This window comes from Glutamicibacter sp. St.4D3, from assembly GCF_059728615.1.
Map to the genome: position 1 here is coordinate 2737897 of NZ_AP039380.1, position 56930 is coordinate 2794826.

Annotated in this window: 50 protein-coding genes and 1 tRNA gene (1 of these 51 running past the window's edge); 24 read left to right on the forward strand and 27 right to left on the reverse strand. The window is 65.9% G+C overall.

The genetic code is table 11. From position 1 onward, the window contains the following. Positions 1-99 precede the first annotated feature (99 nt). A complete protein-coding gene (locus AC6I21_RS12600) occupies positions 100-561 on the forward strand; it encodes a DUF2871 domain-containing protein (protein WP_054821723.1) in 462 nt (153 codons plus the stop codon). A 156-nt stretch (positions 562-717) separates the two neighbouring features. Here the strand turns inward: AC6I21_RS12600 and AC6I21_RS12605 are convergent, their stop codons facing one another. Together AC6I21_RS12605 and mmsB are read right to left on the reverse strand one after the other, a co-directional pair. After that, entirely contained in the window at positions 718-1893 is a 1176-nt protein-coding gene (locus AC6I21_RS12605; protein WP_497762520.1) for an alcohol dehydrogenase catalytic domain-containing protein, read from the reverse strand. Beyond that, complete coding sequence (mmsB, locus tag AC6I21_RS12610) at positions 1893-2879, reverse strand: 3-hydroxyisobutyrate dehydrogenase (protein ID WP_497762521.1); 987 nt, start codon at positions 2877-2879, stop codon at positions 1893-1895. The genes AC6I21_RS12605 and mmsB overlap by 1 nt, the downstream gene beginning before the upstream one ends. A 156-nt stretch (positions 2880-3035) precedes the next feature. On the opposite strand from mmsB, the gene AC6I21_RS12615 reads away from it, so the two are divergent. Continuing rightward, positions 3036-3989 (forward strand): LysR family transcriptional regulator, encoded by a 954-nt coding sequence (locus AC6I21_RS12615; protein ID WP_497762522.1) that lies wholly within the window; start codon positions 3036-3038, stop codon positions 3987-3989. A 374-nt stretch (positions 3990-4363) separates the two neighbouring features. On the opposite strand, the gene AC6I21_RS12620 is transcribed toward AC6I21_RS12615, so the two are convergent. Next, complete coding sequence (locus AC6I21_RS12620) at positions 4364-5797, reverse strand: MFS transporter (protein ID WP_281283952.1); 1434 nt, start codon at positions 5795-5797, stop codon at positions 4364-4366. 243 nt (positions 5798-6040) lie between these two features. On the opposite strand from AC6I21_RS12620, the gene AC6I21_RS12625 reads away from it, so the two are divergent. Further along, positions 6041-6439, forward strand: coding sequence for a CHY zinc finger protein (locus AC6I21_RS12625; protein WP_497762523.1), 399 nt, complete (start codon positions 6041-6043; stop codon positions 6437-6439). 122 nt (positions 6440-6561) lie between these two features. On the opposite strand, the gene AC6I21_RS12630 is transcribed toward AC6I21_RS12625, so the two are convergent. Continuing rightward, entirely contained in the window at positions 6562-7080 is a 519-nt protein-coding gene (locus AC6I21_RS12630) for a universal stress protein (protein ID WP_054821724.1), read from the reverse strand. Between the two features lie 195 nt (positions 7081-7275). Between AC6I21_RS12630 and AC6I21_RS12635 the strand changes: the two genes are divergently transcribed. Beyond that, positions 7276-8448, forward strand: coding sequence for an AAA family ATPase (locus AC6I21_RS12635; protein ID WP_497762524.1), 1173 nt, complete (start codon positions 7276-7278; stop codon positions 8446-8448). Between the two features lie 69 nt (positions 8449-8517). Here the strand turns inward: AC6I21_RS12635 and AC6I21_RS12640 are convergent, their stop codons facing one another. Next, positions 8518-9927, reverse strand: a complete 1410-nt coding sequence (locus AC6I21_RS12640; RefSeq protein WP_497762525.1) for a mycothione reductase — start codon at positions 9925-9927, stop codon at positions 8518-8520. 155 nt (positions 9928-10082) lie between these two features. After that, a complete protein-coding gene (locus AC6I21_RS12645; protein WP_396277243.1) occupies positions 10083-11303 on the reverse strand; it encodes an NAD(P)/FAD-dependent oxidoreductase in 1221 nt (406 codons plus the stop codon). 331 nt (positions 11304-11634) lie between these two features. On the opposite strand from AC6I21_RS12645, the gene phoA reads away from it, so the two are divergent. Next, a complete protein-coding gene (gene phoA, locus AC6I21_RS12650) occupies positions 11635-13089 on the forward strand; it encodes an alkaline phosphatase (RefSeq protein WP_497762526.1) in 1455 nt (484 codons plus the stop codon). A gap of 149 nt (positions 13090-13238) precedes the next feature. Here the strand turns inward: phoA and purU are convergent, their stop codons facing one another. From purU to glyA, 7 genes are all read right to left on the reverse strand, one after another. After that, a complete protein-coding gene (gene purU, locus AC6I21_RS12655; protein ID WP_343834060.1) occupies positions 13239-14099 on the reverse strand; it encodes a formyltetrahydrofolate deformylase in 861 nt (286 codons plus the stop codon). A 157-nt stretch (positions 14100-14256) separates the two neighbouring features. Continuing rightward, positions 14257-15642 (reverse strand): L-serine ammonia-lyase, encoded by a 1386-nt coding sequence (locus AC6I21_RS12660; protein ID WP_497762527.1) that lies wholly within the window; start codon positions 15640-15642, stop codon positions 14257-14259. Continuing rightward, on the reverse strand, positions 15643-16260 hold the full coding sequence (locus AC6I21_RS12665; RefSeq protein ID WP_138927012.1) for a sarcosine oxidase subunit gamma: 618 nt from the start codon (positions 16258-16260) through the stop codon (positions 15643-15645). It lies immediately after the preceding gene. After that, positions 16253-19156 (reverse strand): sarcosine oxidase subunit alpha family protein, encoded by a 2904-nt coding sequence (locus AC6I21_RS12670; RefSeq protein ID WP_175419457.1) that lies wholly within the window; start codon positions 19154-19156, stop codon positions 16253-16255. Before AC6I21_RS12670 ends, AC6I21_RS12665 begins: the two co-directional genes overlap by 8 nt. After that, positions 19153-19452, reverse strand: coding sequence for a sarcosine oxidase subunit delta (locus tag AC6I21_RS12675; RefSeq protein WP_138176027.1), 300 nt, complete (start codon positions 19450-19452; stop codon positions 19153-19155). Before AC6I21_RS12675 ends, AC6I21_RS12670 begins: the two co-directional genes overlap by 4 nt. A gap of 11 nt (positions 19453-19463) precedes the next feature. After that, positions 19464-20681 (reverse strand): sarcosine oxidase subunit beta family protein, encoded by a 1218-nt coding sequence (locus AC6I21_RS12680; RefSeq protein WP_054821666.1) that lies wholly within the window; start codon positions 20679-20681, stop codon positions 19464-19466. Positions 20682-20683: 2 nt separating this feature from the next. After that, entirely contained in the window at positions 20684-22000 is a 1317-nt protein-coding gene (glyA, locus tag AC6I21_RS12685; RefSeq protein ID WP_497762528.1) for a serine hydroxymethyltransferase, read from the reverse strand. A 152-nt stretch (positions 22001-22152) separates the two neighbouring features. On the opposite strand from glyA, the gene AC6I21_RS12690 reads away from it, so the two are divergent. Further along, entirely contained in the window at positions 22153-22812 is a 660-nt protein-coding gene (locus AC6I21_RS12690; protein WP_138176023.1) for a GntR family transcriptional regulator, read from the forward strand. 47 nt (positions 22813-22859) lie between these two features. On the opposite strand, the gene AC6I21_RS12695 is transcribed toward AC6I21_RS12690, so the two are convergent. Then, the gene (locus AC6I21_RS12695; protein ID WP_497762529.1) at positions 22860-24353 is read right to left on the reverse strand and encodes a PucR family transcriptional regulator; all 1494 of its coding nucleotides are present in this window, start codon (positions 24351-24353) and stop codon (positions 22860-22862) included. 223 nt (positions 24354-24576) lie between these two features. Here AC6I21_RS12695 and AC6I21_RS12700 point away from each other — a divergent pair, with 223 nt between their 5' ends. The 9 genes from AC6I21_RS12700 (at position 24577) to nrdF (ending at position 35354) form a co-directional block, all read left to right on the forward strand. After that, positions 24577-25368, forward strand: a complete 792-nt coding sequence (locus AC6I21_RS12700) for a creatininase (RefSeq protein ID WP_497762530.1) — start codon at positions 24577-24579, stop codon at positions 25366-25368. A gap of 1 nt (position 25369) precedes the next feature. Then, the gene (locus AC6I21_RS12705) at positions 25370-27160 is read left to right on the forward strand and encodes a BCCT family transporter (RefSeq protein ID WP_497762531.1); all 1791 of its coding nucleotides are present in this window, start codon (positions 25370-25372) and stop codon (positions 27158-27160) included. A gap of 304 nt (positions 27161-27464) precedes the next feature. Beyond that, complete coding sequence (locus AC6I21_RS12710; protein ID WP_138176017.1) at positions 27465-28718, forward strand: M24 family metallopeptidase; 1254 nt, start codon at positions 27465-27467, stop codon at positions 28716-28718. A gap of 256 nt (positions 28719-28974) precedes the next feature. Next, positions 28975-30336, forward strand: coding sequence for an MFS transporter (locus AC6I21_RS12715; protein ID WP_497762532.1), 1362 nt, complete (start codon positions 28975-28977; stop codon positions 30334-30336). 333 nt (positions 30337-30669) lie between these two features. Then, positions 30670-31968 (forward strand): MFS transporter, encoded by a 1299-nt coding sequence (locus tag AC6I21_RS12720; RefSeq protein ID WP_138927297.1) that lies wholly within the window; start codon positions 30670-30672, stop codon positions 31966-31968. A gap of 76 nt (positions 31969-32044) precedes the next feature. Further along, positions 32045-32854, forward strand: a complete 810-nt coding sequence (locus tag AC6I21_RS12725; protein ID WP_446754576.1) for an IclR family transcriptional regulator — start codon at positions 32045-32047, stop codon at positions 32852-32854. Between the two features lie 28 nt (positions 32855-32882). Further along, complete coding sequence (locus tag AC6I21_RS12730; RefSeq protein WP_138927094.1) at positions 32883-33299, forward strand: cupin domain-containing protein; 417 nt, start codon at positions 32883-32885, stop codon at positions 33297-33299. Between the two features lie 463 nt (positions 33300-33762). Continuing rightward, positions 33763-34245, forward strand: a complete 483-nt coding sequence (nrdI, locus tag AC6I21_RS12735; RefSeq protein ID WP_346923019.1) for a class Ib ribonucleoside-diphosphate reductase assembly flavoprotein NrdI — start codon at positions 33763-33765, stop codon at positions 34243-34245. Between the two features lie 83 nt (positions 34246-34328). Beyond that, entirely contained in the window at positions 34329-35354 is a 1026-nt protein-coding gene (nrdF, locus tag AC6I21_RS12740) for a class 1b ribonucleoside-diphosphate reductase subunit beta (RefSeq protein WP_360026823.1), read from the forward strand. 38 nt (positions 35355-35392) lie between these two features. On the opposite strand, the gene AC6I21_RS12745 is transcribed toward nrdF, so the two are convergent. From AC6I21_RS12745 to AC6I21_RS12755, 3 genes are all read right to left on the reverse strand, one after another. Beyond that, positions 35393-36826, reverse strand: coding sequence for an L-lactate permease (locus AC6I21_RS12745; RefSeq protein WP_497762533.1), 1434 nt, complete (start codon positions 36824-36826; stop codon positions 35393-35395). Between the two features lie 246 nt (positions 36827-37072). Next, on the reverse strand, positions 37073-38125 hold the full coding sequence (locus tag AC6I21_RS12750) for an L-idonate 5-dehydrogenase (protein WP_497762534.1): 1053 nt from the start codon (positions 38123-38125) through the stop codon (positions 37073-37075). Then, positions 38115-38885 (reverse strand): SDR family oxidoreductase, encoded by a 771-nt coding sequence (locus AC6I21_RS12755; protein ID WP_497762535.1) that lies wholly within the window; start codon positions 38883-38885, stop codon positions 38115-38117. The genes AC6I21_RS12750 and AC6I21_RS12755 overlap by 11 nt, the downstream gene beginning before the upstream one ends. A 341-nt stretch (positions 38886-39226) precedes the next feature. Here AC6I21_RS12755 and AC6I21_RS12760 point away from each other — a divergent pair, with 341 nt between their 5' ends. From AC6I21_RS12760 to AC6I21_RS12770, 3 genes are all read left to right on the forward strand, one after another. Further along, positions 39227-40102, forward strand: a complete 876-nt coding sequence (locus tag AC6I21_RS12760) for an EamA family transporter (RefSeq protein ID WP_497762536.1) — start codon at positions 39227-39229, stop codon at positions 40100-40102. 147 nt (positions 40103-40249) lie between these two features. Next, entirely contained in the window at positions 40250-41455 is a 1206-nt protein-coding gene (locus tag AC6I21_RS12765; RefSeq protein WP_497762537.1) for a S8 family serine peptidase, read from the forward strand. A 95-nt stretch (positions 41456-41550) separates the two neighbouring features. Next, a complete protein-coding gene (locus AC6I21_RS12770) occupies positions 41551-41814 on the forward strand; it encodes a hypothetical protein (RefSeq protein WP_138175995.1) in 264 nt (87 codons plus the stop codon). Between the two features lie 44 nt (positions 41815-41858). Here the strand turns inward: AC6I21_RS12770 and AC6I21_RS12775 are convergent, their stop codons facing one another. Next, on the reverse strand, positions 41859-42806 hold the full coding sequence (locus AC6I21_RS12775) for a P1 family peptidase (protein WP_497762538.1): 948 nt from the start codon (positions 42804-42806) through the stop codon (positions 41859-41861). Positions 42807-43042: 236 nt separating this feature from the next. Between AC6I21_RS12775 and AC6I21_RS12780 the strand changes: the two genes are divergently transcribed. Both AC6I21_RS12780 and AC6I21_RS12785 read left to right on the forward strand, forming a co-directional pair. Continuing rightward, positions 43043-43672 carry a TetR/AcrR family transcriptional regulator gene (locus tag AC6I21_RS12780; RefSeq protein ID WP_497762539.1) on the forward strand — a complete coding sequence of 210 codons (630 nt, stop codon included), beginning with the start codon at positions 43043-43045 and terminating at the stop codon, positions 43670-43672. Between the two features lie 61 nt (positions 43673-43733). Then, positions 43734-44831 (forward strand): alcohol dehydrogenase catalytic domain-containing protein, encoded by a 1098-nt coding sequence (locus tag AC6I21_RS12785; RefSeq protein ID WP_497762540.1) that lies wholly within the window; start codon positions 43734-43736, stop codon positions 44829-44831. 143 nt (positions 44832-44974) lie between these two features. On the opposite strand, the gene AC6I21_RS12790 is transcribed toward AC6I21_RS12785, so the two are convergent. The 4 genes from AC6I21_RS12790 to AC6I21_RS12805 form a co-directional block, all read right to left on the reverse strand. Next, positions 44975-46753 (reverse strand): oleate hydratase, encoded by a 1779-nt coding sequence (locus AC6I21_RS12790; RefSeq protein ID WP_497762541.1) that lies wholly within the window; start codon positions 46751-46753, stop codon positions 44975-44977. Positions 46754-46817: 64 nt separating this feature from the next. Then, complete coding sequence (locus tag AC6I21_RS12795; protein WP_497762542.1) at positions 46818-47672, reverse strand: 3-hydroxyacyl-CoA dehydrogenase; 855 nt, start codon at positions 47670-47672, stop codon at positions 46818-46820. Positions 47673-47764: 92 nt separating this feature from the next. Further along, complete coding sequence (locus tag AC6I21_RS12800; protein ID WP_497762543.1) at positions 47765-48397, reverse strand: TetR/AcrR family transcriptional regulator; 633 nt, start codon at positions 48395-48397, stop codon at positions 47765-47767. A 568-nt stretch (positions 48398-48965) separates the two neighbouring features. Further along, a tRNA-Ala gene (locus AC6I21_RS12805) sits at positions 48966-49041 on the reverse strand. 185 nt (positions 49042-49226) lie between these two features. On the opposite strand from AC6I21_RS12805, the gene AC6I21_RS12810 reads away from it, so the two are divergent. Continuing rightward, complete coding sequence (locus AC6I21_RS12810) at positions 49227-49658, forward strand: VOC family protein (protein ID WP_497762544.1); 432 nt, start codon at positions 49227-49229, stop codon at positions 49656-49658. Positions 49659-49764: 106 nt separating this feature from the next. Here the strand turns inward: AC6I21_RS12810 and AC6I21_RS12815 are convergent, their stop codons facing one another. Next, positions 49765-51003 carry an MFS transporter gene (locus tag AC6I21_RS12815; RefSeq protein WP_421014522.1) on the reverse strand — a complete coding sequence of 413 codons (1239 nt, stop codon included), beginning with the start codon at positions 51001-51003 and terminating at the stop codon, positions 49765-49767. A gap of 517 nt (positions 51004-51520) precedes the next feature. Between AC6I21_RS12815 and AC6I21_RS12820 the strand changes: the two genes are divergently transcribed. Continuing rightward, positions 51521-51964, forward strand: a complete 444-nt coding sequence (locus tag AC6I21_RS12820) for a hypothetical protein (protein ID WP_054821076.1) — start codon at positions 51521-51523, stop codon at positions 51962-51964. A gap of 143 nt (positions 51965-52107) precedes the next feature. Here the strand turns inward: AC6I21_RS12820 and AC6I21_RS12825 are convergent, their stop codons facing one another. Then, positions 52108-52614 (reverse strand): hypothetical protein, encoded by a 507-nt coding sequence (locus AC6I21_RS12825; RefSeq protein WP_138927083.1) that lies wholly within the window; start codon positions 52612-52614, stop codon positions 52108-52110. Between the two features lie 323 nt (positions 52615-52937). On the opposite strand from AC6I21_RS12825, the gene AC6I21_RS12830 reads away from it, so the two are divergent. Together AC6I21_RS12830 and AC6I21_RS12835 are read left to right on the forward strand one after the other, a co-directional pair. Continuing rightward, a complete protein-coding gene (locus AC6I21_RS12830) occupies positions 52938-53477 on the forward strand; it encodes a hypothetical protein (protein WP_138175975.1) in 540 nt (179 codons plus the stop codon). Then, on the forward strand, positions 53477-53944 hold the full coding sequence (locus tag AC6I21_RS12835) for a DUF421 domain-containing protein (protein ID WP_138175973.1): 468 nt from the start codon (positions 53477-53479) through the stop codon (positions 53942-53944). Before AC6I21_RS12830 ends, AC6I21_RS12835 begins: the two co-directional genes overlap by 1 nt. 91 nt (positions 53945-54035) lie before the next feature. Here the strand turns inward: AC6I21_RS12835 and AC6I21_RS12840 are convergent, their stop codons facing one another. From AC6I21_RS12840 to AC6I21_RS12850, 3 genes are all read right to left on the reverse strand, one after another. Further along, complete coding sequence (locus tag AC6I21_RS12840) at positions 54036-54779, reverse strand: MBL fold metallo-hydrolase (protein ID WP_138927080.1); 744 nt, start codon at positions 54777-54779, stop codon at positions 54036-54038. A 3-nt stretch (positions 54780-54782) separates the two neighbouring features. Continuing rightward, positions 54783-56621: a thiamine pyrophosphate-requiring protein gene (locus AC6I21_RS12845; protein WP_497762545.1), complete on the reverse strand. Its 1839-nt coding sequence runs from the start codon at positions 56619-56621 to the stop codon at positions 54783-54785. Between the two features lie 77 nt (positions 56622-56698). After that, positions 56699-56930 carry the 3' portion of a hypothetical protein gene (locus AC6I21_RS12850; RefSeq protein ID WP_138175967.1) on the reverse strand. Its footprint extends 89 nt past the window's final position, so only the last 232 of its 321 coding nucleotides appear in the window; the start codon falls outside the window, past its right edge; it ends in the stop codon at positions 56699-56701.

The window sequence follows — 56930 nt, forward strand, 5'->3', positions numbered from 1 at the left end:
TCCAATCAACCGGGCAGCCGTGGAGCACCACGGAGCACTGCCCAGCAACCACCGGTGCCCTCACTCCCGGGGCATCACCAAACCACAAGGAGAAAACAGATGCGCAAGATCCTGAACTGGGCCTTTGGCTACATGCTGGTCGGGGTGGCCTCCGGCCTGTTCTACCGCGAGTTCACGAAGGCCAACGACTTCCCGGCCGGCGAATTCACACAGCTGGGCCTGGCCCACACCCACCTGCTCACCCTGGGCTTCATCGTCCTGCTGATCGTGCTGCTGCTGGAGAAGGCGTTCGCGCTCTCCACGCACCGCAAGCTGTTCGGCTGGTTCTTCGCCACCTACAACGCCGGGGTCATCCTCACCTCGGCGATGCTCATCGTGCACGGCATGCTCACCGTGCGCGGGGTGGAGTCCTCCGCGATGATTGCCGGGTTCGCCGGGTTGGGGCACATGTTCCTGACCGCCGGGATGATCCTGCTGTTCGTGCTGCTGCGCCGCCAGGTGCGTCCTGCCATGGCGGGCGGCACCACGGCCGCTGCGGGTCAAGCCGGGCTGCAGCGCTAGCGCTCGGCGGTGAGGGCTGCGGGGTACTCGGACCAGACCGGGAACCAGCCCAGCAGCACCAACCCGGGTGTGGCCTTCTGGCCGCACCCGGGTGCGTCCCTGCCCGCCTGAAGTCTGTTGCCGGCACCTGGGCGGGCTGGGACCCTGCGCGCGGGGTTAGAAGGTGACCAGGGTGCGCACCGCCCGACCGGCGGCGAGCTCCTCCAGCCCGTCGTTGATCTCATCCAGGGTGCAGGTGCCCGAAACCAGTTCCTCCACCGGCAGCCGCCCTTCGCGCCACAGCCGCTCATAGAACGGGATGTCCGTCGCCGGCACTGCCGACCCCAAGTAGGAACCAATAATGGTTCGGGCCCCGGCGGTCAACGCCAGCGGTTCGATCTGGCTCATCGCCCCGGGCGCCGGCAAGCCGACGGTTACCAGGGTGCCGCCCACCGCGGTGGCACTGAACGCGGTCTCAAAGGCACGCGGGTGGCCGGCCGCCTCGATCACCACCGCGGCGCTCAGCCCCTGCTGGGCCAGCTGCTGCGGGGTGAGTGCCACATCGGCTCCCAACCGTTGGGCGGTGCGCAGCTTCTGCGGGTTCATGTCCACCGCAATCACCTTGCCGTGCGGCGTGTGCGCGCCGGCACCGGTCCTGGTGCTGCCGGGGTCCTTTCCAACCGATGGGCCGGGATCGCGCACGGTTGCCAGGGCCACCAGCAGGGCCGCCATCCCCACCCCGCCCAGGCCCACTACCAGGATGCTGTCCCCCGCGGTGGCGCGTGCCGCGTTGCGGATCGCTCCGCCGCCGGTGAGTACCGCGCACCCCAGCACCGCCGCCACCTGCGCAGGCACGTCGTCGCCGACCGGCACCAGGCTGCGGGCGTCCATCACCGCATGCGTGGCAAAGCCGGAAACCCCCAAATGGTGGTTGAGGGCCCTCCCGCCGCGCATCAACCGCCGCTGCCCGCCCAGCAGCGTGCCGGCGGTGTTGGCGGCACTGCCGGGGGTGCAGGGCAGCTTGCCGTTGGTGGCGCATGCCGGGCAGGTCCCGCAACGCGGCAGAAAGCTGGAGACCACCCGCTGCCCCACCCGCAAACCCTGCACCCGATCGCCGAGCTGTTCGACGATGCCGGCGCTTTCATGACCGAGCACCATGGGCAGCGGTCGGGGCCGGTTTCCATCGACCACCGACAGGTCCGAATGGCACAGTCCGGCCGCCTCGATGCGCACCAGCACCTCTGCGGGGCCAGGATCGTTCAGCTGCACCTGCTGCACGCGCAGTGGTTGGGAGGCGCCGTAGGGGCGCGCTGCGCCCGATTCCTCCAGCACTGCCGCACGAATGCTTCGCATCAGGCGCCTTGGCGGGCGGGCCGGCTGGGCTGCGCGGATCCTTGGCCCGGCTGCTCGCCAGCGTCCGGACCGGAAATCGGGTTGTAGCCCCGAACGTTGCCGTCGGGTACCAGGTTTTTCACGATCAGCGAGCAGTCCTTGTCGGCCAGCCCCTGGCTGATCAATTCGTCGAAGTGTTCCTGAGCCAGGGTGGCGGCCGGCAGCCTCACCCCGGTCTGTTGCCCCGCCGCCAGGGCCAGGGCGACGTCCTTGCGGGCCAGATCGGTGCGGAAGGTGGCGTCGAAATTGTTGTTCGCCGCTGCGGTGTCGATGATTCCGGGGACCGGGTACCAGGTCTGCTGCGCCCAGGACCGTCCGGAGGAGACCGAGACGATCTGCCAGAACACTTCGGGATCCAGTCCCAGCTTCTCGGCCAGCTGGGAGCCCTCCGCGCTGGCCATCAGGTCGATGAACAGCATCATGTTGTTGCAGATCTTCGCCGCGATCCCCATGGTCGGCCCACCGGCGACGATGGTTCGCCCGGACATCGGTGCGATCAGCTCGGTGGCCCGCTGCATCAGGTGTTCCTGGCCCCCAAGCATGAACGCCAAGGTCGCGGCCGCAGCCCCGGAGATCCCTCCGGAAACCGGCGCATCCACGAATTCCAGGCCCCGTTCGGCCGATCCCTGATGGATGTAGCGGGAAGTTTCCACGTCGACGGTGGAAGAATCCAGCAACAGCATCTGCGCGGTGGCGTTCGCCCAGATCCCCTCCGGCGCTTCATAGACCGAACGCACATGCTCCCCCTTGGGCAGCATCGTGAACACCGCGTCGGCCCCGTCCATGGCCTCTGCAATATTGGGGGCAATGCGCACCCCGCCGGCGGCCGCGGCTGCGCAGGCCTGCTCGTTCAGGTCGTAGCCGCGCACCTCATTTCCAGCCTTCACCAGGTTTGCGGTCATCGGACCGCCCATGTTGCCCAACCCGATCCATGCGTACACGCTCATGTCCTCACCCTTTCCGTCGGCGCCCTCACCCCTGGCCTGCCTGTGGCTGAGGGTGCTGTCAGTGGCGCACCGTCTCACTGTCTGCCCCCAGCGTAGGTGCGCCACATCACCTTCTCAATGCACACTGTGAGGGGAAAATTGCAAGGCTGTCGTGCATTGACGCACACTATTCCCATGGAGCGCCCCATCGACTACCGTCATCTTGAATCCCTGATCGCTTTTTTGACCGTGGCCCGGCTCGGGCGCTACACGGCGGCTGCGAACGTGCTCGGAGTGAATCACTCTACGATCTCCCGGCGGATTGCCGCGCTGCAGAAGGCCATGGGCGGCCGGTTGCTGACCCGCACACCGAACGGGTGGGAACTGACCGACCTGGGACGGCGTGCCATGGTTTCAGCCGAAGCGATCGAACAGGCGGTGGCGGCCATTGGCGCGGACGGGGACTCCGAGCAGCTCAGCGGGCACGTGCGGATCGCCGCTCCCGACGCATTCAGCGCCCACCTGGCCGCCCCGGCGTTGGCCAGACTGCACCGGACCCACCCGCAGCTGGTCTTCGAGCTGGTCTCCGAAACCACCCGCACCCGCCAAACCCGCACCGGCATGGACCTGGAGATCGCCATCGGCCAGCCCTACGTGCGCCGCGCGGTATCCACGAAACTGCTGGATTACGAGCTGCGGCTCTACGCGACGGAAGAGTATCTGCACGCGCACGGGCATCCCACGCGCCTGGAGGACCTGTCGGAGCACTACCTGAACTACTACATCGACACCGCCCTGACCGTGGACAAGCTCGATGACGCGAGCGCGGCACTGCCGCCCATGCGCCGCGCGGTGTCCTCCACCAGCATCGCGGTGCAGTTCTCGGCGACGATGTGTCACGCGGGAATTGGGCTACTGCCCGAATTCCTCTCCCGGCAGTACCCCAACCTTGTGCCGGTGCTGCACGAGCAGTTCAGCCACCATGCCGAGTACTGGCTGGTCGGCCGGGAGGAGGCGCTGCGCAGCCGGGCGGTGCAGGCGACCGTCCAGGCCTTTACCCAGGCCGCAAAGGACCAGGACTGGTTCATCGCCCCGTTCACGCCATCTGCTCCAACCCCGCCGGAACGTTAAAATTCCATAGTCAGAGCGCACGCGCCCAACTGTTTCACCTGTTGCCTGAAGGCCGCTGCCCGTTATTTGTTTGACAGTCCCTTAATCCGCGATGACGGGACTGTCGGCCAACCAACCTTGGCATGGCGCCTTCCCCCGCCTGCTAATGATCCGGAGGGTATTGTCAGCAAGACTAATAGGCAGCGAAGTGATTGCTGATTAGGGGCGCGGCGCTAGATACCTGGGCGCCTGTCACAACCTGGATGCGAGGCATCACTGTGAACGGTTGGCCGATAATCGGACGGCCCGGCACGGCGAAGGCCCCGACGGATCTTCGTGTCGGGGCCTTCGCGCTGCAGCACCGCTGCCAACCAACCACGGTGCCGTGCGGCGGGTTAGTTCTGCCGGGCCCGGCCATCCTCGCCCAGGCGGGGATCGGACTGGGCTTCAAGACCCGGCGTTGGTTCCGCGTCCGCCACCGGCGCCCGCAGCCCGTTGTCGCGACGGTCCTGCTCATCGATGCTGCCCAGGTCCAACCCCTTGGTTTCCCGCAGGAAGAACACGGCGACGAGGGTCACCAGGGCCGCGAACACCACATACCCGGCGACCGGAATCCAGCTGCCGGTCACCCGCAGCAGGGCCGCGGCAATGATCGGCGCCATGGAGCCGGCGACGATCGAGGTCACCTGGTAACCCAAGGACACCCCGGAATAGCGCATCCGGGTGGGGAACATTTCGGCCATGATGGCCGGCTGCCCGGCGTACATCAGTCCGTGAACGAACAGCCCGGCGACGATCGTCATCAGGATCACGAAGTCGTTCTCCGTGTTGAACAGCGGGAAAGCGACCACACCCCACACTGCCATGAGGATCACGCCCGCCGCGTAGACCGGACGTCGCCCCATGGTGTCGGTGAAGCGCCCGATCACCGGGACGATGATCGCGTGGAACACGTGAGCCAGCAGCATCAGCTCCAGGATGACCGAGGTCTGCATGTGCAATTGCACGCTCATGTAGGTGATCGAGAAGGTCACCACCATGTAGTACAGGATGTTCTCCCCGAAGCGCAGTCCCATGGCCGTAAAGACCCCACGCGGGTAGCGCTTGAACACCTCGGCAACCCCGTACCCGGCGGCTGCGTTTTGTTCCAGTTCGGCCTTGGCCTCCTGGAAGATCGGGGCGTCGGTGACCCGGGTGCGGATGTAGTACCCGACCAGTACGATGACCACCGACAGCCAGAAGCCCACACGCCAGCCCCAGGCCAGGAAGGCCTCGGGACTCAGCGTCCACGAGAGCACCAGCAGCACCACGGTGGCCAGCAGGTTGCCTATCGGCACTGCCGCCTGCGGCCAGGAAGACCAGAAACCACGCTCCCGGTTGGGCGCATGCTCGGCCACCAGCAGCACCGCACCGCCCCATTCGCCGCCCACGGCGAAGCCCTGCAGGAAACGCAGGACGATCAACAGGATCGGGGCAGCGTAGCCGATGGAGTCGAATGTGGGCAGGCAGCCCATCAGGAACGTGGTGACCCCGACCAGAATGATCGCCACCTGCAGCAGATGCTTGCGCCCGTACTTGTCGCCGAAGTGGCCAAAGACGATGCCGCCGATCGGACGGGCCACAAAGCCGACCGCGTAGGTCAGGAACGCCTTGATGATGTTGTCCAGGTCGTTGCCCGTATCCGGGAAGAAGATCTTATTGAAGACCAGGGTCGCCGCGGTGGCGTACAGGAAGAATTCGTACCATTCGACCACGGTTCCGGCCATGGAGGCCGCGACGACCCGGCGCAGCCCCTTGCGCTCGGATCTGCTTGAGGTTTCAGATGCCACTGTTTTTCCTTCCAGCCCCGGGGATCCCAGGTTGGACCCCGCCCCTCAGCACCAGAGTATGGCCCAGATCACACTCCCAAGGGAAGGTGCGCGGCAGTGAATTCAGGAGCGGATTACGCACATCAAGCGTGCAGCAATGCACAGTAGCCGGCTTCCCGGATGCGGCAGAATGGTACGGGAAACTTGCGGCGCCCTCAGTCCGGGCGCGAACTTCCGCCAGTTGCCCGCAGACAGGAGAGACGCGTGAACGACGCACCCCGCCGGCCGCAGGTCCACGGCGTGAATCCGGACCCGCAGACCCGCTGCGCGCACTACCACCAGGACGTCGACGTCATCGCGATCAAGCACTACTGCTGCGCCAGGTACTACCCCTGCCACCTGTGCCACGCCGAGCTGGCCGATCACCCGGCCCAGGTGTGGCCGTTACGCCACTTCGACCAGCCGGCAGTGCTGTGCGGAGTGTGCGGCACCCAAATGAGCGTCGCCCAATACCTGGGCACCGACCACTGCCCGCACTGTGCCGCGCAGTTCAATCCCGGGTGCAAGCTGCACCGCGAACTGTACTTCGCCGGCGCGGAAACATGCCGCGGCAACGACACGGACGAGCCCCTGCCGGGCCTCGAGGCCCGGTCCGGCAACTAGCGCCCCTGTCCGTCCGGGGAGCGGCTGCCCCGCTTTGAGTACGTTCCCGTGCGGAATTCGATCCCCTGTGGGGTTCGAACCCGCGGTGGGGTGCTGGCGTTGGCCCCGGCGCGGGGCGGCGGCTATCCTTCCCAGGGAAGCCGGCCGGATTCGTTGGCGACCTGCGGCACCACCAGGACCGGGCGGCCCTGCCGGTGCGACAGGCTCACGGCGATCGACCCGTCAATGAACTGCTCCATGCGGTTGCGCCAGCCCTTGCGGCGCGTGCCGACCACGATCATGTTGGCATCCAGCTCCTCGGCCAGCTGCGCCAGCGCCTTGGCCGGGTCCCCTTCCACCTCGCGCGCCTCCCAGCTGACCTGCAGCGGATCGAACACCTCGGCCAGGTGATCGCGCAGCCCCTGCGGGAACGGCACCTCCTGCTCATCGGGGTGCGCCGAGCCGCTGATCGCCGGGCTGGCCTCGGCCAGGTTCTCGGGCAGGCGCTGGGTGATGAACCGTCCGGTGTGCACGTGCACGCACACCACACGGGCCTGCAGCTGCGCGGCCAGCGGGGCGACCGCGTTGAGCACCGTCGGGGACTGGTCCGGCTCGACGCCGACCAGCAGGGTGGCGGTGGAAGGGGACGGGTTCTGGGTCATCGGTACTCCCGTGCTCGTGCAGCACCTGCGCCACTCAAAGTGCAGGTGGCGGCGAGGATCTTCGCCGCTCAACCCCAGTATGGCATGGCCGCCGAACGCTTTGGCACCGCCGGACACCCCGCCCCGGCGGTGCCGTCCGGGTGCTGCGCGGATGCAGCGCGGATGCTGTCGGGCAGGGCCGGTAGGGTGGGGTGCATGCTGCAGACCCTGGCGATCAGCGGGTACCGTTCGGTGCGCGACCTGGTCATCGAACTGGCCCCGCTGACCGTGATCACCGGGGCCAACGCGGTGGGCAAATCCAACGTCTACCGCGCGCTGAAGCTGATCAGCGAGCTCGGCCACGACGGTGCGATCGCCTCCCTGGCCCGCGAGGGCGGGCTGGGTTCGGCCGCGTGGGCCGGACCGGAGGCCGGGAGCCGTCCGTGCGGCGGGCGGGATTCTGGGCTGGCGCAGGGCACGGTGCGCCGCGAACCGGTCTCCCTGAAGCTGGGGTTCGCCTCCGAAGAGTACGGGTACGCGGTGGACCTGGGGCTGCCGGTGCCGGACACGGACATGCGCGACCCGAGCATGTTCGGCCAGGACCCGGTGCTCAAGAGCGAGGCGGTCTGGTTCGGCCCGGTGCTGCGCCCGTCGACCACCAGCGTGCTGCGCCAGGGGGCGCTGGTGCAGATTCGCGGGCAGGCGCGCCTGGAGGACAGCGGGCTGCGGCTGCCCGAGTGGGAGTCGGTGCTCTCCACCATCGACGCCTCCAGCGCCCCGGAAGTGAGCCAGTTGCGGGTGATGCTGCAGGGCTGGCGGTTCTACGATGCGCTGCGCACCGATGCCGGCGCACCGGCCCGGGCCGAGCGGATCGGCACCCGCACCCCGGTGCTGGCCTCCGACGGGGCGGACCTGCCTGCGGCGGTGCGCACCATCCACGAGATGTCCAGTCCCGCGGCGTTCAACCAGGCGATCGCCGACGCATTTGACGGATCCCGCCTGGAGGTGCGATCGGAGCACGGGCGCTTCAGCCTGCACCTGCACCAGCCCGGCCTGTTGCGCCCCCTGCAGGCCAGTGAGCTTTCCGACGGGACGCTGCGCTACATCCTGCTGGCCACCGCCCTGCTCTCCCCGCGCCCGGCCCCGCTGCTGGTGCTGAACGAACCGGAAAACAGCCTGCACCCGCAGCTGCTGCCGGCGCTGGCGGCCCTGATCGCCCACGCCTCCCGGGACTCGCAGATCGTAGTGGTCTCCCACTCCCCGCAGCTGGTGGCGGCGCTGGAGCGTGAGGGGGCCCTGCGCCACGAACTGCTCAAGGAGGCCGGGGAGACGATCCTGCAGGACCAGGGAGTGTTCGACCGGCCGGCCTGGGCCTGGCCGCGGCGCTAGCTGCCGCACTGCGCACCGGCGCTGCCGAGTTGACCGCCCGCGTCGCTGCTCAACGCCGGGATGGGGCAGCTAGAGCGGGGCGTCCTGGCCCTGCGGGACGTCCAGTCCCAGCAACGCGTTCTCGGTGACCTCCATCAGCGCCGGGTGGATCCAGTACTGGCCGCGGGCCGCGGTGTAGGCGTCGATGCCCAGGTTCATGGCCATCACCACCGGCTGGATCAGGTTTGAGGCCTGGTAGCCCATCACGTGCGCGCCCAGGATCGAACCGTCACGCCGATCGGCGACGACCTTGAACAGCCCGGTCTGATCCTCCAGCGCCCAGCCGTAGGCGGTGTCCCCCACCATCTGGGTTTTGGTGCTCACGTTCTGCCGGCCGATGCGCTGCACCGCCTCCTGCTCGGTCAGCCCGATCTGCGCCAGCTCCGGGTGGGTGAACACCGCCGCGGGCACCGCCCGGTTGGAGTTCGCCCGCAGCGCGTGCGGGTGCTGCAGGTTGTGGGCGACCACCCGGGCCTCGTAGTTGGCCACGTGCTTGAGCTGCTCGGTGCTGCAGATGTCCCCCAGCGCGTAGAGCCCGGGCACCGGCTGGCCGCCGCGCAGCACCCGCTGGTACTCATCGACCACCAGCCGGCCGTCCTGGTGCAGGTCCAGCCCGGCCTGCTGCGCGCCGATCAAATCCGTGTTGGGCTTGCGCCCGGTGGCCACCAGCACGATGTCCGCGGTGTGGGTGCCCGCGCTGGTGTGCACTTCCAGGGTCCCGTCCGCGTTCTTGGTGATCCGCTGAGTTTCGGTGTTGCGCTCAACGTTCCAGTACTTCGGGGCCTCGGCGTTGAACGCATCGCGGATCTCCGTGTCCATGTGCCGCATCAGGTGTTGGCGGCGGATCAGCTGGGTGGTGCGGGAGCCCAGCCCGGAGAAGATCGCGGCGAACTCGCAGGCGATGAACCCGCCGCCGACGATCACGATCCGCTCCGGCAGGCGCTCCAGGCGCATCACCGTGTCCGAGGTGTGCACCCCGGGCAGGTCGCAGCCCTCGATGTCCGGGATCACCGCGCGGGATCCGGCGGCGATCACCAGCTGCTCGGCGCTGATGCTGGTGCCCTGGGCGGTGCGAAAGCCGTGGGTGCCATCCAGGGTCACCTCTTCGGCGATGACCCGCACGTTGGGCGACTGGTCCCGGTATTCGTAGCCGTTCTGCGCGATCGGGTCGATGCGGGAGAAGATCCGGTCGCGGATCGCCGGCCAGTCGGCGCTGCCCTCCGGCAGGGACACGTTCAGCCGCTGCGCCTCGACGGGGGTGCGGGCCAGTTCGGCCGGGCGCACGAACATCTTGGTGGGGATGCAGCCCACGTTCAGGCAGGTGCCGCCGAACGGCCCCTTTTCCGCGATGGCGACCTGCTTGTCGTCCCAGTAGTCGGTGAGCAGCGTGTTGCCCGAGCCGGCGCCGATGATTGCCAAATCCACCTGATGCTGTGTCATGAGCTCATCGTAGGCACCTTGCCGGTCCGGCGCACAGTGTCGCACGCCGCATTGCGGTGTCGGGCCGCTCTCACCGGTGGTCCGCGGCGCGGCTCCCATCACTCGGGGCTGGCTCCCATCACCCGGGCCCGGCTCCCATCACCCGGGGCCGACTCCTACTGCCCGGCGGCCAGCTGCCCCAGCTCGATGGAGGTGTCCTGCAGCCGTTCCGGGTCGATGCGCTGGCCCACCAGGGAACGCAGCGTGTCGTTCACATCCCAGATGTTCACGTTCATCGCCGCGGTGATCCGCCCCTCACGCAGCCAGAACATGATGAACTCGCCCTCGTCCATGTCCCCGCGCACCACATCGGCGTCCCCGTCCTGGCGGTCCCCGACGTACTCCATTCCCAGCTCGAACTGGTCGGTGAAGAAGTAGGGCAGCCAGTCATACTGCTCGTCGGCGCCGGTGAGCGTGGCCGCGGCCAGCTTGCCCTGGCGGATCGCGTTGTCCCAGTGCTCCACCCGCAGCTGGCGGCGCAGCGTCGTGTTGAACGCCTGGGCGATGTCCCCGACGGCCAGCACGTCCGGGTCCGAGGAGCGCAGGGACGCGTCGACCACCACCCCGTGATCGGTTTCGATCCCGCTGGCGGCGGCGACCTCCAGGTGCGGGCTGGCGCCGATCGCCAGGAGCACCAGGTCCGCGCCGGTCTGCCAGCTGCCGGCGTGCACCACCAGCTGATCGGCGCCGCGTTCGATCCGGTCCACGTGGGTGGCCAGCTCAAACTGCACCCCGGCCTCCTGGTGCATCCGGGTCAGGTGGTTGCCGAAGGGTTCGCCCAGCACATTGCCCAGCGGGATGCGCGACGGGGAGATGACGGTGACCTCCGCGCCCTGCTGGCGGGCGGAGGCCGCGGCCTCCATGCCGATCCACCCGGAGCCGACGATCACCAGACGGGTGCCCTCCTTCAGGTCCTCGCGCAGCGCCCGGGCGTCGTCAATGGTGCGCAGCACCCGCACCCCGGGCAGGTCCGCCCCCTCAATGCCGCCGCTGGGGTTGGCCCGCGACCCGGTGGCCAGCACCAGCTGGGCGTAGTCCAGGGTGCCGCCGCCGTCCAGGGTCACCCGTTTGGCGGTGCGGTCGATCGCCTCCACCCGGGTGCCCAGCAGCAGGTCGATGTCGTGCTTGGCGTACCACTGCGCGTCGTGCACGGTGAAGTCCGGCAGCTCGCTGCTGCCCTGCAGGAAGTCCTTGGACAGCGGCGGACGCTCATAGGGCAGGTGCTCCTCGCCGGCGATCAGGGTCACCGCCCCGCCGTAGCCGCGTTCGCGCAGCTCGCTGGCCGCGGTGGCGCCGGCCAAGCCGCCGCCGATGATGATCACTGGTGCCTCTGACATGATCCTGCCCCTTCTGGGCGCCGGGACCAACCCCGGGCCCCGGTGTTGCCTTGAGCCTGTCCTCTGCTTCGATCCTCACACCGTTGCCCGGGGCGTGGCAAGAGCTGGAGCGTAGTGAGGCAGGTTCCCGGGAGCTGGAGGCTGACCGAGACGCATCTCACAGGCAGCGGGATTTGCGCGATAATTGGCGGCACCCGCGCCGGGGGTTGCCAGGCGTTAACCTGCGGTTCAGGCCCCGGTTGCCGGTGCGACAGCTGGCTTGGGCAGCATCGGCCCTGGTGCCGCCGCATCGATCACGGCGGCCAGGAAAACTTCAGTTGAAGGGTAGATCATGTTTTCTCGTACCAAGAGGTTGGTTCCGGCGGCGGCCGCGCTGGTGTTGGGCGTCGGCGCCCTGTCCGGGTGCTCGGTGGGTGCCGGGGCGGTGGAGTCCAGCCAGGATCCGGCCCCGCTGCTGGATCGTGCCGCCACCGGTGGGCTCTCCGAGCACGGCGGGGCGCGGCGCATGGACGGTGACACCACCGATGCGGTGCGCGAGGCGGTGAAGGACGCCGGGGCGAAGAACGTCATCCTGCTCATCGGCGATGGCATGGGCGATTCGGAAATCACGGCCGCACGCAACGTCGCCGAGGGTGCCGGCGGCTTCTTCAAGGGGCTGGACGCGCTGCCGCTGACCGGGCAGTACACCCACTACGCGCTGGACAAGGAAGGCAAGCCGGACTACGTGACCGACTCGGCCGCCAGCGGGACCGCCTGGGCCACCGGCACCAAGTCCTACAACGGTGCGATCTCGGTGGACATCCACGGCAAGAGCCAGCAGAGCCTGCTGGAACTGGCGAAGGAAGGCAACCTCGCCACCGGCGTGGTCACCACCAGCGAAATCCAGGACGCCACCCCGGCCGTGCAGTATTCCCATGTGGCCGAGCGCAAGTGCTATGGCCCGGAGGCCACCAGTGAGAAGTGCGCGCAGAACGCCCTGGAAAACGGCGGCGCCGGCTCGATCACCGAGCAGATGCTGGCCACCCGACCGGACCTGGTGTTCGGCGGCGGGGCGGAGACCTTCGCGGAGAAGGCCAAGGCCGGGGACTACAAGGACAAGACCCTGCGCCAGCAGGCCAACGAGCGCGGCTACACGATCGTGGAGGACACCGCCGGGATGCAGCAGGCCCAGGCGGCGAACCAGGACGCCCCGCTGCTGGGGCTGTTCGCCGAGGGCAACATGGAGGTGCGCTGGACCGGGGACCTGGCTTCCAAGGACGGCATCTCCAAGCCGGCCCAGCAGTGCAAGGACAACCCGGCGCGGGACTTCGAAAAGGCCCCGGACCTGAAGAGCATGACCTCCAAGGCGATCGACCTGCTCAAGGACGATGAGGACGGGTTCTTCCTGCAGGTCGAGGGCGCCTCGATCGACAAGCAGGACCACGCGGCGAACCCGTGCGGGCAGATCGGCGAGACCGTGGACCTGGACGAGGCGGTGCAGGAGGCGCTGGCCTTTGCCAAGGAGGACGGTGAGACCCTGGTGGTGGTCACCGCCGACCACGCGCACACCAGCCAGATCGTGGCCCCGGATACCGAGTCCCCGGCACTGACCTCCAAGCTGGTCACCGCGGACGGCAGTGAGATGGCGATCCTCTACGGCACCGGTGAGGAGGCCGCCTCCCAGGGCCACACCGGCGCGCAGCTGCGCATCGCCGGCTACGGTCCGGGGGCCGCGAACGTGGTGGGCCTGAGCGATCAGACGGACCTGTTCTTCACGGTGCGTGACGCGCTGGGACTGGGCAAGTAGCAGCACCGCAACCCCAACAGCATCAGGGGCCGATCCAGTGGGTCGGCCCCTGATGCTGCGTGAAAAGTGGGCGCGGTTCAGCCTTTGGCACCGCGGCGGCAGCCGGTGCGACGGCCGCACCCGGTGCGTCGGCCGCACCCGGAGGCGGGTTAGCGCAGCACCACGGTGCGGTTGCCCCAGAGGAACACCCGCCCCTCGCAGTGCCAGCGCACCGCGTTGGACAGGGCCTTGCATTCGCTGTCGCGCCCGGCGGCGACCAGGTCCTCGGGCATGTAGGTGTGGTCCACCTCCACCACCTGCTGGGCGATGATCGGCCCCTCGTCGAGCTCCGAGTTCACGTAGTGGGCGGTGGCGCCCACCGTCTTCACCCCGCGCTCCCACGCCTGGTGGTAGGGCTTGGCGCCCTTGAAGGAGGGCAGGAAGGAGTGGTGGATGTTGATGGTCTTGCCGGTCAGCTCGGTGGCCAGTTCATCGGAGAGCACCTGCATGTAGCGGGCCAGGACCACCAGTTCGGTGCCGGTCTGCTCGATCAGCTGCAGCAGTTCGGCTTCCGCGGCCGGCTTGGTCTGCTTGGTGACCGGGATGTGGTGGAAGTCGATGCCGTGCCATTCCACCAGTGAGCGGTGGTCCGGGTGGTTGGAGACCACCGCGACCACATCGATGGGCAGCTCCCCGGTGTGGGCACGGAAGAGCAGGTCGTTCAGGCAGTGGTCGAACTTCGAGACCATGATCAGGGTGCGGGTCTTCTGCCCGCGTTCGCGCAGGTTCCAGTCCATCCCCCATTCCTCGGCGACCGGGGTGAAGTCCTCGCGCAGCCGCTGCAGCAGGTCCGCACCGTCCTGCCCGGCGAAGTCCACGCGCATGAACAGGCGCTCGGCGCTCATGTCATCGAACTGCTTCAGCTCCACGATGGTGCGCCCGTGCTTGACCAGGAAGCCGGTGACGGCGTGCACGATGCCGGCCGCCTCCGGGCATTGCAGGGTCAGAACGTGCCGGACCTGCTCGCTCATCCTCGTTTGTCCTTTCACTTCTTCTCCAGGCGCCCGCCCGGTGCCCGCGAGGGTTCGCGGCCGGGTCGCGCCTGGTGTGTTTGCTTCCAGCTTAGGGCTTTGGGGCCGGTGGGTTGGGGCCGGTCCAGTTTGCTGGACTGGGTTGGCGGGGCCGGGTTCAGCACTGGGCCAGGGTCAGCGCCAGCCCGCCGCGCGAGGTTTCCTTGTACTTGCTCTTCATGTCCGCCCCGGTAGCGCGCATGGTCTCGATCGCCGCGTCCAGGCTCACCGTGTGCTGCCCGTCCCCGTGCAGGGCCAGGCGGGCGGCGTTGATGGCCTTCACCGAGGCGATCGCGTTGCGTTCAATGCATGGAATCTGCACCAGCCCACCGACCGGATCGCAGGTCAACCCCAGGTTGTGCTCCAGCGCCACCTCCGCGGCGTTCTCCACCTGTTCAGGGGTGCCGCCAAGCACGGCGCACAGTCCTGCGGCTGCCATCGCGCACGCCGAGCCGACTTCGCCCTGACATCCAACTTCTGCCCCGGAGATCGAGGCATTGGTTTTGATGATGATCCCGATCGCGGCGGCGGTAAGCAGGAACTGGATGACCTTCTCATCGCTGGCGCCGGTGACGAAGCGGGTGTAGTAATGCAGCACCGCAGGAATGATTCCGGCCGCCCCGTTGGTCGGGGCGGTGACGATCCGCCCGCCTGAGGCGTTTTCCTCATTGACGGCCAACGCGTAGAGGTTCACCCATTCCATCGCCCACAGCGGATCCATCGACTCCGACGCTTTGGCCTCAGCTTCCTGCCGACGCAGGCGTTCGCGCAGGGCTGGGGCACGACGGGTGACGTTCAGGCCGCCGGGCAAGGTTTTCTCGGTACGCCGACAGCCGTTCTCGACGCACTGCTGCATGACCTTCCAAATCTCCAGCAGTGCGTCGCGGACCTCGGTTTCGCTGCGCCAGGAGAGCTCGTTCGCCCACATCACCTCGGCAATGGATTTGCCGGTGGCGGCACAGGTCTCCAGGAGCTCAGCGCCCGAGGTAAATCGATAGACGGCGTCGTTTTCGGTGTTCAACGGAGTCTGGAGCTCTTGGTCGTTCACTACGAACCCGCCGCCAATTGAGTACAGTGTTTGGCTGGCCAGCTCGGTGCCGTCGGAGTTAAAGGCGGCAAATCTCATGGCATTCGGATGTCCGGGCAGTGACTTGCGAGAATGCAACACCACATCGGCGTCGATCGAAAACCCGATCGGGGCCCGCCCGGCCAGCCGCAGGACCGCCGAGTCCCGGATCTGCTGAATCAAGTCCGGCACTTCATCGGTATTCACAGTGGCCGGGTCATGTCCCGCCAACCCGAGGATGACCGCAATATCCGAATGATGGCCGATGCCGGTGGCTCCCAGGGAACCGAACAGCTCGGCGCGCACCCGTGCCACCTGCCCAAGTACCCGCCCATCCAGGGCGGCCGCGAAGCTCGCGGCCGCCCGCATCGGCCCCACCGTGTGTGATGACGAGGGACCAATGCCAATGGAAAACATGTCCAGCGCGGACAGTGCCATCTAGTCCACCTCTGGCGAGCCGAACTCGGTCATGGCGTCGACCAGCCACCGTACCGTGTGCTCGGTGAAGGAGGCACGCGGAAGAATCCGCCAGGTCTGCTCGCTGACCCTCCACAGCAGCACCGGGACGTTCGCCACCGTGGTGGTGATCGCCTGATTCACGGCAAACGCGCTGGGGTGCAGATCCGCCGGGCAGCTCTTGCGCAGCACCAGCGGCGCAGACGGGCCTTCCAGCTCCAGCACGCTGCGGTTGGCCGACAAGTCCACGACCTGGCCGGCCTGGTCTCCCAGCGCCTGGGTGAGTTGCTCGCTCAGCTGAACGTTCTCGGGTGCAAACACCAGGAATTCATCCGGTCCGAGCCACAGCACGGCAGTGCCGGTGACATCTCCGGCGACCTCACCCACCTGTGCGGGCAGGCCGACCCCCGTGGCGTCAGCCAGCTGCTGGTGGCCGGCGGTGCCGGGTGCTGCGCGCAAACCCACCTGGGTGGCGAAAGCGACCTCGCGTAGCGCCACCGCACGCTCGCCGGTCACGGTCGCCGCCGCCATCTCCCCGGCAAGGTGCTCGGCCGGGGAGCGGCGCAGGACGGTGGTTTCGATCAGAGTGTTGTTAGCCATCTCGGCGGCTTCCTTCCGGGTCAAAGAGTACGGTTTCGGAGACCACGACGTCGACCAGGCGGTCGCCAATCGGTGTCTTCAGCGTTTCGCCGATACGATTACGCCCATTCTTGATCAGCGCCAGTCCGAAGGTCCGGCCCAGGGCGGCCGAGTTGTAGGAGCTGGTCACCCACCCGTCCATCGGGGTGATGCCGTTCTCGGTGCCCGCGTCGGCAGCGACCAGGGCGGCGCCTTCCGGCAGACGCAGGGTTTCGTCGACCGGCAGCACCGATACCAGTTGCTTGCGGTCATCCCGCAGGTTGTCATCCCGCGAGAAGGAGCGCTTGCCCACGAAGTCCTTGATCTTGGAAACAACCCACTCCATGCCCGCATCCTGCGGGGTCACCGTGCCGTCCGTATCCTGCCCCACGATGATGAAGCCCTTTTCCGCGCGCAACACGTGCATGGTCTCGGTGCCGTACGGGGTGATGTTGAATTCCTGACCGGCTGCGTAGACATCTTCCCAGATCTTCAGTCCATGCCAGCTGGGGACCGCGATTTCGAAGGCCAACTCGCCGGAGAACGAAATACGCGAGATCCGGGCCTCGATGCCGCTGTCCAGGGTGACGTCCTGGAAGGCCATGAACTTGAATGCGTCGTTGGAGACATCCAGGTTGGACGCCAATTTCCCGATGACATCACGGGAACGTGGACCGACCACTGCCACGGTCGCGAACTGCTCGGTCACCGAGGTGCACGTTACATCCAGTTCAGGCCACTCGGTCTGCAGCCACTCCTCCAGCCAGTCAAGCACGTCGGCGGCCCCGCCGGTGGTGGTGTGCATGAGGAAGCGGTCTTCAGCCAAGCGCAGGGTCACCCCGTCGTCGAAGATCATTCCATCGGCCTTGCACATGACGCCGTAGCGCCCCATGCCCACCTTCAACTTGCTGTAGCCGTTGGTGTACATGCGGTTGAGGAACTCGGCAGCGTCCTTGCCCCGGATTTCGATCTTGCCCAGGGTTGTGGCGTCGAGCATGCCGACGGAATCGCGCACCGCGGCGCACTCGCGCAGCACGGCCGCGTCCATGTCCTCCTCGCCCTGCGGGAAGTACCAGGCGCGCTTCCACTGTCCCACGTCCTCAAACTTTGCCCCGTGTTCCAGGTGCCAGGAGTGCATCGGGGTGATGCGCGCGGGGTCCAGCAATTGTCCGCGGGTACGACCAGCCAGAGCCGCGAACGCTACCGGAGTGTAGGGGGCGCGGAAGGTGGTGGTTCCGATTTCCGAGGGGTCCTCGATGCCCAGCACGGCGGCGATCACGCCGATGGCTGCCACCCCGGAGGTCTTGCCCTGGTCGTTCGCCGTGGAAATGGAGGTGTACCGCTTGATGTGCTCCACGGACCTCATTCCGGCCCCGGTGGCGCGCAGCACGTCAGCCACGGTCTGGTCACGCTGCAGGTCCACGAAGTGGCGCGTGTAGTTCGCCGCGTCGTCGCCATTTAGCGAAGGAACCAGCCACACCGGGCGAGTCTCCCCGAGGGCGGTTTCGGGCGCCTGCGGGACGGTGGCCACATGCTGGTAACCGGCAGCCGAGGCGGCTGCCGCCCCGGTGGCGGCACCGGTTGACAGGGCACCGGCGGTGTCCAGCCGTCCGGTCACTGCCCCGGCCAGGTGTTGGTTGGCCACGGCGTCGGCGGGCACGAAGGCGTGGATGGTGGTGTCCCACACCAGCTTGCCCTGCCGCTGGGAGTGCAGGTGCACGACGGGGTTGAACCCGCCGGCCACGGCCAGCACGTCAACTTCGAAGCGTTCGTGGTCACCGAGCTCGCTGTTCTCGTCCAGTGGAGCGACCAGGATGGCTGATAGTTCCCCGGACTCATCCGCTTCGGTGTCGACAACTACCGAACCGGTCAGCACGGTCACCCCGTCGGCGACGGCTTCGGCCGCCGCCGCGGAGGCGGTCGACCGGGCGTCGATGACGGCGACCACCCCGCCGCTGGCCGCCAGTTCGGAAACTAGCGGGTAGACCGAATCATTGGTCGTAGCCACCGCGATGCGCTGTCCCACGCGGACACCGTAGCGGTTCAGGTAGCTTCGAACCGCTCCGGCCAGCATGATGCCGGGCCGGTCGTTGTTTTCGAATACCATCGGCCGCTCGTGGGCCCCGGTGGCCAGCACAACTTGCTTGGCACGCACATGCCAGACGCGTTCGCGCGAAACTCCCTTGCCGGCCGGACCGTTGAGGTGCACCGTGCGCCGCTGTACGGCAACGATGTAGTTCGCATCGTAGGAGCCGAGCACAGTGGTGTTCTGCAGGTGGGTGGTCTCCTCGGCCTGCGCCAGCTCCGCGGTGACCTCCTCGATCCAGTTGGAGGCGTCCTTGCCGTCGATCTGCTCCCCGGATGTGTCGCGCAGGGTGCCGCCAGCCTCGGTGCGCTCATCCATCAGCAGCACACGGGCACCAGAACGGCTGGCCTCACGCGCCGCGGCCAGGCCGGCCGGCCCTGCCCCCACGACCAGCACATCGGTGTGTACGTGGACATGGTCGTAGTAGGCCGGATCCGTGGTTGGGTCCAGTACGCCCAGGCCCCGCAGCAAAGTGGCGTGCATCCGGTCGGTGACCGTAACGGTCGTGGCGGGAAGCATCGATTCGTCGATGTCCTCGTGGTGGCGGGCCGCCACGGTGATGAGCGCGTTGGGTTCCTCAACTCCGGCAGAGAAGATGCCCCGGGGGCGGTTCAAATACATCGAGTTGCCACAGGAGCGCATCCCATTGGCGAGCATGGCGCTAGCGACGGTGTCCCCCGACAGAGCGGAGAGCTGCTGGCCGTCAACGGTGAGCAGCAAAGCCTCCTCACGCTGAACACGCGCGGACGGTGCCATGGCGGCGTCCAGCCGGTAGGGCTTGTTCTGGCTCATCGGGTACCTCCCTGGGTGTTCTGCAGTTCCGGGCGTGCTTCCCCGGCGCGGTAAACGGCCTTGAATTCGTAGGTGACGGTGTCGCGAAGGGCGTTGAACCACTTGCGGCACCCTCCGGAGTGGACCCAGCGTTCGGCGAAGATCCCCTTCGGGTTCTGGCGGTAGAACAGGAAGTGGGCCCATTCCTTGTCGCTCAGCGCGTGGGGGTCGGCGGGGTAGGCGACGTGCGCCTGCCCGCCGTACTTGAATTCGGTTTCATTGCGTGGCCCGCAGTTCGGGCACTCAATCAGCATCATGGTGGCGGCTCCTAGTGGGCCACGGCGGCGGCGCCGTGTTCGTCGATGAGGTGTCCGGTTTCGAAGCGATCCAGGCTGAACGGGGCGTTCAGGGCGTGCGGTTCATCGTTGGCGATGGTGTGGGCCAGGGTGAACCCGGCCCCGGGGGTGCCCTTGAACCCGCCGGTCCCCCAGCCGCAGTTCACGTACAGGTTCTGGATCGGGGTCTTGGAGATGATCGGGGAGGCGTCCATGGTGGTGTCCACGATTCCACCCCAGGTGCGCAGCACGTGGGCCCGGGCGAAGATCGGGAACAGCTCCACCGCGGCGGCCATCTGCTCCTCGATCACGTGGAAGGCGCCGCGCTGGCCGTAGCCGTTGTAGGTGTCGATGCCCGCGCCCATCACCAGTTCGCCCTTGTGCGCCTGGGAGACGTAGACGTGGATGTGGTTGGACATCACCACGGTCGGGTGCACCGGCTCGAACAGCTCGGAGACCAGCGCCTGCAGCGGGTGGGACTGGATCGGCAGCTCAAAGCCGGCCATTTCGGCCAGCACCGAGGAGTGACCCGCCCCGGCCAGGGCGACCTTGCCGGCGTGGATGGTGCCACGGGTGGTCTTCACCCCGGTGACCTTCTCCCCGTCCTTCAGGAAACCGATGACCTCGCAGTTCTGGATGATGTCCACGCCCATCTCATTCGCCTTGCGGGCAAACGCCCAGGCGACGTGGTCGTGCTTGGCGATGCCGGCGCGCGGCTGGTAGGTGGCCCCCATGACCGGGTAGCGGATGTCATCCCCGGTGTTGATGATCGGGCAGACCTCCTTGACCTGTTCGGGGCTCAGCCATTCGGCATCCACGCCGTTGAGCTTGTTCGCCTCGACTCGGCGCACCGATTCGCGCACGTCGCCCAGCGTGTGGGCCAGGTTCAGCACGCCGCGCTGGGAGAAGAGGAAATCGTAGTCCAGTTCCTCGGGCAGCTGCTCCCACAGCTTCAGCGACTTCTCGTAGATTCCCGAGGACTCGTCCCACAGGTAGTTGGAGCGGATGATGGTGGTGTTGCGGGCCATGTTCCCGCCGGCCAGCCAGCCCTTTTCCAGCACGGCGATGTTCGTCATGCCGTGGTTCTTGGCCAGGTAGTAGGCCGTGGCCAGGCCGTGTCCGCCGCCGCCGACAATCACGGCGTCATAGGAGGACTTCGGTTCGGGGTTCGCCCAGAGGAATTCCGGGTGCTCAGGCAGCAAGTCAGCCATGATTATTCTCCAATCTTCTTCAGGTTTGGGTAGAGCGGGTGGGCCGCAGCCAAATCCAGCACCCGCTGCTTCAACTCCCCAAGCTTGCCCGTACTACCCTCCACACCAGCAATCAACGTCTGCGCAATAACCTCAGCCACCTCAGCAAACGCCTCCTCCGAGAAACCACGCGTCGCCAACGCCGGGGTACCGATCCGCAACCCCGAAGTCACCATCGGCGGACGCGGATCAAACGGCACCGCATTACGGTTCACCGTGATCTCCACCTGCGCCAACAAATCCTCGGCCTGCTGGCCATCGAGCTCGCTGTTACGCAGATCCACCAACACCAAATGCACATCAGTGCCGCCGGTCAGCACGCTGATCCCCTTGGCCTCGACATCGGCCTGGGACAAACGCTCAGCCAGGATCCGCGCACCAGCCAACGTCCGCTCCTGGCGTTCCTTGAACTCTTCCGACGCGGCGATCTTGAACGCCACCGCCTTGCCCGCGATCACATGCTCCAACGGCCCACCCTGCTGACCCGGGAACACCGCCGAATTCAGCTTCTTGGCAATCTCCGCGTCATTCGACAAAATAATCCCGCCACGCGGACCAGCCAAAGTCTTATGCGTGGTCGAGGTGACCACATGCGCATGCGGCACCGGCGACGGATGCAACCCCGCAGCCACCAAACCAGCAAAATGCGCCATGTCCACGAACAGGTACGCACCCACCTTGTCCGCGATCTCACGGAAGCGGGCGAAATCCAACTGGCGCGGATACGCCGACCAGCCGGCCACGATCATCTTCGGGGAATGCTCAACCGCCAGACGCTCGACCTCGTCCATGTCCACCAGGTTCGTCGCCTCATCCACCCCATAGGGCACGATATTGAACAACCGTCCGGAGAAGTTCAGCTTCATCCCATGGGTCAAATGCCCACCATGGGCCAAATTCAACCCCAGCACGGTATCCCCCGGACGCACCAGCGCGTGATACACCGACGCGTTGGCCTGCGCCCCCGAATGCGGCTGGACGTTGGCGAACTTCGCCCCGAACAACTCCTTCACGCGCTCAATGGCCAGAGTCTCGATCACGTCGACCTCTTCACAGCCACCGTAATAGCGGCGGCCCGGGTACCCCTCGGCATACTTGTTCGTCAACACCGAACCCTGCGCCTGCATCACCGCCTGCGCCGTATGATTCTCCGAAGCAATCATCTCCAGGCCACGCTGCTGACGCGCCAACTCAGCATCAATCCGCGCCGCCACCTCAGGATCAAGCTCACCCAACGACTGGGTCAGCGATTCTGCGACGGGTGACTGGGTTTCCAGCATCTATCCCTCCAAAGTGTACGAATTGCCGACAACTGATATATCAATGTCTGCGTCTTAGCGTATGATCTAACTCACAGCCCGTCAATGGGTTGGGGAATTATTTTTTAGCCGCACGATTCCAAGGCAGAATGAAGGTGAAGGGAGCCGCCAAGATGACAAGTACAACCGAGGTACCCGTGGCCAGTGAGTCCATGGCGGAGCGGTCCTACCGGATTCTGCGCGACCGCCTGATCATGATGGACATCGCCCCCGGCGACCCGATCAACGAGGCGCTGCTCGCTACCGACCTCGGCATGGGGCGCACCCCCATCCGCGAGGCGCTGAAGCGCCTGGAAGTGGACCACCTGGTGATCTCCTACCCGCGCCGCGGGACCTTCGCCACCGGGGTGGACATCACCGAGCTGGCCGCCATCTCCGAAATGCGTCAGGTTCTGGAGCCGTTGGCCGCGCAGCGGGCGGCCGAGAATCGCGGCGGCGCCTTGCGCGAGGAGCTGACCCGCACGATGCAGGCGATCCGCCAGCTCGATCCATTGCGGGACCGGCGCCAGCTGATGGAATACGACCTGGAAGTGCACCGGCTCATTTATCGTGCCGCCCAGAACCACCACCTGGAGGAAACGCTGGTGCGCCTGGACAACCTCGCGACCCGGATCTGGTGCATGGTCCTGGACCGGTTACCGGACATTCACGCTCACATTTCCGAACACGCCACGCTGATCGAGCTGATCCTGGACGGATGCGAAGAGCAGGCAGCCCAACTGGCCGCCGAACACGTGGTCAGCTTCGAACAGACGGTACGCGCCGTTCTCTAACCGCCACCCTGCGGCCCGGGCTCGCAGGCTGCCCCGCGGCCGCCCGGCTAGAAGCGCAGAGCAAGTTGGCAGGCCAGATGAACGGTCAGGATCCTGCCGGTCTCCCGTGGGTCCCCACCGATCAGCGAGAAGATCTTGGTCAGTCGCTTATGCATGGTTTGCCGCTCCAGGTACAGCCGATTGGCCGCCGACGTGGAATTGCAGCCCGACCCCAGCCACACTTCCAGCGTCTTGAGCAGGCTGCTGCCCCTGGCCTTGTCCGCCGCGATCAGCAGCCCCAGCTGCTCGTCAATAAACTCGTTGAGCGCCTGCGAATCGGTAAAACGCTTAAGCACCCGCTCCAACGCATAATCCGAAGCGTCGCGGACCTGCCCCTCGTTAGGGAAGGGGCTTGCCAGGGACTCGACCGTCAGCGCTTCGGCCAGCGACCAGCGGGCATGGGCAATTTTCGAAGCCAGCGGACCGACACAGCACTCGACGGACATGCCGCTCCACGCCTCGCGCAGCAGCTGCACCAGCTGGGTCCGCGCTCCGCGCGGATCGTGCGGGTCCAACTGGACCATGGCATAGAGACGATGGGCCTCCAGATAGGTGCGAATGGAGGGGAACCTCGAATGCAGGGTGTTTTCCAGCACCGAGCGCACGCGGGACATGTCAAAGCTCTGAAAGACCATGAGACAGCTCGGATGGTTTTCCGGCACCTGCGCTTGTCGGGCCCGCTCGACAATGAAATGTGTGCCGGCCCCGCTGACAATGGCCCGCAACAGCGAGGTGTCGGCTATCTGCAGGCGTCCAGGACGGTAGTGCTGGGCAAAGGCCAGGCTGACAATGCTTCCCAGCCGCTGGGCCACCAATTCCAGTTGCTCCGGCGCGGTTCCGATTTTGCTGTAGAGCACCAGTCGCGCCGCCACGTCGGCCCCGACGAACAAGTCCGTGGCAACAGCGCCGGCCCCTTGCTCATCTTCCTGGCCCTCAGGCCCGGATTCCGCGATGACCTGTCCGGAAAGATCCTCCATCGTCGCCCGGACCCGCAGCGCGGAGGCGATCATCTCCAGCAGGGGTGTTAGGTTCGGCCCCGCCGAGGCAATATGCCTTGCGAGGCGTTGGGAGACTTCGTCGGCCTGTTGCAGGGTTGCGGCGTGTTCCGAGACGATCTGCCGGTTGATTTTCTCGGCCAACTCAACAAAGGGCACGGTGGCCCGTAGCCGGAACAACGGCAACCCCAGCTCCTCGGCCCGCTGAATGAACTTCGCGGAGATGGTCGGTCCATCTGCGGGTGGCTCGATGACCAGGGCGGCTACCCCGCGCTGCACTAGTGACTGCAAGTATGCGTGCTGGGCTTCGATCCGCAACCCCAGCAGGGCCGCGCCGGTGGTCAGCAACAGTTCATCACCGTGCAGCAGGCCGCCGACTTGCACCACTTCGCTGGGATGCACCCAGCGCACCCTGGTGGTGGCGACCTGCTCGGCGCCGGCCAGGGCCAGGGGCTGGGCGCTCTGGAACAACTGGTCCCGCAGGATTTCCGTTAGTGCGACAAACATGTTTCCTCGTTCCGCGGCAGGAAGATCCACAGTGCCTGGCCTCGGCCGCAAGTGTCGGTCTGTCACCCCGAAGTCTCGAAACGGCAACAGTGTGAGTGTATCGCGGCTCACATTACTCTCCCTAGGCTTGAGGGCAACACATCGACGCAAGCCCTGGCCCATCCTCTTCCCGTCCCTTGGATCCCGCCCAATCTTGTGTCCGCGAAGCAGTTAGGAGCCATAGATGTCCGCTGTATTCCTAGAGAACCTGGACTCAGAAAGCTACGCCCAGTTCCTATCCCGCGAGGGGTCGACTGTCATCATTCCCACCGGCGCCACCGAGCAGCACGGGCCACACCTGCCGCTGGGCGTGGATGCGATGCTTTCCCGGGCCATCGCCGCCGAAGTGGCCCGGCAGGTGGGCGCGCTGGTGGCGCCGGAGTTCTCCTACGGCTATAAGTCGCAGCCCCGTTCCGGGGGCGGGAACCACCGGCTTGGGACCACCAGCCTGGGAGCAGCCGCGCTGACCGGCATGATCGACGATGTGGTCTCGTCCTTCATCGACCAAGGGGCGTGTAACGTCATCGTGCTGAACGGGCACTTTGAGAACTACCAGTTCCTCTATGAGGGTCTGGACAACGCGGTCGCCCGGGCGGGCCGCCAGGGCTTGGGTTCCCGCGGGGTGCTGATGTCCTACTGGGATTTCGTGGACGAGCACACCCTGGCCCAGGTTTTCCCTGACGGTTTCCTGGGATGGGACATCGAGCACGGCGGTGTGCTGGAAACATCGCTCATGCTGTTGCTGCATCCGGAACTGGTTGACATGGATCGGGTAGTCGATCATCCACCCGCCGTCCTGACGCCCTACGACATTTTTCCCGAAGACCCGGGGCGCACCCCCGCCAGCGGATGCCTGTCCAGCGCCAAGGGCGCGACGGCCGCGCGCGGGCGGCTCCTGCTGGAGGCCATCAGCGGAGCCATTACCACCTCCCTGCACATCGAGCTGCAACCGACCTTTCCCATCGGAGTGAAATAGCATGTCCATCAACGAAGCCGACCGGAAGCAACGACGCCTGGAAACCGAGGACCCCCAGGAGATGGGCAGCTCGTCGGCGCACAGGGAAGTTGAGGTGCCGCGATTTGTCGGGCGTATCATTCCACCGCTGGATCGCCTGCTGATCCGCACCATTCCCCCGCTGCTCATCGGCGCGGTCATCCTGTGGGTGTTGCTGAACCCCACCGGCGCCTCAACGGTGATCTCCGACCTGCGAACCTTCGTGACCGGGAAGTTCACTTGGCTGTTCATCCTGTATTCGGCATTCGCGGTCATTGTCTGCATCTGGCTTTCCTTCAGCAGGGTGGGGCGCATCCGTCTGGGCGGGCCCAAGGCGAAACCCCAGCACAGCAAGTTTGTCTGGTATTCCATGCTGTTCGCCTGCGGCCAGGGCATCGGGCTGATCTTCTGGTCGGTTGCCGAACCGATCATGCTGCGCGATGAGAACCCGGTGATTCCCGCCGGCGCAACGGGCGCCGCGGAGGGTGGGATCGTGTGGACCTATTTCCATTGGGGTCTGACGGCGTGGGCCATGTACTGCGTGGTGGCGGTCTGCCTGGCCTATTCGCACCACAACCTGGGCAAGACGTTGACCTTCAGGGAGGCCACCGTCGACATCCTGCCCAAGTGGTCGCAGCGCGGCGCCGGCGTAGTAGTTGAGCTGCTGGCCATCAATGCCACGGTGCTGGGGCTGGCCACCTCCTTCGGGTTCGCGGCCCTGCAGTTCAGTTCCGGGATCACCTCCTTCACCGGAATCACCTCCAGCCCGATGATGTGGCTAATGGTCATCGCGGTGTTCGCCGGGATCACGGCGATTTCCGCGATCGTGGGCATCAACAAGGGGATGGCGCGCATATCGAGCCTGAACTCGATCCTCAGCATTATCCTGGTGGGCGCGGTATTCATCTTTGGACCCACGCTCTACATCGTGTCCAACCTGTCCCAGACCTTCGGCAGCTTCATGTCGAACTTCATTCACATGAGCCTGTGGACCGATGCGGGAAGCACCGCCAATCCCCTCAGCACCTGGCAGGACAGCTGGAACGGCTGGTGGACGGTGTTCATCTGGTGCTGGGTCATTGCCTTCTCGCCATTCGTCGCCGGGTTCATCGCCCGCATCTCCCGGGGCCGCACCATCCGCGAATTTGTCCTGGGGGTGACGGTGGTCCCCACGCTGATCGTGATGATCTGGGTGGGCGTGATCGGTTCGGCCGCCATCTACTATGACGACCGCGCGGAGCGCGGCATCAGTGCCGCCGTAGCCGCCGACACCTCTGCGGGACTGTTCGCGATGCTGGACCATGTGCCGCTGATCGGCACGATCCTGCTGGTGGTGTCCACGATCCTGGTGGCCACCTATTACGTCACCTCCCTGGATTCGGGGATCTATGCGCTCAGCGAGTTTGTTTCGGCGCCCAACAAGTCCGGGCCCATCTTCCGGGTGGTGTTGGTGCTGTCCATCGCCACCGTGGCCACGGTGCTGCTGACCCTGGGCGGCACGGCGGTCGTCGATACGGTGCAGACCGGCACGATCATTGGGGCGTTCCCGTTCTCCTTCGTAATCCTCTTGATGATCGTCAATCTGATTCGACGTCTGCTCAAGCGCGACAAGGCGATCAAGCAGCTGGAAAAGGACATCAACAATCCCGACCCGTCGCTGATCTTCACCGCTGACCCCAGCGGTTCGGGCGCGCTGCTGCGCTCGCGAACCCAGAAGCAGCCCCTCCGGCGGGACCCACATGGCCCCGACTCGGCGTCCGGCGACCCGGACTAAGGTCCTCGTCCGTTGGGCACTTCCCCGGCACCCGGGCGAAGGTCCGCCTCGATGCAGCCGAACCGCACCCGGCGGGCATCGCCGTGGGACGCGGAACCGGCGTCACATTACTTCGGAACGCCCTTGTCAGGCCGGTGATGAATGAGATCTACAAAATCTACGAGAACACTGCTTGACAGTGACTCGGACCACAAATAACCTGAATGCAACAGCGTTGCAGATAATGCAACTTCTCTCTTGCGCTTCTTCCCGGCAACGCTGACCCAGTTTTCCTGCAGTACCTTCATAGACATAGGAGTCGACCATGACCACGACCTCAAACAGCCCCACCAATGTCTCCGAGCTGGAGCGCCTGAAGACCCTGCACAACGGCTCGAAGCAGCAGCTGACCTTCTCCGACGCGGAGTTCGAGCGCCGCCTGGCGGGCCTGCGCCAGATCATGGCGGCCAAGTCGCTGGATGCAGTGATCCTCACCAGCTACCACGGCATCAAGTACTACTCGGACTTCCTGTACACCACGTTCGGACGCAACTACGCGCTGGTGGTCACCGCGAACAACTCCACCACCGTGACCGCGAACATCGATGCCGGCATGCCGTGGCGCACCAGCTATGGCGAGAACATCGTGTACACCGACTGGAAGCGTGACAACTTCTTCTACGGACTGCAGGAGGCGCTCAAGCGTGACGGGGTAAAGGCGACCCGCATCGGCGTGGAAGATGACTTCCTGCCGGGCCTGACCCGCCAGCGCATCCAGGATGCGTTCCCCGGCGCCCAGCTGCTGGATGTCTCGCAGGATGCCATGCGTCAGCGCATGATCAAGTCCGCCGAGGAAATCGAGGTCATCAAGCACGGCGCCCGCATCGGCGACCTGGGCGGTGAGGCCATCAAGGCCGCGATCCGCGAGGGGATCACCGAGTACGAGGTGGCATTGATCGGCACCGAGGCGATGGTGCACGAGATCGCCAGGACCTTCCCGCACCGCGAAGTGCGCGACACCTGGGTGTGGTTCCAGTCCGGCATCAACACCGACGGCGCCCACAACTGGGCGACCACCCGCAAGCTGCAGCGCGGGGACATCCTGTCGCTGAACTGCTTCCCGATGACCTCGGGCTACTACACCGCACTGGAGCGCACCTTGTTCCTGGGTCAGCCCGACGAGCGTAGCCTGCAGCTGTGGAATGTGAACGTCGAGGTCCACAAGCGCGGCCTGGAGCTGATCAAGCCCGGCGCGGTCTGCAAGGACATCGCCGCCGAGCTGAACGAGATCTACATTTCCCACGGCCTGCTGCCCAACCGTACCTTCGGCTACGGCCACTCCTTCGGCGTGCTTTCGCACTACTACGGCCGTGAAGCGGGCCTGGAGCTGCGCGAGGACATCGACACCGTCCTGGAGCCGGGCATGGTGGTGTCGATGGAGCCGATGATCACCGTGATGGATGGCGAGCCGGGGGCCGGCGGCTACCGCGAGCACGACATCCTGGTCGTGGGCGAGGATGGCGCGGAGAACATCACGAAGTTCGGCTTCGGCCCGGAGAACAACATCATCGACGCCTAGTCGGTACCACCCACCACACGGGCAGCGGCCTGGGTTCCCACGGGAACCCAGGCCGCTGCCCGTGCTTAACGCCAGTGTTTTTCCCAGCGCAACCAGCCGTCTCCCCGCCTCAGCGAAGCAGGAAAGCGGCCATTCAGAAATGTCATTGAAGTGCGCCCCGGAATCCGTTGACAGTGATGTGTACCACACCTACTATTAATGCAACCGTGTTGCGTTCACTGCAACTTTCACTCCAGTTCTCTTGGCGGTTTCCACAATGAATCATCAAAATTCGCAATCCAGCGTGCCCGGGGCGAAGGCCGACCTGGGCCCGACACTCAGCGGACAACAGCGCCCAGACCCCGGTGGCGTGGGCAGCGCCACCCGGCGCAAGGTCGTTGCCGCGAGCTTCATCGGCAACTTCGTCGAGTGGTTCGACTACGCGGCCTACGGCTACCTGGCGGTGGCCATCTCGGTGGTCTTCTTCCCCGAATCCGCACCGCAGACCGCGCTGCTGATGACCTTCGCCCTGTTCGCGATTTCCTTCCTGGTCCGTCCACTGGGTGGTTTCGTCTGGGGTCACATTGGCGACCGCATTGGCCGGCGCGAGGCGCTGAGCTGGTCAATCCTGCTGATGTCCGGGGCGACCTTCTGCATTGCCCTGCTGCCGGGCTACGCCAGCATCGGCATCGCGGCCCCGCTGATCCTGCTGCTCCTGCGCCTGGTGCAGGGCTTTTCCGCCTCGGGCGAGTATGCCGGTGCCTCGGCGTTCCTGGTCGAGTACGCCCCGGCGAACCGGCGCGGACTGTATGCCGCGGTGGTTCCGGCCAGCACCGCCACCGGCCTGCTGCTCGGCTCACTGTTGGCCGCCCTGCTGACCGGCCTGCTGGATGCAGAACAGATGCAGTCCTGGGGCTGGCGCATTCCCTTCGTGCTGGCGGCCCCGATGGGCCTGATCGGACGCTACATCCGTACGAAGCTGGAGGACTCGCCGGCCTTCAAGGAGCTGGCCCAGGAGGACGAGGTCATCAAGGCGCCGGTCAAGTCCCTGTTCCGCGACCACTGGCGCCGCCTGGTGCTGGCCGCCGGCGCGGTGCTTTTGAACGCGGTCGGCTTCTACGTCATCCTGTCCTACATGCCCACCTACCTGTCCCAGGAGCTGGGACTCGATGAGACGGCGTCCTACGTCGCCACCACGGTGGCGCTGGTGACCTACATCGGCTTCATCTTCATCACCGGGATGCTTTCGGACAAGTTTGGGCGCAAGCGGGTCCTGATGAGCGCCTCGATCCTCTTTGTCCTGTTCACGGTGCCGGCGTTCATGCTGCTGGACACCGGCAACTTCCTGCTGATCATCCTCGTGCAGATCCTGCTCGGCGCCATGCTCACCCTGAACGACGGCACCCTGCCCAGCTACCTGGCCGAAATGTTCCCCACCCGGGTGCGCTACTCCGGGTTCGCGGTTTCCTTCAACCTGTCCAACGCATTGTTCGGCGGCACCGCACCCTTTATGGCAACCCTGCTGATCGCCGCCTCCGGCAACCTGCTGGCCCCGGGCTGGTACCTGATGGCCGCAGCCGTGGTTTCCCTGATCGCCGTCGCCTGCTCCGCGGAGACCAGCCGCAAGCCACTGACCTAAGCACGCCCATTTCAATTCGCATCCGAACTGCGCACCGCCAGCCGGCGGTGCGCAGTTCGCCGTTTCAGCGGCCAAGAACGCCCGGCCGCATTCCCCCGGGAGCGGACCCGGGCGCGGCGCACTTCACGCTTTGCCGCGGTGTCCACCGAATGGAAAACCGCGGGAAACTTCTTGACTGTGAGGCACGGCACACATAGCGTTAAGCAACAGTGTTGCGACAGGCGCAACTGATAAACCTACCGATGGCGGTGGACAGTGACCCAGAACGACCAACTCAAAACACCAAACCCGACGGCCTCGGCCGTCCGCAACCCGACCTCCTCTTCAGCTTCCGTGGCCGATGCCGCGGGAAACGGAGCCATTGACGGGGCCACCCGGCGCAAAGTAGTCGCCGCAAGCTTCATCGGCAACTTCGTGGAGTGGTTCGACTACGCGGCCTACGGCTACCTGGCAGTGACCATCGCGGCGGTCTTCTTCCCCAGCGACGACAGGCAACTGGCCCTGCTGATGACCTTTGGTGTTTTCGCCATCTCCTTCCTGGTCCGTCCGCTGGGCGGATTCGTGTGGGGACACCTCGGCGACCGAATTGGTCGCAAGGAGGCACTGAGCTGGTCAATCCTGCTGATGTCCGGGGCCACCTTCTGCATCGCCCTGCTGCCGGGCTACGCCAGCATCGGCATCGGCGCCCCGCTCCTGCTGCTGGCCTTGCGCCTGGTCCAGGGGTTCTCCGCCTCCGGTGAGTATGCCGGCGCGGCGGCCTTCCTGGTCGAATACGCCCCGGCGAACCGGCGCGGACTGTACGCCGCGGTGGTTCCGGCCAGCACCGCCACGGGCCTGTTGCTCGGATCGCTGATGGCGGCCCTGCTCACTGGCCTGCTCCAGGCGGATCAGATGGAGTCCTGGGGCTGGCGGCTGCCCTTCCTCCTGGCCGCACCGATGGGCCTGATTGGACGCTACATCCGCACCAAGTTGGAGGACTCCCCTGCTTTCCGGGCAATGGCCGAGGAAGAAAACGACGCCCCGACCTCTCCGGTCAGCTCGCTGTTCCGCGAGCACTGGCGGCGCCTGCTGCTGGCCGCCGGTGCGGTGCTGCTGAACGCGGTCGGCTTCTACGTCATCCTCTCCTACATGCCCACCTACCTCTCCGAAGAGCTGCACCTGGACGCCACTCGTTCCTACCTGGCCACGACGGTGGCGCTGGTGACCTACATCGGCTTCATCTTCATCACCGGCATGCTTTCGGACAAATTCGGGCGCAAGCGGGTCCTGATGAGCGCCTCGGTGCTGTTCGTCCTGTTCACCGTGCCGGCGTTCATGCTGCTGGACACCGGCAACTTCCTGTTGATCATCCTGGTCCAGATCGCCCTGGGAGCCATGCTGACCCTGAATGACGGCACCCTGCCCAGCTACCTGGCCGAAATGTTCCCCACCCGCGTGCGCTACTCCGGTTTCGCGGTCTCCTTCAACCTGTCCAACGCATTGTTCGGCGGCACCGCACCGTTCATGGCGACCCTGCTGATCGCCGCCTCCGGCAACCTGCTGGCCCCGGGCTGGTACCTGATGGCCGCGGCCGTGGTTTCCCTGATCGCCGTCGCCTGCTCCGTGGAGACCAGCCGCAAGCCACTGACCTGAGGATCATCGCCGGGGAACCTGCCACTGCACCGCCTAGGATATTGAGTCAGGAACCCTCAGCTAGCCAGGAGAAGTGATGACCGCGGTAAACAAGGAGTCGCGCAGCAGCGCACGCACCCCGGGAAGCGATTCGCGAGGCGCCTCGGTGATCGTGAACGTGGTGGATGTGCTGCGCTGCTTTACCACCGAGCGGCCGGAGGTCGGGGTCACCGACATTGCCGCGGAGGTGGGACTGCACAAGTCCAGTGTCTCGCGGATCCTGGCCACCCTGGAGCAGGAACGAATCGTGGAACGCGACCAGGAAACCCGCAAGTTCCGCCTGGGGCTGGGCCTGATCGCCATCACCGGGCCGTTGCTGGCGAACCTGAACGTGCGGCGGGTGGCCTACCCGGTGCTCAACGAGCTGTGTGAGCGCAGCGGGGAAACCGCGGTGCTCAACATCTGGGACGGCGGCGAATCGGTGTCCGTGGAGCAGATCCCCTCCAAGCGCAACGTGAAGCACACTTCCGTGATGGGCAGCCGCTACGCCACCGGGCTCAGCGCCACCGTGCAGATGTTCCTGGCCCACGAAACCCGGGACCAGGCCCTGGAGCTGATCGACTCCGGAGCCATCAGCCTTCCCGCGCAAACCGACACCGGGGAATACCTCAAACGCCTGCAGTCGGCCCGCGAAGCGGGATTCGCCATCAACTACGGGGAAACCTCACAGGATGAGGTGGGTGTCGCGGCACCGGTTTTCGACCACCGCGGCCAACTGGTGGCATGTGTCATGATCGCCGCTCCCTACTATCGGGTGAGCACCGAGGTTCTGCAGGACCTGACACGCCAAACCATGCGGGCAGCAGCCGAAGTCAGCGTGCGTCTGGGACACCTGCCCGGAACCTGAGACGCACCGCCAACGATGTGGAGGAACCATGTTCGAAGCCCGGGGTGAGAACGAATTCGACTACCAGCTGCACGGCGGCAGCAGCATGCGCCTGCAGCACCATTTTGGCGGCAACACCGGCATGGCAGTGGCCATCCAGACCTGGATCATCCCGCCCGGCGGCCATGAGGGGTTCCACGCACACGACCAAGACCTGCCCCTGGAGGAGTTCTATCAGGTCATCGAGGGCAGCGCGAAAATGCGGGTGGGCGATCAGCTGCATCTGCTCAATCCCGGCGACAGCGTCCTGGCCCCCTCGGGGGTGCCGCACGACCTGAAGAACATCGGGCAGGGCGACCTGCGGGTGCTCGTGGTGTGGGGTCCACCGGCCAGCTTTGACCTTTCCTCCTTCGGCTCCCACCGGAAGGACGGCGCGCTGCGCAACCGGCCCCCGCGGGCGACGTAGGCCAAGCACCGCATTGCACGGGCCGCGCCCGCCCTACGCACCGCGGCAGGGCACCTTGGCCCAGTTTTCCAATGGTGCGCCCCGCTTCCCAGCCACCGCGCCATCGCAAGTGGGACGCCCCATCAGCCGGGCAGACCCCGCCGGCCTGGTCGTCCATCTCCGTCTTCGGGTCCTAGGCCCACGCCTGGGCTGCACCCCATGTCAGCCGCTTCCCCTTCCCGTGGGGCGCCGCGTTTATCCGCGTCTGGCTTTGCCCTTTCCGAAGGGCCCAAGACCACCGGCTCCTCCCGCCGTACTTTGCTGCCCTCCCCCTTCCACGCCCGGCCTTCGCGCATGAGTTTGATGGGTCAAACTTTTAAGTTGGCTTTATCAAAACTTTAAGTAAGAATGTTTGAGGTGCGTCGCGGTGAGATGCGCACCGCCCCGTCCTGGGTCCCGATGTTCTGCAACCACGGAGGTTTCAATGACGCTCAGAGCGACCCCCGACAGCCACGTTTCCCCGCCCGATCTGGCTCCGGAAGACTCCCCCAACCTCATCTACTTTTCCAGCGTCTCGGGGAACACGCGGCGTTTCGTCGAAAGACTGGGAATGCCGGCGGCCCGTATCCCCCTGCGGCCGCGGCTGGAGGGCATGTTGCACGTCAACCGGCCCTTCGTACTCATCGTGCCCACCTACGGGGGTGGCTCGCGGTCCCGGGCCCTGCCCCGACAGGTGGCCCAGTTCCTGAATGTCCCCCGCAACAGGTCACTGCTGCGCGGTGTCATCACCGCCGGCAACACGAACTTTGGCCAGGACTACTGCCTGGCGGGCACCGTCGTGGCCGAAAAGTGCGGCATTCCGGAGCTCTACCGCTTTGAGCTGCTGGGCACGCCCCACGATGTGGCGCGGGTCCGCGAGGGACTCACCCTGTTCTGGAGCACACAACCCACCGACCCCGAGGACTGAACCGCGGCGTCAGCAACGTTGTCGACCACGGACCGGAACCCATCACGCCGGTCCACCGCCCCACCGAGAAAGGCCAACCACCCATGCAAGAACGACTGCTCGAACCGGAGCTGAGCACCGTATCGGTCACCCCGCCGGAATACCGCAGGAATCCTGCGGCCCGGCTCCGGCCTATCAACTGGAACCGCGTGCAGGACGAGAAGGACCTGGAGGTCTGGCTGCGGTTGACCGCCAACTTCTGGCTGCCGGAAAAGGTGCCGTTGTCCAACGACCTGCCGGCCTGGAAATCCCTCAGCGAGCTGCAGCGCACCCAGACCATGCGGGTGTTCACCGGTTTGACGATGCTCGACACCCTGCAGGCCACCGTCGGGGAGATCTGCCAGATTCAGGACGGGCGCACCGAACACGAGCAGGCGGTGTACACGAACATTGCGTTCATGCAGTCGGTGCATGCCCGCTCCTACTCCAGCGTCTTCTCCACGCTCTCGGACACCCCGCGAATCGATGCGGCCTACCGGTGGGCGGTGGACAACGACCTGCTGCAGCAGCGCTGCAAGTCCGTGATGGCGCACTATTACGGGCAGGACGCGCTCAAGCGCAAGGTGGCCTCCACGCTGCTTTCCTCGCTGCTGCTCTACGCCGGGTTCTACCTGCCGCTGCACTACTCCGTGCATGCCACGCTGACCAACACCGCGGACATGATCCGCCTGATCCTGCGGGACAAGGCGATCCACGGCTACTATTCCGGGTACAAGTACCAGCGCAGCCTCGCCGAGCAGGACGCGGGGCGCCAACGCGAGATGCACCAGTTCACGCAACAGCTGCTTCAGGACCTCTACGAGCTGGAGCTGCGCTATTCCGCCCAGCTCTACGAGCCGCTGGGGCTCATGGATGACGTGGCGGTCTTCGTGCGCTACAACGCCAACAAGGCGATGATGAACCTGGGGTACCCGGCACCGTTCAGCGCCGCGGAAACCGCGGTGAACCCCACCATCCTGGCGGCGCTGTCACCGGGATCGGAGGAGAACCATGACTTCTTCTCCGGTTCGGGCTCCTCCTACGTCATTGGACGCGCCGAGGACACCCACGACGCCGATTGGGAATTCTAGCGGCTAGGGCCGCCTGGCATGCCCGGCGGCCCTAGCCGCTATCCTCCGACGCCGGGGGCCAGGGTGGCCACCCACGGCAGGAGCGCGGCCAGCACCACAACCAGCAGCCCCACCGCGCCCAGAAGCTGGCGCTGCCCGGAGGCGGGCAGCGTCTGCCCGGGCGGATAGGTGACCGATACGGCGAAGGCCACCCGCGGCGGGGAGGCGATGATCGCCACCGAGCCGGCCACGTTTTGCCCGGCCAGCAGAATCAGCGGGCTGCTGCCCAGCTGGTTCGCCGCGGTGACCGTGGCGGTGGAAAACATGGCCGCCGCCCCGGTGTTGGAGCCGGTCAAATAGCCGCCCAGCGCGCCGATCAGCGGCACCAGCAGGGTGAAGCCACCGCCCAGGGACGCGGCGGTGCTGGCCAGCTGTTCGGCCATGCCGTTGGCGGACATCAGCGATCCGAGCAGCATGTACAGCAAGGTCACCAGGGCGACGCTCTGCCAGCGCCCCCAGATGACCGGCCACACCTCGTGCAGCATCCTGCGCGGCCAGCGCAGCAGCAGCACGGTGATCAGGACCGTGAGGTTCAGCCAGAGCGCCGGGTTGGTCGCGATCTTCCCGCTCCCACCGGCCAGGGCCACCGCCAGGTTTGAGAACACCAGCCCGCCCACCAGGATGGCGTAGGGCAGCAGCGCCCGGCCCAGCCGCCAGATCGAGGGCAGCGGCCCACCACGGCGCAGCCGCCACAGCGTCACCGCGATGACCCAGCCGCTGGCCAGCACCCCGGCCAGCGGTGGGCCAAAGAAGTAGTTCGCCGCGATCAGCACCAGCCATTCACCCAGCAGCAGCAACACGACGAAGCCCGCCTGCCCCCAGCCGATGCGGCGCTGGTTGAGCCCGATGATCAGGGCCGCGTTGATGACCAGCACCGGCAGGCTGAGCACCGCGCTCCACACGCCCAGGCCGGTGAAGTCAACCTGACCCAGTTCGGCGGCCACCAGGGTACCGGGCCCCAGCGATCCCCAGGGCACCAACACCAATCCCAGCATTCCGGTAACCACCGCGCGCGCCGGGCTCAGCCCGAAGCCGACCAGCAGCGGGGCGGTGATCACCACGCCCAACCCAAAGCCGGTCACCGATTCCATGAAGGGGGTGACCCCCAGGGCGATGAGCAGCAGGGTGGTCAGCCGATCCCCGGAGGTTTCGGTGGCCCGCAGCCATCGGGAAATTACCGCCTGTCCGCCGCTGCGGGCGGAAACCTCGGTCAGTCCCACCCCACCGAGCAGAATGAAGATCACCGTCAGGGTGGTTGGCCCCATGGCCGTGCCGACCTCGGCCGCGGCCGGGGAGGAGAGCGGAAAGGCAAGCCAGGTGCCGATGACGGCGGTGGCCAGGGCCGCCAGCGCAGCGCGGGTCGGCGAGACGCGCAGCACCAGCAGGGCAATGACCAGCACGATCGGGGCCAACGCCACCGTGAAGTTCAGCAACGGCCCACCCCCGGGCGCCGTTCCGGTTGCCCGGCCACCGGCCGGACGCGCGTTCCACCCCCGTGAGCTTGGCGGGCGGGTCTGGCTCGGGCGGGGGACGGTGTGGGCATGGGCTCAAGCTATCATCCGCGGCAAGCCAGGCGTGCGCAGGCTGAGGGTCGGCCGTGCACGCGTGGCATTGGGGGCTGGACGCGTGCACGGCCGGGATGGTCAGGCGCTGAATCACTCGGATCCGGCGCGGGCCGCTTAGGCCTCGAAACGCAGCAGCACCTTGCCCGATGCGGCTGAGTTGCGCGCAGTCTCGAACGCCTGCAGCGCATCGGCCAGCGGGTATTCGTGGGTGACGGCGGCGTCGATGTTCAGCGAGCCGTCGGCCAGGGCGGTGAGCACCTGGTCGATCTCGTCGTTGAAGCGGAAGGAGCCGACCAGCTCCAGCTCACGGGTGATCGCCAGTGAGATCAGGGCAGGCTGTTCCCCGGAGGGCAGCAGCCCCACCATGACGACCCGCCCGCCGCGCACCGCACCGCGCACGGCCGAGGCCAGCCCGCGGTGGTTGCCGGTGGCCTCGATGACCACGTCCGCGTGGATCTGGGCGATCTCTTCGGCCTGATCGGCGCGCAGCGTGCGGTGCGCGCCCAGTTCGGTGGCGATCTGCAGCGGCTTGTCGTGCATGTCCACCGCAATGATCTCCCGGGCCCCGGCCCGCTTGAGCACCGCGACGCTCAGCGCACCGATGGGTCCGGCGCCGATGACCAGCACTCGGCGGCCGGCCACCTCACCGGCCCGGGATACCGCATGCCAGGCCACGGCGGCCGGTTCGGCCAGCGCGGCGGCGCGCAGCGTCAACCCCTCGGGCAGGGCCCGCAGCATCCGGGCCGGGAGGTTCACCCGGATGGCGAAGGCGCCCTCGGTGTGCGGGAAGCGTGCCGCCGAGCCCAGGTAGGTGCAGCCCGGGGACAGGTTGGGTCGGTGGCTCGGGTACGGTTCGCCGGTCTCGCCCGGGGTGGCCGGGTGCACGGCGACGCGCGTTCCGGCGGTCGGGCCGCTGCCGTCGGCGGCGGCTTCCAGCACGGTGCCCACGATCTCGTGCCCGAGCACCATCGGGGCTTTCAGGATCGATTCGCCGGCAGCCCCGTGCTGCCAGTAGTGCAGGTCGGATCCGCAGATCCCGCCGTAGGCGATGGCCACGCGGGCCTCGTCGGGCCGGGGAGCCGGCAGCTGGATCTCGGCGACGCGCAGGTCCCCGGCCGCATGGGCGATGACCGCGGTGGTTTGCGTGGCAGTGGGGTTAGACGACAACGCTCATGCCTCCGTCGATGAAGATGGTCTGCCCGTTGACGTAGTTGGAGCCGTCGGAGGCCAGCCAGATGGCCGGTCCGGCCAGATCCGCGACGGTGCCCCAGCGGTTGGCCGGGGTGCGGCCCAGGATCCAGGAGTTGAACTGCTCGTCGTCGACGAGGTTTTGGGTCATTTCGGTGTGGATGTAGCCCGGGGCGATGCCGTTGACCTGGATTCCGTGGCCGGCCCATTCGGCGGTCATCGCGCGGGTGAGGTTGCGCAGCCCGCCCTTGGCGGCGGTGTAGGCGGAGATGGTGGGCCGGGCCAGGTCGGTCTGCACCGAGCAGATGTTGATGATCTTGCCCGCACCGCGCTTCACCATGCCGCGCGCGGCCTCCCTGCCAACCAGGAACGCGCTGGTCAGGTTCGTGTCAATGACCCGTTGCCAATCCTCGGCCGCCAGTTCCAGCAGCGGGACCCGGTGCTGGATGCCGGCGTTGTTGACCAGGATGCGCAGCGGGCCGATCTCGGTTTCGATGCGGGTGATGGCTTCGGCCACCGCGGTGGCGTCGGTGACGTCGAAGCAGGTGTGGTGAATGCGTGCGGCGCCGAAGCGGTCGGTGAACTGCGCGACGGTCTGCGCCAGCCGCTGGGGGTCGCGTCCGTGCAGGATCACCGTTGCACCGGCCTCGGCGAGCGCCGCGGCCAGTTCGCGGCCGATGCCGCGGGAGGAGCCGGTCACCAGTGCCAGGCGTCCGGTGAGGTCAAAGAGCTGGCTCATGCGGATTCCTTCTCTGTGCCTGCCGCAGCAGGCGTGGGGGTTGTTGCTCACGACGCCGACAACCACGGGAACCCCGGTCGACCTCGACGTCGCACTCAGTGACGGCCGGCCCCGGTGGCTGCCGGAGGGCGCGTCCGCTCTCAGTTATAGCAGATATATAGGATCAACTAGAACAATAAGTACGATTTATTGGCTCTCGTGTGGTGGCGCAGGGGGCGGTGCCCATGGGCACGGACATGAAGTTGTGCTCCCGCAACCGCTGGGCAATGCTGGGGAATTGAGGTTCGCGCCCGCCGCCGGAGCGCGGCCGGCCACCGGCTCACCACACCCAGGGAGGTTCTGTGCGTTCTGGCTCGGGCACAACGGGCCGCGGCGTGTTCGCCTCGGTGGGAGCCTCCCTGCTCTTTGGCGTCATCTTCCTGGTTTCGGGCAGGGTGCAGGCCTCGGCCGAATATGTCTTTGCCTGGCGGGTGCTGGCGATCCTGGGCTGCTATCTTCCGGCTTTGCTGCTGTCCTCGGGTCGGCGCGCCCTGGGGGAATACTTCGCGCTGCTCACCGCCCGCCGCGCCCACCTGTGGCTGCTGCTGCCGCTGAGCCTGATGGTGGGCGTGCAGCTGTGGCTGTTCGTCTGGGCCCCGGCCCACGGCAAGGCGCTGGACGCCTCGCTGGGTTTCCTGCTGCTGCCCATCACCCTGGTGCTCGGCGGGCGCTTGGTGTTCAAGTCCCCGGTGTCCGTGGTGCAGTGGCTCAGCGTCGCGGTGGCCGCGCTGGCGCTGGCGCTGAAGATCGCGGTGGCTCCGACGTTCTCCTGGGTGACCTGGTTCATCGCCCTGGTCTATCCGGTGTACTTCATGCTGCGGCACCACACCGGGCTGGATCACCGGGCCGGTTTTGCGGTGGAGGCCGCGGTGCTGACCCCGCCGGCCCTGGTGCTGCTGGCCGTCCTGCCCGGTCCGTCGCATCAGCCCGGACAGCAGGCGGGCGTCGCGGTGATCGCCGTATGCGGGGCGGTGGCGATGGTGGCCTACCTGGCGGCGTCCCGGCTGCTGCCGCTGCCGCTGTTTGGCCTGCTCTCCTACCTGGAGCCGCTGATCCTGGTGGCCGTCGCGCTGCTGTTGGGCGAGCGGTTGGCGCCCACGGATCTGGCCGTCTACGGCCTGCTGGCCCTGGCGCTGCTGATCCTGGGCTTTGAGGCGCTGCATGCCCTGCGGCGCTAGGCCATCGGAGGCACCAGCTGCCGGGGGCGCGCAGACCTACCCAGCGGCGGGCGGGACGAGTAGAGTGCTGGGTACTCGCCTGAGTAGGCCGATACCCGTGGCTGCCAGGGGTTCATCCCGGCGGCGCGCCGTGAAAAGGAGCTGGTCATGTTCGATCCCGATGAGCCGCTGTCCGTGAGCGTCACCTCCGAGGCGATCCCCGGACGCTACGTCGTCATCTTCGACGGCGCCGAGCCGGTGGGCACCCCGATGACCAGCCTGGGGGCGCTGCAGGAGCAGGTGCCCGAGGTGCTTTCCGACGAGGGCTACTCGCTCAAGCACTACTTTCCCCGGCTGGGCATGGCCGTGGTGGACAGCGAGTCCGGGCAGGTCGAACAGCTGCGCGAACGCTGCGCCTCCCGGCGCCTGCCGATGAAGGTGGTGCCCGAACGGATCTACCGCATCCAGGTCAACACCGGGGACGTGGCCGCAGCCGAGCGGCCGGCATACGTGGACACCGACGAGCTGACCTGGGGACTGCAGGCGGTGAAGGCCGTGGAATCGGGGTACACCGGGGCCGGGGTGAAGGTGGCCGTGCTGGACACCGGGTTCGACGAGAACCACCCGGACTTCGCCGGCCGGCAGGTCACCACCAAGTCCTTCGTGGAGGGTGAGGACGCCCTAGACGGGCACGGTCACGGCACCCACTGCGTCGGCACCGCCTGCGGCCCGCGCGGCGTGCCCGGCCAGCGCGGCTACGGGGTGGCTTCCGGGGCGAGCATCTTCGCCGGCAAGGTGCTGGGCAACGCGGGTTCGGGCACCGACGCCCAGATCCTGGGCGGGATCGACTGGGCATTGGAGAACGAGTGCCAGGTGATCTCCATGTCGCTGGGCGCGGACGTGCGGGAGGTGCACCCGCCCTATGTGGCCGCCGGACGCCGGGCCCTGGAGCTGGGGTCGCTGATCGTGGCCGCGGCCGGCAACAACGCCCGCCGCCCCCAGGGGAACTACGGGTTCGTCGGCGCCCCGGCGAACAGCCCGTTCGTCATGGCGGTGGCGGCCCTGGACGAGGGGCTGAAGGTGGCCGACTTCTCCGCCCGCACGCTGCCCGGCCGCGGCGGGCAAGTGGACATCTCCGGACCCGGGGTGCGCATCTACTCCTCGTGGCCCGGCGAGCAACGCTACAACACCATCAGCGGCACCTCGATGGCCACCCCGCACGTTGCCGGGGTCGCAGCCCTGCTGTGCGAGGCCACCGGCTTCCGGGCCCGGGAACTGTGGGCGGAGCTGGTGCAGGAAGGCGAACGCCTGGAGCAGTTCTCCGTGGACGTGGGGGCCGGGATGACCCAGGCCCCGCCCCCGGCCCAGGCCTAGGAGCCAAGGCACATCCAGACGCCGCACCGCCAGGGGCATCGGAGCCGCGGTGCCGGCCCGAACAACCCGGTGCGGTCAACACGAAGTAGGGTGCGATGGACGAAAAGAAGCAGGAATCCCAGGTGACCGAGACGGTGATTGTCACGATCCGCTCCGAGGACCTGGCCCAGATTGATGACGTCGCCGAGAAGCTGCGCGCCGCGGGGCTGATGGTGGACAACGTGCTCAAGACCCTGGGCCAGGTCACCGGCACCACCACGGCGGAGCACGTTGACGCGCTGCGCCAGGTGGAGAAGGTGGAGTCGGTCAGCCCGCAGCGCACCATGCGGATCGCTCCCCCGGACTCGGACGTGCAGTAACCCCGGGACCGGTGTCCCGCCTGCCGAAGCCGCGGTGGGCGGGTTTAGCCGCGCGAGCGGATCGCGTCGGCGACGGCGGCGTTCGCCAGCATCCGCACGGTGTCCACTGGGGCGGACACCTGCCCGGTGGCCACGGCGATCAGGGCATCTCCGTCCATCCGGGTGTGCGGCGGGAAGACCGCCCGCGCCAACCCGTCGTGCCCGCCCTCGGCCACCACCTTGCAGCCGACCTTGTCCAGTTGCGCGTTGGTGATGACCACCCCGATGGTCGTGTGGGTGCGCGGCAGCGGTCCGGAGGCCAGGGCGGCGAAGGCTTCGGCCGCGGCGAAGGAGGGCGGGTCGGACTCCTGCCGGATGTCGCCGAAGGCATTGACGGCGCAGATCGCCGCGACTCGCAGCTGCCCCAGCCGGTGTTCGGCAAAGCCCAGGCCGGCGCGGTGTGCCTGCCCTGGACCGCGCCATTGACTCGAGCGCGCCCCGGTACCCGCCCCAACCGGTCCCACCTCAAATTCGGCGGCAGCGCTGCTGGCCGCCCGGTAGCCGGCCTGGGCGTCCGGGCGGATGCTGCTCTCACCCAGCGCGAGGTCAAAGAGCCCCAGGGCCGGAACGATCGGCACACTGCCGGCCGGGGTGGGCACCCCGCGCCCCTGCTCCTCCATCCAGCGCATCACCCCGTCGGCGGCTGCCAGGCCGAACGCCGAACCGCCGGTGAGCAGCACTCCATCCACGCGGGCCACGGTCTTTTGCGGGTGCAGCACATCTAGTTCCCGCGTGGCCGGGGCACCACCGCGCACCTCATAAGAGCCCACGCTGCCCTCGGGCAGCTCGATGAGCGTGCATCCTGTCATCGCCCGGGCATCGCTCCAGTGCCCTACCCTGACGCCCTGAATGCTGATCCTTGCCCGGTTCGCCGCCGCAGTGGGCCCACCAGGGCCCGGTGCTTCCTCGCGCTGCATTCCAGCCTCCTCATTCCACCGTGCACTCCTGTCCATGCTTCTGCATCACCGGCCCGCTGTCTAGGGGGTTCAGAGGGCCGGGAACACCTCTCCAGGCGTTGATCTGGACGGCAGAGCACGGCTTTCGCTGGCGGCGCAACCCGGTTCATGCACACGGAAACTTACAGGTCAAACGGGGGGTTGTCAGTCTACCAACAACGTGCTTCACCAATTTAGGTGACGCGTCAAGAAAGTTTATAGACACCTGTCTAAAAAGTGCTTACACTGATGGCATGACCCCCAACGAGCAGCTCCCCCAGAGCCCCGCAGGCCGCGCGCCGGATCCACGCAAGGAACGAACCCGCACGGCCATTGTGACCGGGTTGAGCACCCTGTTGCGCCAGGGGCACTCGGAGTCGACGGTTCGTGATGTGGTGACTGAAGCCGGCGTCAGCCGGGCCGCGTTCTACACCCACTTCAGCGGAGTCGATGAGGTGGCGCTGGTCGTGCTGCGCGAGATTTTTGACGAGCTGCGCGAGATCCACCTTTCTGAGCGCCGCGAATTGGGACAGCGCACTGCCGCCTCGGTCCGCGCTGGGCAGGAACGACTGGCCGACGCGTTCTGGCAGCAGCGCGATCTGCTGCGTCCGCTGTTGGAGGGCAGCCACTCGGCAACGGCGTACGTGGCCATCGTGCGCGCCTTCGCCAAGACGATCGAATCGATCATGTGCACCGAACTGCCCCGGATTCCCGCGGGCATTGATGCCCGCCTGGCCTCAATAGCGGTCGCCAACACGCTCGTGGGACTGCTCGCCGCGTGGGTCACCGGCCACATTGACGTCGACCGGAAGACCATCGTCGACCACCTGGTGGCGATGCTTCCGGCCTGGATGTCGGAACCAGACTTGCCCACCGCGCACTAGCGGCGGGCCGGAACGACGTGCGTCTTCCTGCGCACGCCAAGATGCAACGAAAGGTAAGACCATGAAGGCTTCGGTTACCACCGGTGTCGGCAAAGGCTTCAAGACCACACAGGTGCAGCTCTCGGACCCGATCGGCCGCGAAGTGCTTGTCACCGTGAAGGCATCGGGGCTGTGCGCCTCCGACCTGCACCTGGAGCAGGGCGCGGCCACCACCCTGGGGTTCCCGGCGGTGCTGGGACATGAGATCTCTGGTGTCGTGGAGGCCGTCGGTCCCGAGGTGACGACCATGAACGTTGGCGACCACGTGGTCGCCAGCCTGATTCAGTTCTGCGGGGCGTGTGTTGACTGCCTGTCCGGACGGACCTACGCCTGCTCCAACCCGGGTGCGACCCTGCGCAAGGCCGATGAGCCTTCCCGCATCACCCTGGAAGACGGCACCGATGTCACCCAGGCCCTGGGTCTGGGCGGGTTTGCCGAAAAGGCCCTGGTGCACGAGAACCAGCTGGCCGTGGTGAACAAGGAGATCCCCTTCCCACAGGCGGCGGTGCTGGGCTGCGGCGTCTCCACCGGAGCCGGCGCGGCCATCAACTCGGCGCAGGTGCGCGTCGGGGACTCGGTGGCGGTCATCGGCACCGGCGGCGTCGGACTCAACGCGATCTCCGGGGCCCTGCTGGCCGGGGCGACCACGATCATCGCCATCGACATCAGCGATGACAAGCTGGCCGTGGCCAAGAAGTTCGGTGCCACCCACCTGATCAACTCCACCCAGGTTGACCCGGTCGAGGAAGTCAGGCGGATCACCAACGGTGGGGTGGACCACGTCTTCGAGATCATCGGGCTGCCGGCCACCCAGAAGCAGGCGGTCGCCATGCGCGGGATGCTCGGCACCGCCTACCTGATCGGCATCGCCCGCCCGGGAACCGAAGTGGAGATGCCCGCCGATGCCGGCGCCCTGTTCAGCCAGGGCGGGGTGCGGATGGTGAAGATGGGTTCAACGAACCTCAAGCGCGACATCCCGATGTACGCGGACATGTACGTCCAGGGGCGGCTGAACCTCGATGACCTGATCTCCCAGGAGATCTCCATCGACCAGATCGAGGAAGGCTACGAGGCACTGAAGCGCGGCGAAGTCATCCGCTCGATCATCACCTCGTTCTGATCCGCTGGGCATGCTTCGGGGCGGCCCACCAAGGTGGCGCCGCCGCGAAGCCGGCAAGCCGCGGTCAGCAACGCTTCTCCGCGGCTTTAAGCCCAGCTGCCCGCGCGGTGCACCAAGCACAGCGCGGGCAGCGGCGAACGGGCTTACTCGCTGAGCAACTTGTACTCGCTGAGCAGCTCCCCGATTTCCGTGTCGTCCAGCCGCTTCATCAGCAGCCTGCGGAACAGCGCCCCACCGGGAACGTTCAGCTCCTCGCCGTCACGCAGCTTGCTGGTGGCCGACAGCAACTTGCGCACGTCGTAGGTGGAGTTGTAAACCTCGGGCACGGCCCGCTCGACATCCAGCAGCGTGTAGACCGACTCCATGGCGGTACGCACCGAGTATTCGGTGGTGAAGATGGTATCGCGTTCCCCGGATTCGGCGAACTGGCCGATGAAGGCGAAGTTCACCGAGCCCTGGGGGACGACGTCGGGCCGATCTCCGGCCTGACGCGGCATGAAGAACGACGTCACGTACGGCATCATCACCGGCACGGTTTTTGCCCCGGTGGCCGCCAGCTCCTTGATCTCATTCTGCGGCACCCCCAAGTGGTAGAGCCACTCCTGGGCGATTTCCTCGCCCGTGGACTCCTGGATCGTCTTGCCGGTGAAATCCCCGGGTTTGTCGGAGTACAGCGCGTAGACCCACACCACGATCTCGTTGGGCTTCTGCGACTTGAAGTGCGGCTGGCGGTTGACCGTCCAGGAGGTCAACCAGCTGGAGTCCTTGGCGGTGACGATGCCGCCGGTCACGACCTTGCCGCTGAAGGGGTCTCGTTTGGTGACCTTCTCGATGTATTTCGGGATGCGCTCATCCAAGGTGGTGACGGTCGCCGACTCCCACTTGGTTTCCTCGATGTGGTTGCCGAAGACCTCAGGGCGCCCGAAGGATGGATCCTTTGCGGCAATGCGCCGCCACAGGTCCCAGGCCGGAGCCGGTCCCTTGTCCACCTGGGCCGGGGTGTGCTGATCGCCCTCGAAGGAGTTCTCGGTCAGCGAGCCGATCGTCATGAACAGCAGGTCGTTCTCACCCAGGCCCACTCCCCCAGGCGTGCCTTCGCATCCCGACTTCCAGTGGATGCGGGTGGCCTGCTTGCGTCCGGTGTTCGGGTCAACGTCGAAGTCCACGTCAGTGACCTCGGTGGAGTAGCGGAAGACCACTCCCCGCTCCTGCAGCCAGGTGACCAGTGGCATGACCAGTGATTCATACTGGTTGTACTTGGTAAATTTCAGTGCCGAGAAGTCCGGCAGCCCGCCAATGTGGTGGATGAAGCGATGCAGGTAGAGCTTCATCTCCAGCGCCGAATGCCATTCCTCAAAGGCGAACATGGTGCGCCAGTAGAGCCAGAAGTTGCTCTTGAAGAATTCTTGGGAGAAGACCTCGTTGATGCGCTTGTTCTCCATGTCCTCCCGGGTGGCGAGGAAGACCTTGATCAGTTCCTTCTGCGCCTTCTCGGACATGGCGAACTTGTTGTCGGTGTGCGCGTCCTGGCCCCGGTTAATGGTGGCACGCTGCAGCGAGTAGTTTGGGTCGTCCTTGTTCAGCCAGTAGAACTCATCAAGCACGCTGGCGTTCTCGATCTCCAGCGACGGGATCGAACGGAATAGATCCCACAGGGTTTCGAAGTGGTCCTCCATTTCGCGTCCGCCGCGGATGACGAACCCCTTCTCCGGTTCCTTGATTCCATCCAGGGCGCCGCCGGGCAGATCGAGCTCCTCCAGGATGGTGATGTTTTCCCCGGGCATCTGCCCGTCGCGAACCAGGAAGGCCGCGCCGGCCAGGGAGGCCAGGCCCGCCCCGACGAACCATGCCGTCTTGTCCTCCACGCCTTCGGGCTTGCGGGGCCGGGCGAAAGCGTAGTAGTTGCCACTGTTGTATTCCATTGCTCTGCCTTTCGTGTTGAGCGTTGTGTGTGGCGTGACGTGTTGGGTGCGCGCCCTGGTGTTGCTAGTAGGTGTAGAACCCGGAGCCGCTGGCGATGCCGAGCTTGCCCTGGTCGATGTAGTTTTCCTTCAGCCAGGCCGCCAGCTTCTGGTCCTTCTCATCGCCGTGGGCGAGGATGTTGTACGGGGTGGTCAGCCCAATGACGTCGTAGATCTGGAACGGCCCCATGGGGGCGCCGGTGGCGGTCCGCCAGACCTTGTCCACGTCCTGCGGTTCGGCGTAGCCGCCGGCGGCCAGCTCCGCCGCGGCGTTGAGGAACGGAACCAGCAGTGAGTTCAGCACGTAGCCGGACTTCTCCTTGTACACCGGGATGGGCACCATCCCGATTTCGCTGGCAAACTGCACGATCTGTTCGAACACTGCCGGATCGGTGTCCGCAGTGCCCATGACCTCGGCGGTATTGAACTGCCAGATCTTGTTCGCGAAGTGCAGTGCCAGGAACTTCTCGGGTCGCCCGGTAAAGTCCTTCATCGCGCTTGGCAGCAGGGTGGAGGAGTTGGTGGCAAAGATCGCGCTTTCCGGCGCCACCGCTGCGAGCTTCTCATAGGTCTGCTGCTTGATGGCCAGGGCCTCGGGCACCGCTTCGATCACCAGGTCGGCATCGCGCACCGCGTCGGCTAGATCCGAGGAGTAGCTCAAGCGGGTCAGCGCCTGATCGGCCTTCCCCTCGTTGGCTCCTGCCACGGCCTCGGCCTTGTAGGTTTCCACAAGCTTGGCGAAACGTTCCTTCGCACCGATCAGCGCCGCATCGGAGATGTCGTACGCAGTGACTTCGAAGCCGCTGTAGGCGCTCTGGAATGCGATCTGCGATCCCAGAACTCCCGTGCCGAGCACGGTCACCTTGTTGATGTTGCTCATAGCCTTACTCCTTTTCTTGATGACCGGTTGCCTTGTCTGCGGAACCGGCAAGTTTGTCGTGGTTCTGTCACCCGGAGGTACGGGCACCGGGATTACGTTCCAGGTGACAGGGTGGCCAGAACCCCGGCCACGATCTGGGACACCTGGTCGTTGAGGTCGGCAAAAACGTCGGCTCCGCCATGTGCACCGGTCGTTGACCGGGCGATGGTCAGGTGCATGGCCGCGAAGATCGCGGCGCTGGCGACACGGATTGCCTGCGGGTCTTTGACCAATCCGCGATCATCCGCTGCTGCCTGAATAACCGCGGCGATTGATTTCTCGATGCGGGACACCAGGGCCAGGCCTTCGGAGCGATAACGCTCTGCCGCGACCCCAAAGAGCAGCTCGCGCTGGTAGACGGCGCTGTTTTCGGCTTGCTGGCGGGCACGGGCCAACGCTGGCTCCAGCAGCGACATGATGGCTTCGACGGGCCGATCTGACTGCTGAGCATGAGCTTCACCGGCTTCCAGGGCGGCACGAAATTCCTCGTTGTACACCATTAGCAGCAGCTCACTTTTGGAGGCTGCGTACCGGAACAGGGTGCCATCGGCGACGTCGGCACGTTTGGAGATTTCCTGAGTGGTCACGGCCCCGTAGCCGCGCTCGGCGAAAAGTTCCGAAGCGGCGCGGAAGATCCGCTCTTGTTTTTCTCGTGCATTGCGGTCCCGCCGCGACAACTGCGCCATGCCCTCACGATCCTTAACCAAATAATGAGTTAACTCATTTATGAGTGTACTCCGCTTTAGGATCGAGTCAAGCAGTAAACGGCTGCCCTTAACTACTGCGGATTCATGGGAGCGCACCCGCGAGCCGGACGCGATCCGCTCAACGTTCTGGAGATGCAGGGCGCAACGAAAATAAACGACGCCATACCCTGCTCAGCCTGCGGGCCTCGGCGCACGTCTCCGGGCTGACACTCACTGTATTCGCCATAGCCCCAACCTGGGCAAGCTGTCTCGAGGAAGACTCATTCATGGGCCGCCCTGCATGCACGGAAAAACGACCATGGTGGCATTCGGCATCGTGTTGGCGGCAGCATCTGCGGCCGTACTGTTCCAGGCTCCATGCGTCTGCCAGCACATAATCTCCCGACAGGCATTTCGTAGCGGCAAACGCTAACGGCAGCACGCTATCGGCTACCGCGCTGAAACCGGGTAAGCCTTTTCCGCCGGACCACCGAACGCCAGTCCGACGGAAAAGATCAGGCAAATAAAAAAGTCCCGAGGCATTTTGCGATGCCTCGGGACTTTTTACTGGTGGAGGTAAGGGGATTCGAACCCCTGACCTTCTGCATGCCATGCAGACGCGCTACCAACTGCGCCATACCCCCAGATGAAGGTGTGGTTGCCGGGGAATTTCTTCCCTTCGAACCGAGATAAAACTCTACCCGAAGCTCCGCCCAGAACGCCAATCGAGCTCACGAGACGCTGCTCACACTGCACCCTTCCGCGTTCCACCCCAAGCTGGAAGAATGAGCGCGGGACAGTTCGCTCCCATGAGACGAGAGGGAAACCAATGACCGTTGCAATGACTCCCTACCTGCGCTACGGCGGAGTCGCCCGTGAGGCGATGGAACTCTACCATTCGGTGTTTGGGGGTGAACTGAGTTTCATGACCTTCGCCGAAGGTGCCGGGGAATCCAACCCACAGGTAGCGGATCAGATCATGCACTCCTCGCTCTATGTGGATCGCGGGCTGCATCTGATGGCCTCGGACACTCACCCAGACATGAACGTCGGTCCCAATGGAACAATCGCCATCAGCGGCAGCGGTGAGGATGGGCCATCCGAGATCGATACGCTCAAGGAATGGTGGTCCAAGCTCAGCAAGGACTCACATATCGACATCCCGCTGGAGCAGGCACCCTGGGGTGACTACTTTGGCCAGCTGACCGACCGCTACGGGGTCACCTGGATGTTCAATATTGGAGCGGACGCCAGCCAGTAGGCTTGCACTGAATCAAGGAAGGGTGGTTCTTCGGCCTTAACCGGAGAACCACCCTTCCTCATCTACGGGACCGTGGGCGTCGCGCCGCCTCCATACCCGTCAGGATTTACCGAGCGGAGGATTCCGTCTCAGCCAGTGCTTCCCGGCCGATTTTCAGCCCGAGCTTGCGCGAGCGATATTCGGTGATCACGGCCAGGACCAACCCAAGGGCCGCCAAAATGGCGCCGACAAATGCCGGGGCTCGGTAGCCGAAGCCAGCGCTGATCACCGCTGCGCCCAACGCCGCGCCCATCGCGTTGGCAACGTTCAGTGCCGAGTGGTTCAGGGATGCGGCGAGCGACTGGGCATGGGGCGCCGAATCCATGAGCAGCGTCTGCAGGCTCGGGATCAGCAGCGATCCGGTGGCGCCCATGATGAAGACCATGATGAAGGCGGGGATCAGCCAACTGGTGACCAGCCCGAAGATGATCATGACCACCACCATGATCACCGAGGTCAGCTTGATGGCACCGAATACGGACCAATCCGCGAGCCGGCCGCCGATCAGGGAGCCGACCACCATGCCCACCCCGTAGAGCGCCAGCGCGATCGGAACCAGGCCGATGTCCATACCGGTCACGTCGGTCAGCGTGGGGCTGATGTAGGAATAGACGGCGAAGAACCCTCCGAAGCCAACCACGCCGGTGGCCATGGCAAGCCACACCTGCAGGCTCTTAAGCGCCGAGAGTTCCCGGCGGATACTTGCTCCGGCCTCGGCCTTGCGCCATGGGACGAAAATGCTGAGCATCAGCAGCGTCAGCAGTCCAACGATTGCCACAACGAGGAACATGGAACGCCAGCCGGCCTCCTGACCCAACTTGGTCACCAGCGGCACCCCGGCGACGTTGGCGACCGAGAGGCCCAGCATGACCCAGGCGATGGCCCGGCCGCGCATCGAAGCGGGCACCAGGGAACCGGCCAACACGCCAGCCAGGCCGAAGTAGGCGCCGTGCGGCAACCCGGAGAGGAAGCGGGTGAACAGCATCGTTCCATAGTCGGGTGCCAGGGCCGAGGAAAAGTTGGCCAGCGTGAAGAAGATCATCAGGTACTGCACCGCGCGCTTGCGGGGGATCTTCGCCGCGAGCGCCGTAAGTATGGGCGCTCCCACAACGACGCCGATGGCGTAGGCGCTAATCATCAGCCCCATCTGGGCGTTGTTCACGCCCAGATCCGCTCCGCCTTCCTGAAGTAGACCCATGATGGCGAATTCGGTGACTCCGATGCCAAAGCCACCCATAGACAGCGCCAGCACCGCGAACAGCAGCGCCCGCCCCTCCAGGATCTGGCTGGGCTGTGGATGTTTCATCAATCCCTCTTTTTCTTTGTGCCGCGTTGATTAACGGTACGGCTTCGTTGGCGCCCGGGTTCGATCGTAGTGGATAGCGCTGTCCGCACCGAACCTGCAAGTCACTCCGGAGAACTAAAGGCGCCGCACTCAGCTTGTTCCCAGCTTCGAGCGTGGAAGCATCGGTCGCCTTCCCGGACATATCGCCTCCCACTCAAGAGGAGTAACAACACCAGTTCCTAATATTGGACGTTTGTCAGAAGGGACTTGGAGGATTAATTCACAAGCCCATCCGACCGCTTCGCCAAAGGCCGGCGCCGTATGGAGGAACCTTTTTGCCACAGTAAAAAGTGGCCCCGGTCACCGCCTCTAGTTTGGGATTGACTTCACAGCTAGGGTCAGGGCTACGCCCTTGGTCGTCGCTACTTCCTACCTTTGGCTGATCCGCAAGCCGGGGTTGGAGTCGGGGCAGCGCCGAGACTCGCGGGGCTTTCCGGGTGGTTCCACCCGGAACACTTTCAATTGAAGGAGGTAGAAAATGACGAACCGCATGGTGCGTTCACGGACTGCCGAACTCGTTGCCGAGGTCTTAGGCTCACGGTACGGCAGAAAGCATTTGGAATCTCATGGCTGGGTGCCTGGCACCCCGATCATTATGACCCGAAGCGACGAACCGCTGGAAGATGTAATGGCGCTCGTGTCGCTACATGAAACCCCGGTTTACGTCGCGATGCTGGAGCAGGAGCCGGAACGGCTATGCCTGCTGCGCGTCACCTTGGGCACCTCTGCGCTTGAAGTCGTGAACGTTTGGGGCAAGGACGAAACCATCGGCTGCCTCTATGAAAAGGTCGTCCCGAAACTGTGGGAGACATTCCGGGTCCGGTTCTGGCGCTACAGCGCCGTGGCCCTGCGTGTGCCCGAGCTGCTGACTACCCAGATCCCCACCTACTGGCGTGCGCCCTCACCATTGGCAATCGCCTAGACAAAGACTCAACCCCCCCTTCCCATATCAATCCATTTCTTTACCGCTCTGTGGGGTACCGTGCTGCGGTACCCCACAGAGTTTTCTGGTTCTACCCGAAAAAGGTATTGGCCAACTGTGGTATCCCAGCCTCACTGTGCTGGTCACCGGCGCGTGTAGGTGAACTGCTCTGGCCGCATCTGGCTGCTGAGGCTGTGCACCCGGTCAATCTGCCACTGGCCGCGCTCGGCCAGGCTGATCAGTTCGACTGGGTTCAGCCGTTCCTCGCTGGTCACCAGCGAGAGCAGCGTGTTCCACATGGCCAGTTTCGAACTCAGCAGACCGCATACCGCGTCCAGCTGCATCTGAGTACCGGCCATTGTCGGTGGAATGCCCATCTTGATTGTGGAAAAACGGTCGGACAGACACTTGTTGCCGATGCGTACCCGGCAACCACTAATCTCCTCAAACCCCAGACGGCCCATGATTGCGCGCAGGTCATTATGGTCATCACGCACCTGCTCATACATCTTCGCCAGCTCCGGGCCGAGGTCGGTGTTGCGCCACTGATGACAAACAGCTCCCAGATACCGGAGGCACATCTGTGAGGCTAGCGCGTGCTCCCGCAAATACTTTTCCAACACTGGCCGGTTCAAGCTCCTGCGTTCCATAACCACCTTCCCAAAGTCTCGAGAATGTGTCCTTGCGATAAGGCTGATGAACCGAAGGTCTCCTAGACTCCAGTTGCCTACGATTCTCGTTGCTGCTCCCCGAGCAGAACAAGGATTACCAGTGTCCTTTAGGGCTGGGAGCCCCGTTGTCGAAACTGTTTCGCTCACCCCTCTTCCGTAACTCGGTGCTGTCTGAGAGAATCCTGAAACCAGACTCTGACAAGGGAAATAGAACTAGCATCAGTGATAGAGAGTATGAATAATGCAGTTTTTGTCCCTGCTCAATGCTCAGCCTTTCGGGGAGAAATCGACAGGAGGAGACGATGCGGAACATCTACCAGGCGAAGGTCAATGATTCAACGCTGGATGACGTGATCGATGAGGATGAGAACCGCAGGCGGAGACTGGCCAGCCTTCTAATTCTGATAACGACGGCGCTGTTCATCCTCGCGGCCCTGGCCCACTCCTTTGATCGGGAGGCCACGGTCTCGCAAAACCTGCAGAACGGCAACGTGGAGTTGTCTTACCCGTCGGTGGCTCGGGCCGGTAATGAGATCGAGCTTGAACTGGACATCAATGACTCCGAGGGCCTTCCGGAGACGATCACGGTGGGGCTCACCGAAGAGTACCTCTCCTTCTTCGAGGGTCTGGACATCTACCCTGATCCCGAATCGCAGACCGCCGATGGGGATGGGAACATCCAGCTCACCCTGGCCACCGAACCCGGCGCCAAGGAGTTTCACCTGAAACTGACCGGCGAAGCGTCCGAGGAGTGGGAGCCGGCCACCGCCGGTACCCTCACCGTGGACACCGGCAAACCCGAGACGGCTGCGCTTGACTTCAAGACCTGGAGGATTCCGTAATGGAAATAGTCATCCGTGCAGCCATCGCCTTCTTCATTATCTGGCTGGTCACCCGCGCCGCGGGGCGGGCCACCCTGGGGGAGCTGAGCTCCTTTGAACTGGTGGTCTTCGTGGTCCTGGGTGACCTGGTCCAGCAGGGAATCACCATGAACGACCGCAGCCTGACCGGCAGCCTGCTGGCAGTGACCACCGTGGTCCTGCTCGCCGCGATCCTGGGCTATGCGAACATGCGCTGGCCCAAGTTCGGAAAGATCACCCAGGGCCGGCCCATCGTGCTGGTGCGGGACGGGCAGATTGACCGCAAGGCGCTGCACCGTGAACGCATCGGCATTGACGAGCTGAGCATGCTGGCCCGCCAGTCGGGCATCGAAAAATACAGTGAGATCCGCCTGGCGATCATGGAGGCCAGCGGGAAGGTTTCCTTCTTCACCCAGGAGGCCTCCGCGGACTCCGCCGATTCGGTCTGACACGGCCGCGTCCCCGCCCCGTCCGAAGTTGGACGGGGCGGGGACGCGGCTTCGATCGAATACGCTCGGAAGGCCCTGGTGGGCCGGTGACCTAGTCGGCTTTCGCCTTCCGGGCCTCCTCCACTGCACTTCGGGCCCCGGAAAGCCAGGGCTGGCCGTGGCCGCTGAGCAGCGTGCGGGCCTCGGTCTGGGCGATGGGCTCCAGGGAGCGCAGCGCCTGGTCAAGGTCCGCGGTGGCGGCACTGGCCACGATCCGTGGACCGGTGCGGGTGTTGTACGGGTCCAGGGTCACCACCGCATCGCCGGAAAACACCACGTCACGCTCGGGCAGGTGCAGGGCGCAGTGCCCGTCGGTGTGCCCCGGGGTGTGGATCGGGACCGGGTTGCCGGGCACCGGCAGCGGCTGCTGCTCCTGCCAGGTGTCGGTTTCCTGCACCCCGCGCACCCACAGGGCGCCATGCAGCATCATCTGCCCGAGCCCGGGCAGGGCCTGCGGGTGGGCCAGCGGGTAGAGCAGGCGGCTGCCCTGGGACCGGTAGCGGTAGGGGTGGGCGGCCAGCCGCCGGTCCAGGGCGTGCACGTAGACCGGCACCCGGTAGCGCTGCTGGGCCCAGCGGGCGGTGCCCACGTGGTCGAAGTGTCCGTGGGTGAGCACGATGGCCCGCAGCGGCTTGCCGTGGCGTTCCAGTCCGGCCAGCAGCCCGGCCAGGGCGTGGCGCATCGCGGGCAGGCCGGCATCGATGAGGGTGCAGCCCTGCTCGTCCTCCACCACATAGCAGTTCACGTTGGCCGCGGACACCAGGTAGATGCCGTCGGCGACGGTGGTGACCTCCATGGGCTATCCCTCCTGCGAACCGAACAGGTCGGTTTCGATTTTCACGTAGCGTTCCAGCAGCTCCAGGCCGTGGGCGCCGGAATCGCCTTCCTGTTCCAGGCCGTTGCGCAGGTCCGGCAGCTTCTGCACGAGGTGCGGCACCGGGGGCAGCAGCGGGGTGTCCGGGTCGGTGTGCACCTCCAGGACCACCGGGCGCTCCTCGTTCAGCGCCTGGTGCCAGGCGGCGCCGAGCTGTTGCGGGTCGGTGACCTTGATGCCGCCCAGGCCCAGCAGCCGGGCGTATTCGGCGAATGGGAAGCCGGGCAGCTGCTGGCTCTGCTCGTAGCGCGGGTCCCCTTCCGTTTCACGCTGCTCCCAGGTGACCTCGGCCAGATCGGAGTTGTTCAGCACGCAGACCACGAACCCGGGATTCGACCAGTTCTTCCACTGGGCGGCCAGGGTGATCAGTTCCGCGTTGCCGCTCATCTGCATGCCGCCGTCGCCGGCCAGCACCACCACCGGACGGTCCGGGTGCAGCAGCTTGGCCGCGATCCCGTAGGGCACTCCCCCGCCCATGCTGGCCAGGGTGCTGCACAGGTGGGCGGGCACATTCGGCGGCAGGATCAGCTGCCGGGCGTACCAGTACACGCAGCTTCCCACGTCCAGGGCCAGCTGGGCGTCGTGCGGCAGGTGTTCGCCCAGTTCGCGCACCACCAGTTCGGGGTTGATCGGCCGGGCGGGCACCGCGGCCCGCTGGCGGCGCACCTCATGCCAGTTGCGCACGTGTTCCTCGACCCGTTCCCGCCAGGCGCCGCGCTGCCCGGCGCGGCGGGTGATCAGCTGTTGGAGCCGTTCCAGGCTCAGCGCCGCGTCGCCGATCAGGGCGACCTCCACCGGGTAGCGGTTGCCCGGGCGCTGGGCGGAGATGTCGATCTGCACGCCCCGGGCGCTGCCGGGCTTGGGGTAGAACTCGGTCCATGGGTCATTGGAGCCAATGATCAGCAGGGCGTCGCATTCCTCCATCACCGCGGCGCTGGCCGAGGTGCCCAGGTGCCCCATGACCCCGGCGCTGGTGGGCAGGGTTTCATCCACGTAAGGTTTGCCCAGCAGGCTGGTGACCACCGCCGCGTCCAGCTCGTGGGCCAGTTGGCGCACCTGTTCCCCGGCCTGCCGGACGCCCTGGCCGACCAGCAGGGTGATGCGTTCGCTGTCATCGAGCAGGGCCGCGGCCTGCTGCAGTTCGGCTTCGCCGGGCATCGCGTTGGAGCGCTGCCAGCTGGCGGCGGTGGGAATCTGGCCGTGGGAGCCGCCGGGGATCTTTTCGGCCTGCTGCTGCACGTCGTGCGGCACGATCACCACGGCGGGCGCGGAGGTGGCCAGCGCGGTGCGCAGCGCCCGGTCAAGCACCGGGATCACCTGTTCGGCGGTGGTCACTTCCTCCCGGTAGGCGGCCACATCCTGGAACATGCCCTCCAGGTCGATTTCCTGCTGGTATTCGCTGCCCAGGGAGGGCCGGTTCTGCTGCCCGACGATGGCCACCACCGGAATGCTGTCCAGTTTTGCGTCGTACAGGGCGTTGAGCAGGTGCACCGCCCCGGGGCCCTGGGTGGAGGTCATCACCCCGATGTCCACCCCGGTGCCGGTATCGGCCTGCTGGCCAAGCTGGCCGAGCGCGTACTTGCTGTGGGCCACCGCCATGAACCCGGCGGCTTCCTCATGCCGGGCCTGGATGAACGGCATGGATTTGCGCCGCAGCGCGCCGAGGAACGTGTTGATCCCGTCCCCGCTGTAGCCGTAGATGCGGGTGACGCCCCACTCGGCAAGCCGGTCCACGAGGGTATCGGCCACTAGTCGCTCAGTCATTGCTGCCTCCTGTGTGTGCTCTCGCGCCGCGCCCCGGCTGCCAACCGGCAGCCGGGGCGGGTGGGAAGGCCCTGGGGTCAGTCCAGGTCCGGGTCGTCGCGGTGGTCGCCCTGGTTGGCGGGCCGGGCTTCGTCCACCCCTGGGTCGATGTCCTGTTCGAGCTGCGGGTCGCCCACGATCCGCTCCTCGTCGTCGCCCTCCAGCGGCCCGGTGCCGAAGGCGTGTTCGTCGTCCTCGTCCAGGATGGCGTCCTGGCCGCGCAGCGGATCCTCGGATTCCAGGGTCTGCGGGGCGTCGGAGGAGCCTTCG

Excerpts from the sequence above, each read along its gene's own strand:
- AC6I21_RS12775 (WP_497762538.1), bottom strand. The coding sequence starts at position 42,806 with ATGGACAGGAGTGCACGGTGGAATGAGGAGGCTGGAATGCAGCGCGAG.
- glyA (WP_497762528.1), bottom strand. The coding sequence starts at position 22,000 with ATGCTGGAAACCCAGTCACCCGTCGCAGAATCGCTGACCCAGTCGTTG.
- AC6I21_RS12665 (WP_138927012.1), bottom strand. The coding sequence starts at position 16,260 with ATGGCTAACAACACTCTGATCGAAACCACCGTCCTGCGCCGCTCCCCG.
- AC6I21_RS12830 (WP_138175975.1), top strand. The coding sequence starts at position 52,938 with ATGCGGAACATCTACCAGGCGAAGGTCAATGATTCAACGCTGGATGAC.
- mmsB (WP_497762521.1), bottom strand. The coding sequence starts at position 2,879 with ATGAGCGTGTACGCATGGATCGGGTTGGGCAACATGGGCGGTCCGATG.
- AC6I21_RS12755 (WP_497762535.1), bottom strand. The coding sequence starts at position 38,885 with ATGAGCCAGCTCTTTGACCTCACCGGACGCCTGGCACTGGTGACCGGC.
- AC6I21_RS12645 (WP_396277243.1), bottom strand. The coding sequence starts at position 11,303 with ATGTCAGAGGCACCAGTGATCATCATCGGCGGCGGCTTGGCCGGCGCC.
- AC6I21_RS12785 (WP_497762540.1), top strand. The coding sequence starts at position 43,734 with ATGAAGGCTTCGGTTACCACCGGTGTCGGCAAAGGCTTCAAGACCACA.
- AC6I21_RS12815 (WP_421014522.1), bottom strand. The coding sequence starts at position 51,003 with ATGAAACATCCACAGCCCAGCCAGATCCTGGAGGGGCGGGCGCTGCTG.
- AC6I21_RS12790 (WP_497762541.1), bottom strand. The coding sequence starts at position 46,753 with ATGGAATACAACAGTGGCAACTACTACGCTTTCGCCCGGCCCCGCAAG.
- phoA (WP_497762526.1), top strand. The coding sequence starts at position 11,635 with ATGTTTTCTCGTACCAAGAGGTTGGTTCCGGCGGCGGCCGCGCTGGTG.
- AC6I21_RS12780 (WP_497762539.1), top strand. The coding sequence starts at position 43,043 with ATGACCCCCAACGAGCAGCTCCCCCAGAGCCCCGCAGGCCGCGCGCCG.
- AC6I21_RS12795 (WP_497762542.1), bottom strand. The coding sequence starts at position 47,672 with ATGAGCAACATCAACAAGGTGACCGTGCTCGGCACGGGAGTTCTGGGA.
- AC6I21_RS12820 (WP_054821076.1), top strand. The coding sequence starts at position 51,521 with ATGACGAACCGCATGGTGCGTTCACGGACTGCCGAACTCGTTGCCGAG.
- AC6I21_RS12600 (WP_054821723.1), top strand. The coding sequence starts at position 100 with ATGCGCAAGATCCTGAACTGGGCCTTTGGCTACATGCTGGTCGGGGTG.
- AC6I21_RS12630 (WP_054821724.1), bottom strand. The coding sequence starts at position 7,080 with ATGACCCAGAACCCGTCCCCTTCCACCGCCACCCTGCTGGTCGGCGTC.
- AC6I21_RS12800 (WP_497762543.1), bottom strand. The coding sequence starts at position 48,397 with ATGGCGCAGTTGTCGCGGCGGGACCGCAATGCACGAGAAAAACAAGAG.
- AC6I21_RS12605 (WP_497762520.1), bottom strand. The coding sequence starts at position 1,893 with ATGCGAAGCATTCGTGCGGCAGTGCTGGAGGAATCGGGCGCAGCGCGC.
- nrdF (WP_360026823.1), top strand. The coding sequence starts at position 34,329 with ATGCAAGAACGACTGCTCGAACCGGAGCTGAGCACCGTATCGGTCACC.
- AC6I21_RS12730 (WP_138927094.1), top strand. The coding sequence starts at position 32,883 with ATGTTCGAAGCCCGGGGTGAGAACGAATTCGACTACCAGCTGCACGGC.
- AC6I21_RS12690 (WP_138176023.1), top strand. The coding sequence starts at position 22,153 with ATGACAAGTACAACCGAGGTACCCGTGGCCAGTGAGTCCATGGCGGAG.
- AC6I21_RS12670 (WP_175419457.1), bottom strand. The coding sequence starts at position 19,156 with ATGAGCCAGAACAAGCCCTACCGGCTGGACGCCGCCATGGCACCGTCC.
- AC6I21_RS12845 (WP_497762545.1), bottom strand. The coding sequence starts at position 56,621 with ATGACTGAGCGACTAGTGGCCGATACCCTCGTGGACCGGCTTGCCGAG.
- AC6I21_RS12705 (WP_497762531.1), top strand. The coding sequence starts at position 25,370 with ATGTCCATCAACGAAGCCGACCGGAAGCAACGACGCCTGGAAACCGAG.
- AC6I21_RS12715 (WP_497762532.1), top strand. The coding sequence starts at position 28,975 with ATGAATCATCAAAATTCGCAATCCAGCGTGCCCGGGGCGAAGGCCGAC.
- nrdI (WP_346923019.1), top strand. The coding sequence starts at position 33,763 with ATGACGCTCAGAGCGACCCCCGACAGCCACGTTTCCCCGCCCGATCTG.
- AC6I21_RS12700 (WP_497762530.1), top strand. The coding sequence starts at position 24,577 with ATGTCCGCTGTATTCCTAGAGAACCTGGACTCAGAAAGCTACGCCCAG.
- AC6I21_RS12675 (WP_138176027.1), bottom strand. The coding sequence starts at position 19,452 with ATGATGCTGATTGAGTGCCCGAACTGCGGGCCACGCAATGAAACCGAA.
- AC6I21_RS12710 (WP_138176017.1), top strand. The coding sequence starts at position 27,465 with ATGACCACGACCTCAAACAGCCCCACCAATGTCTCCGAGCTGGAGCGC.
- AC6I21_RS12640 (WP_497762525.1), bottom strand. The coding sequence starts at position 9,927 with ATGACACAGCATCAGGTGGATTTGGCAATCATCGGCGCCGGCTCGGGC.
- purU (WP_343834060.1), bottom strand. The coding sequence starts at position 14,099 with ATGAGCGAGCAGGTCCGGCACGTTCTGACCCTGCAATGCCCGGAGGCG.
- AC6I21_RS12680 (WP_054821666.1), bottom strand. The coding sequence starts at position 20,681 with ATGGCTGACTTGCTGCCTGAGCACCCGGAATTCCTCTGGGCGAACCCC.
- AC6I21_RS12660 (WP_497762527.1), bottom strand. The coding sequence starts at position 15,642 with ATGGCACTGTCCGCGCTGGACATGTTTTCCATTGGCATTGGTCCCTCG.
- AC6I21_RS12770 (WP_138175995.1), top strand. The coding sequence starts at position 41,551 with ATGGACGAAAAGAAGCAGGAATCCCAGGTGACCGAGACGGTGATTGTC.
- AC6I21_RS12840 (WP_138927080.1), bottom strand. The coding sequence starts at position 54,779 with ATGGAGGTCACCACCGTCGCCGACGGCATCTACCTGGTGTCCGCGGCC.
- AC6I21_RS12765 (WP_497762537.1), top strand. The coding sequence starts at position 40,250 with ATGTTCGATCCCGATGAGCCGCTGTCCGTGAGCGTCACCTCCGAGGCG.
- AC6I21_RS12825 (WP_138927083.1), bottom strand. The coding sequence starts at position 52,614 with ATGGAACGCAGGAGCTTGAACCGGCCAGTGTTGGAAAAGTATTTGCGG.
- AC6I21_RS12635 (WP_497762524.1), top strand. The coding sequence starts at position 7,276 with ATGCTGCAGACCCTGGCGATCAGCGGGTACCGTTCGGTGCGCGACCTG.
- AC6I21_RS12695 (WP_497762529.1), bottom strand. The coding sequence starts at position 24,353 with ATGTTTGTCGCACTAACGGAAATCCTGCGGGACCAGTTGTTCCAGAGC.
- AC6I21_RS12810 (WP_497762544.1), top strand. The coding sequence starts at position 49,227 with ATGACCGTTGCAATGACTCCCTACCTGCGCTACGGCGGAGTCGCCCGT.
- AC6I21_RS12835 (WP_138175973.1), top strand. The coding sequence starts at position 53,477 with ATGGAAATAGTCATCCGTGCAGCCATCGCCTTCTTCATTATCTGGCTG.
- AC6I21_RS12725 (WP_446754576.1), top strand. The coding sequence starts at position 32,045 with ATGACCGCGGTAAACAAGGAGTCGCGCAGCAGCGCACGCACCCCGGGA.